39 protein-coding genes and 2 pseudogenes (2 of these 41 cut by a window edge) are annotated in these 57,671 nt (G+C 72.4%); 18 read left to right on the forward strand and 23 right to left on the reverse strand.

The window, feature by feature from the left end; translation table 11 throughout:
• The 3 genes in view from ACWDY5_RS01355 to ACWDY5_RS01365 are tightly spaced (each overlapping or abutting the next) and all read right to left on the reverse strand, a layout consistent with a single transcriptional unit that may run on beyond the window.
• Positions 1 to 182, reverse strand: the 5' end (the start) of a protein-coding gene (locus ACWDY5_RS01355; protein ID WP_449720383.1) for a methyltransferase. Its footprint begins 820 nt before the window's first position; the window shows 182 of its 1,002 coding nt (coding positions 1–182); it begins with the start codon at positions 180 to 182; its stop codon lies beyond the left edge, outside the window.
• Entirely contained in the window at positions 179 to 2,101 is a 1,923-nt protein-coding gene (locus tag ACWDY5_RS01360; RefSeq protein WP_449720384.1) for an ABC transporter ATP-binding protein, read from the reverse strand. Before ACWDY5_RS01360 ends, ACWDY5_RS01355 begins: the two co-directional genes overlap by 4 nt.
• A complete protein-coding gene (locus ACWDY5_RS01365; RefSeq protein WP_449720385.1) occupies positions 2,098 to 3,822 on the reverse strand; it encodes an ABC transporter ATP-binding protein in 1,725 nt (574 codons plus the stop codon). The genes ACWDY5_RS01360 and ACWDY5_RS01365 overlap by 4 nt, the downstream gene beginning before the upstream one ends.
• A 68-nt stretch (positions 3,823 to 3,890) precedes the next feature.
• Here ACWDY5_RS01365 and ACWDY5_RS01370 point away from each other — a divergent pair, with 68 nt between their 5' ends.
• Positions 3,891 to 4,496: a helix-turn-helix domain-containing protein gene (locus tag ACWDY5_RS01370; RefSeq protein WP_449720386.1), complete on the forward strand. Its 606-nt coding sequence runs from the start codon at positions 3,891 to 3,893 to the stop codon at positions 4,494 to 4,496.
• Positions 4,497 to 4,548: 52 nt separating this feature from the next.
• Here ACWDY5_RS01370 and ACWDY5_RS01375 read toward each other — a convergent pair whose 3' ends face one another.
• Positions 4,549 to 6,330, reverse strand: coding sequence for a protein kinase domain-containing protein (locus ACWDY5_RS01375; protein WP_449720387.1), 1,782 nt, complete (start codon positions 6,328 to 6,330; stop codon positions 4,549 to 4,551).
• Between the two features lie 106 nt (positions 6,331 to 6,436).
• Here ACWDY5_RS01375 and ACWDY5_RS01380 point away from each other — a divergent pair, with 106 nt between their 5' ends.
• A complete protein-coding gene (locus tag ACWDY5_RS01380; protein WP_449720388.1) occupies positions 6,437 to 7,345 on the forward strand; it encodes a S1 family peptidase in 909 nt (302 codons plus the stop codon).
• Position 7,346: 1 nt separating this feature from the next.
• Here ACWDY5_RS01380 and ACWDY5_RS01385 read toward each other — a convergent pair whose 3' ends face one another.
• Positions 7,347 to 8,789, reverse strand: coding sequence for an epoxide hydrolase family protein (locus tag ACWDY5_RS01385; protein WP_449720389.1), 1,443 nt, complete (start codon positions 8,787 to 8,789; stop codon positions 7,347 to 7,349).
• 276 nt (positions 8,790 to 9,065) lie between these two features.
• Here ACWDY5_RS01385 and ACWDY5_RS01390 point away from each other — a divergent pair, with 276 nt between their 5' ends.
• Positions 9,066 to 10,265, forward strand: a complete 1,200-nt coding sequence (locus ACWDY5_RS01390) for a cytochrome P450 (protein WP_449720390.1) — start codon at positions 9,066 to 9,068, stop codon at positions 10,263 to 10,265.
• A gap of 1 nt (position 10,266) precedes the next feature.
• On the opposite strand, the gene abc-f is transcribed toward ACWDY5_RS01390, so the two are convergent.
• Together abc-f and ACWDY5_RS01400 are read right to left on the reverse strand one after the other, a co-directional pair.
• Positions 10,267 to 11,889 carry a ribosomal protection-like ABC-F family protein gene (gene abc-f, locus ACWDY5_RS01395; RefSeq protein ID WP_449720391.1) on the reverse strand — a complete coding sequence of 541 codons (1,623 nt, stop codon included), beginning with the start codon at positions 11,887 to 11,889 and terminating at the stop codon, positions 10,267 to 10,269.
• 208 nt (positions 11,890 to 12,097) lie between these two features.
• Entirely contained in the window at positions 12,098 to 12,658 is a 561-nt protein-coding gene (locus ACWDY5_RS01400; protein ID WP_449720392.1) for a hypothetical protein, read from the reverse strand.
• Between the two features lie 222 nt (positions 12,659 to 12,880).
• On the opposite strand from ACWDY5_RS01400, the gene ACWDY5_RS01405 reads away from it, so the two are divergent.
• A complete protein-coding gene (locus ACWDY5_RS01405) occupies positions 12,881 to 13,912 on the forward strand; it encodes a helix-turn-helix transcriptional regulator (protein ID WP_449720393.1) in 1,032 nt (343 codons plus the stop codon).
• Between the two features lie 18 nt (positions 13,913 to 13,930).
• Here ACWDY5_RS01405 and ACWDY5_RS01410 read toward each other — a convergent pair whose 3' ends face one another.
• Positions 13,931 to 14,461 (reverse strand): CGNR zinc finger domain-containing protein, encoded by a 531-nt coding sequence (locus ACWDY5_RS01410; protein ID WP_449720394.1) that lies wholly within the window; start codon positions 14,459 to 14,461, stop codon positions 13,931 to 13,933.
• A 63-nt stretch (positions 14,462 to 14,524) separates the two neighbouring features.
• Here ACWDY5_RS01410 and ACWDY5_RS01415 point away from each other — a divergent pair, with 63 nt between their 5' ends.
• The 7 genes from ACWDY5_RS01415 to ACWDY5_RS01445 all read left to right on the forward strand — a co-directional run bounded on the left by ACWDY5_RS01415 (position 14,525) and on the right by ACWDY5_RS01445 (position 19,673).
• On the forward strand, positions 14,525 to 15,754 hold the full coding sequence (locus ACWDY5_RS01415) for an MFS transporter (protein WP_449720395.1): 1,230 nt from the start codon (positions 14,525 to 14,527) through the stop codon (positions 15,752 to 15,754).
• A 2-nt stretch (positions 15,755 to 15,756) separates the two neighbouring features.
• Positions 15,757 to 17,109: a hypothetical protein gene (locus ACWDY5_RS01420; protein ID WP_449720396.1), complete on the forward strand. Its 1,353-nt coding sequence runs from the start codon at positions 15,757 to 15,759 to the stop codon at positions 17,107 to 17,109.
• Positions 17,012 to 17,416: a hypothetical protein gene (locus tag ACWDY5_RS01425; RefSeq protein ID WP_449720397.1), complete on the forward strand. Its 405-nt coding sequence runs from the start codon at positions 17,012 to 17,014 to the stop codon at positions 17,414 to 17,416. The genes ACWDY5_RS01420 and ACWDY5_RS01425 overlap by 98 nt, the downstream gene beginning before the upstream one ends.
• Before the next feature lie 14 nt (positions 17,417 to 17,430).
• Positions 17,431 to 17,823 carry a hypothetical protein gene (locus ACWDY5_RS01430; protein ID WP_449720398.1) on the forward strand — a complete coding sequence of 131 codons (393 nt, stop codon included), beginning with the start codon at positions 17,431 to 17,433 and terminating at the stop codon, positions 17,821 to 17,823.
• Positions 17,824 to 17,918: 95 nt separating this feature from the next.
• Positions 17,919 to 18,596, forward strand: a complete 678-nt coding sequence (locus tag ACWDY5_RS01435; protein WP_449720399.1) for a DsbA family protein — start codon at positions 17,919 to 17,921, stop codon at positions 18,594 to 18,596.
• Positions 18,593 to 19,195 carry a vitamin K epoxide reductase family protein gene (locus ACWDY5_RS01440; RefSeq protein ID WP_449720400.1) on the forward strand — a complete coding sequence of 201 codons (603 nt, stop codon included), beginning with the start codon at positions 18,593 to 18,595 and terminating at the stop codon, positions 19,193 to 19,195. The genes ACWDY5_RS01435 and ACWDY5_RS01440 overlap by 4 nt, the downstream gene beginning before the upstream one ends.
• A 22-nt stretch (positions 19,196 to 19,217) precedes the next feature.
• On the forward strand, positions 19,218 to 19,673 hold the full coding sequence (locus tag ACWDY5_RS01445) for an alpha/beta hydrolase (RefSeq protein ID WP_449720401.1): 456 nt from the start codon (positions 19,218 to 19,220) through the stop codon (positions 19,671 to 19,673).
• Here ACWDY5_RS01445 and ACWDY5_RS01450 read toward each other — a convergent pair.
• The 8 genes and pseudogenes from ACWDY5_RS01450 to ACWDY5_RS01485 form a co-directional block, all read right to left on the reverse strand.
• Complete coding sequence (locus tag ACWDY5_RS01450; RefSeq protein ID WP_449720402.1) at positions 19,670 to 21,190, reverse strand: carboxylesterase/lipase family protein; 1,521 nt, start codon at positions 21,188 to 21,190, stop codon at positions 19,670 to 19,672. The two genes, ACWDY5_RS01445 and ACWDY5_RS01450, sit on opposite strands and share 4 nt — an antisense overlap.
• A 57-nt stretch (positions 21,191 to 21,247) precedes the next feature.
• Positions 21,248 to 25,255: a type I polyketide synthase gene (locus ACWDY5_RS01455; RefSeq protein WP_449720403.1), complete on the reverse strand. Its 4,008-nt coding sequence runs from the start codon at positions 25,253 to 25,255 to the stop codon at positions 21,248 to 21,250.
• Positions 25,256 to 25,258: 3 nt separating this feature from the next.
• Positions 25,259 to 30,784: pseudogene (locus ACWDY5_RS01460) on the reverse strand (type I polyketide synthase); the annotation flags it as partial.
• Between the two features lie 36 nt (positions 30,785 to 30,820).
• Positions 30,821 to 32,080 (reverse strand): cytochrome P450, encoded by a 1,260-nt coding sequence (locus tag ACWDY5_RS01465; protein ID WP_449720404.1) that lies wholly within the window; start codon positions 32,078 to 32,080, stop codon positions 30,821 to 30,823.
• Between the two features lie 17 nt (positions 32,081 to 32,097).
• Positions 32,098 to 41,268, reverse strand: a pseudogene (locus ACWDY5_RS01470) (SDR family NAD(P)-dependent oxidoreductase); the annotation flags it as partial.
• A gap of 226 nt (positions 41,269 to 41,494) precedes the next feature.
• The gene (locus tag ACWDY5_RS01475) at positions 41,495 to 42,169 is read right to left on the reverse strand and encodes a FadR/GntR family transcriptional regulator (protein WP_449720405.1); all 675 of its coding nucleotides are present in this window, start codon (positions 42,167 to 42,169) and stop codon (positions 41,495 to 41,497) included.
• Positions 42,166 to 43,290, reverse strand: coding sequence for an L-talarate/galactarate dehydratase (locus tag ACWDY5_RS01480; RefSeq protein WP_449720406.1), 1,125 nt, complete (start codon positions 43,288 to 43,290; stop codon positions 42,166 to 42,168). The genes ACWDY5_RS01475 and ACWDY5_RS01480 overlap by 4 nt, the downstream gene beginning before the upstream one ends.
• Positions 43,291 to 43,326: 36 nt before the next feature.
• Positions 43,327 to 44,097, reverse strand: coding sequence for a sulfite exporter TauE/SafE family protein (locus tag ACWDY5_RS01485; protein WP_449720407.1), 771 nt, complete (start codon positions 44,095 to 44,097; stop codon positions 43,327 to 43,329).
• 134 nt (positions 44,098 to 44,231) lie between these two features.
• Here ACWDY5_RS01485 and ACWDY5_RS01490 point away from each other — a divergent pair, with 134 nt between their 5' ends.
• Entirely contained in the window at positions 44,232 to 45,203 is a 972-nt protein-coding gene (locus ACWDY5_RS01490; RefSeq protein WP_449720408.1) for an SDR family oxidoreductase, read from the forward strand.
• A gap of 5 nt (positions 45,204 to 45,208) precedes the next feature.
• Here ACWDY5_RS01490 and ACWDY5_RS01495 read toward each other — a convergent pair whose 3' ends face one another.
• Complete coding sequence (locus tag ACWDY5_RS01495) at positions 45,209 to 45,667, reverse strand: DUF6817 domain-containing protein (protein ID WP_449720495.1); 459 nt, start codon at positions 45,665 to 45,667, stop codon at positions 45,209 to 45,211.
• Positions 45,668 to 45,802: 135 nt separating this feature from the next.
• Here ACWDY5_RS01495 and ACWDY5_RS01500 point away from each other — a divergent pair, with 135 nt between their 5' ends.
• The 3 genes from ACWDY5_RS01500 (at position 45,803) to ACWDY5_RS01510 (ending at position 49,204) form a co-directional block, all read left to right on the forward strand.
• Positions 45,803 to 46,225, forward strand: coding sequence for a hypothetical protein (locus ACWDY5_RS01500; RefSeq protein ID WP_449720409.1), 423 nt, complete (start codon positions 45,803 to 45,805; stop codon positions 46,223 to 46,225).
• 22 nt (positions 46,226 to 46,247) lie between these two features.
• A complete protein-coding gene (locus tag ACWDY5_RS01505) occupies positions 46,248 to 47,204 on the forward strand; it encodes a cyclase family protein (protein ID WP_449720410.1) in 957 nt (318 codons plus the stop codon).
• Positions 47,205 to 47,293: 89 nt separating this feature from the next.
• Positions 47,294 to 49,204 (forward strand): WD40 repeat domain-containing serine/threonine protein kinase, encoded by a 1,911-nt coding sequence (locus tag ACWDY5_RS01510; RefSeq protein WP_449720411.1) that lies wholly within the window; start codon positions 47,294 to 47,296, stop codon positions 49,202 to 49,204.
• 8 nt (positions 49,205 to 49,212) lie between these two features.
• Here the strand turns inward: ACWDY5_RS01510 and ACWDY5_RS01515 are convergent, their stop codons facing one another.
• On the reverse strand, positions 49,213 to 50,541 hold the full coding sequence (locus ACWDY5_RS01515) for an aspartate aminotransferase family protein (protein WP_449720412.1): 1,329 nt from the start codon (positions 50,539 to 50,541) through the stop codon (positions 49,213 to 49,215).
• A gap of 86 nt (positions 50,542 to 50,627) precedes the next feature.
• Between ACWDY5_RS01515 and ACWDY5_RS01520 the strand changes: the two genes are divergently transcribed.
• Positions 50,628 to 51,530, forward strand: coding sequence for a LysR substrate-binding domain-containing protein (locus ACWDY5_RS01520; protein ID WP_449720413.1), 903 nt, complete (start codon positions 50,628 to 50,630; stop codon positions 51,528 to 51,530).
• A gap of 3 nt (positions 51,531 to 51,533) precedes the next feature.
• Here ACWDY5_RS01520 and ACWDY5_RS01525 read toward each other — a convergent pair whose 3' ends face one another.
• Positions 51,534 to 52,457, reverse strand: a complete 924-nt coding sequence (locus ACWDY5_RS01525; protein WP_449720496.1) for an anti-sigma factor RsbA family regulatory protein — start codon at positions 52,455 to 52,457, stop codon at positions 51,534 to 51,536.
• A gap of 5 nt (positions 52,458 to 52,462) precedes the next feature.
• Positions 52,463 to 53,263: an MEDS domain-containing protein gene (locus tag ACWDY5_RS01530; RefSeq protein WP_449720414.1), complete on the reverse strand. Its 801-nt coding sequence runs from the start codon at positions 53,261 to 53,263 to the stop codon at positions 52,463 to 52,465.
• 78 nt (positions 53,264 to 53,341) lie between these two features.
• Between ACWDY5_RS01530 and ACWDY5_RS01535 the strand changes: the two genes are divergently transcribed.
• On the forward strand, positions 53,342 to 53,659 hold the full coding sequence (locus ACWDY5_RS01535; protein ID WP_449720415.1) for a hypothetical protein: 318 nt from the start codon (positions 53,342 to 53,344) through the stop codon (positions 53,657 to 53,659).
• Here the strand turns inward: ACWDY5_RS01535 and ACWDY5_RS01540 are convergent.
• The 3 genes from ACWDY5_RS01540 to ACWDY5_RS01550 all read right to left on the reverse strand — a co-directional run bounded on the left by ACWDY5_RS01540 (position 53,611) and on the right by ACWDY5_RS01550 (position 57,084).
• Entirely contained in the window at positions 53,611 to 55,260 is a 1,650-nt protein-coding gene (locus ACWDY5_RS01540) for a glycoside hydrolase family 99-like domain-containing protein (RefSeq protein ID WP_449720416.1), read from the reverse strand. The genes ACWDY5_RS01535 and ACWDY5_RS01540 overlap by 49 nt on opposite strands.
• 9 nt (positions 55,261 to 55,269) lie before the next feature.
• Positions 55,270 to 56,403, reverse strand: a complete 1,134-nt coding sequence (locus ACWDY5_RS01545; protein ID WP_449720417.1) for an acyltransferase family protein — start codon at positions 56,401 to 56,403, stop codon at positions 55,270 to 55,272.
• A 198-nt stretch (positions 56,404 to 56,601) separates the two neighbouring features.
• Positions 56,602 to 57,084 (reverse strand): DinB family protein, encoded by a 483-nt coding sequence (locus tag ACWDY5_RS01550; RefSeq protein WP_449720418.1) that lies wholly within the window; start codon positions 57,082 to 57,084, stop codon positions 56,602 to 56,604.
• A gap of 342 nt (positions 57,085 to 57,426) precedes the next feature.
• Between ACWDY5_RS01550 and ACWDY5_RS01555 the strand changes: the two genes are divergently transcribed.
• Positions 57,427 to 57,671 carry the start of a DUF4365 domain-containing protein gene (locus ACWDY5_RS01555; protein WP_449720419.1) on the forward strand. It continues 325 nt past the right edge of the window, so only the first 245 of its 570 coding nucleotides appear in the window; it begins with the start codon at positions 57,427 to 57,429; the stop codon falls past the right edge of the window.

A 57,671-nucleotide genomic window follows, 5' to 3' on the forward strand; every position in this document is an offset into this window, starting at 1 on the left:
TCGGCCATCGCCCGCAGCAGCCGGACCGCCTGCTCCGCCGGGAGTCCGCAGGCCGCGCCGATCTCGGCGGCGGGGCGGGGGTGCGGTCCGAGGGCGTCCGGCACGCCGAGGCGGGCGGCCACGCCGACCACCTGGGTGACCGCCGCTCCCTTGAGCAGCTGGACCACTGTGGACACCGTCATCTGGGTGCTCCTTCCTGTTCGCGCGCGCCGATCCGCCAGCCGCGCGCCTGTTCGTACTGCCGGTGGATGCGGGCGAACGCGCCCTGGGTGCGCAGCAGCTCCGCGGGGGTGCCGCTCTCCACCACGCGCCCGGCTTCCAGCGCGACCACCTGGTCGGCCGCGGCCAGGGTGGTGGGGCGGTGCGCGATCGCTAGGCCGTGTCGCCAAAGCCCCGCCCGCGGGAGTCGCGCCGGTTCGGTCGCTGGCGGCACGGCCGGAACGCCCGAATACGCCAGGTATGAGGGTGTCCCGGCCGCACCGCCAGCGACCAAACCGATCACGACTCCCGCAGACGGGGCTTGGGCGACACGGCCTGGCACGGTGCGGCGGGGATCGGCGGCCAGTGCCGCGATGGCCTGGCTGATGGCCTGCTCGTTCTCCGCGTCCAGCGCGGAGGCGGCCTCGTCGATGAGCACGATCGGCGCTTGCTTGAGGAAGGCGCGGGCGATGGCCACCCGCTGCCGCTCCCCGCCGGAGAGCTGCGCCCCGCCCTCGCCGACCCTGGTCCGCCAGCCCTCGGGCAGGCGGTCGACCACCTCGTCCAGCCGCGCGGCCCGCGTCGCCTCGGCCAGTTCGGCCGCGGTGGCGTCCGGCCGGGCCAGGCGCAGGTTCTCCTCGATGGTGGTGTCGAACAGGTAGACCTCCTGGAACACGATCGCGATCTCGCCGAGCAGCTGCTCGTGGTCGTAGTCGCGCACGTCCTGCCCACCCACCAGCACCACGCCCTCGGTGGTGTCCAGGAAGCGGGCGATCAGCCGGATCACCGTGGTCTTGCCCGAGCCGGACGGCCCGACCAGCGCGGTGGTCGAACCCGGCGGGCAGTGCAGGTTCACCCCGGCCAGCGCGGGCCGCCCCGGCAGGTACTCGAGCCGGACGTCCACCAGGTCGATCCCGCTGTGCGCGGGGCGCGGCACCGGATCGGTGGCGGCGGGCAGCGGGGGAGTGCGCAGCACCCGCGCCACCCGGTCCAGGCCGTAGTCCAGTGCGCCGAGGCCGTGCGCGTGCCCGGCCAGCGCGCCCAGCGGCTCCAGGAAGCGGACCGCGAGCACCAGCAGCGCGACCGTGTCCGGCACCGCGAGCGAGCCGGAGAGCAGGAAGTGCACGCCGAGGGCGAGCACCGCGACGAACCCGAGCGCGACCACAGCGGTCACCGACAGCGTGGGCAGCAGCGCGGCGTTGAGCGTGCGGGCGTAGCGCCGGTGGTGCTCGGCCAGCGCCGCACTCATCTGCCGGGTGCCGGTCCCGGCCTGTCCCGCCGCGCGCAGCACCGGCTGGGCCTGGCCGTACTCGATCGCGCGGGCGGCGATCTCGTTCGCGGCCTCTCCCATGTCCGCACAGGCCAGCGCGGTGCCGCGGCGGCAGCGGCGCAGCAGCAGGACGGCAGGCGGCAGGGTGGCCAGCAGCACCAGGCCCAGCCGCCAGTCCACCGCGAAGGTGACCGCGGTGACCGTGAGCGGCACCAGCGTGCAGGTGATCACCGGCCCGCCGACCACCACGCACAGCCGGGAGATCGCGGTGGCCGCGCTGGTCACCGTGCGGGCGAAGGTGCCCTTGGCCTCGGCGGTGAACCAGCTCAGCGGCAAGGTGGTCAGCTGGGCCATCAGCCGCAGTCGCAGCTGCACGCCCAGCTCGCCGCTGGCCGCGAAACCGACCGGGGTGGCCACCACGCTGAGCGCCCAGTGCAGCAGCACCCCGCCCGCGCCGGCCAGCAGCCAGGGCATGGCCGCGGCGAAGTCCGGTTCCGGGCGCAGCACCGCGCGCAGGACCGGGAACAGCAAGCCCAGCAACAGGCCTTGCAGCACCGCGAGCAGCGCCTGCAACACCGCTAAGCGCAGCAGCGGCCCCGGTTCCGGCCACAACCGGCGGAGCTGGCCGGTCATGCGTGTTCTCCGTTCCGCTGGGCCTGCCACAGGCGCGCGTACAAGCCTGATCGGGCGAGGAGTTCGGGATGGGTGCCGCGTTCGACCAGGTGGCCGTTGTCCAGCACCAGGATCTGGTCGGCCGTGGCGATGGTGTGCAGGCGGTGCGCGATCACCAGCACGGTCCGGCCGGTGACCAATGTGGACAGTGCGTCCGGCACCGTGGCCTCGCTGTCCGGGTCCAACGCGGCGGTGGCCTCGTCCAGCACCACGATCGGCGCGTCGGCCAGCAGCGCGCGGGCGATGGTCAGCCGCTGCCGCTCCCCGCCGGAGAGACCGCCGGAACCCGCGTCCAGCACGGTGTCGTAGCCCTTCGGCAGTGCCATGATCACCTGATGGATCTGGGCCGCCTCGGCCGCGGCCCGCACCTGCGCGTCGGTGGCCTCCGGCCGGGCGCTCCGGATGTTCTCGGTCACCGTGTCACTCAGCAGCACCACGTCCTGGAACACCAGCGCCAGCAAGGACAACAGCTCAGCCGGGGCGATCTCGCGGACGTCCACGCCGCCGATCCGGATCGCGCCGTCGCTGACCTCGTAGAAGCGCGGCAACAACGCCGCCACCGTGGACTTCCCGGCGCCGGAGGGGCCGACCAGCGCGGTCACCGTGCCCGGTTCGCACACCGCGCTGAACCCGGTGAGCGCGTTGGTCACGCCGTCGTAGGAGAAGCTGACCCGGTCGAACTCCACCCGGTGCCCGTCCGGCCGTCGCGGCCGTTCGGGTTCGGGCAGGCCCGGGCGAGCGAGCAGGCCCTCGATGTGCCCGGCGGCCACCCGCGCGGTGCGCAGGCCGATGCCGCCGTGCACCAGCGGCAACAGCGCGTTCGGCAGCACCAGGCCGACCACCAGGAACGGCAACAGGTCCGGCGCGGCCAGCCCGCCCGCGGCCACCATCGGCAGGCCGACCGCGAGCACCACCGCGAGCGTGGTGAGCTCCGAGCCCAGCACCCGGTTGAGCGCGGAGCTGTGCCGGACCTCGTCCACCCACACCCGGAAGGCACCTCGCTGCTCGCGCACGGCCGTGGTGAAGCGGTCCAGCACCCGGCCGCCCGCGCCGAAGGTCTTGGCCACCACGATGCCGTCGCCGTACTCCACCGCCGCCGCGCTGACCTCCCGTTCGGCGATCAGCAGCCGGGCCAGGTGCTGCGGCATGGAGCGCATCGCCACCCGGTAGCAGAGCAGCGCCACCGCCGGGACCGCGAGCGTGACCAGCGCCAGCCGCCAGTCCACCAGCACCAGGTAGCCGAAGCCCAGCACGGTCGCGGTGACCGCGCCGACCAGCTCGCCGAGGGAGTGCGCGAACAGGTTGTGCATGTCCTCCAGGTCGCCGGTCATCGCCTTCTTGACCTGGCCGGAGCCCGCCGAGCGGAACCAGCCCAGCGGCAGCACGCCCAAGTGGCGCACGATCCGGCCGCGCGGGTGGTGCAGCATGCGCGCGTCGGCGTGGTGGCCGAGGTGCGAGGACAGGCCGAGCAGCACCAGCCGCAGCAGTGCGCCCAGCGCCCCGGCCACCGCCCACCACCACACCGCGCCAACGGCCCCGGTCAACGCCGAGCGCGCGATTTCCGCGACCGCGAGGTAGGGCACGAGCCCGGCCGCCTCGCCCAGCGCGGACAGCGCCGCGCAGCCGAGTAGATGCGCCCGCACCGGCCGCAGCAGGCGTGGACCGGCGTCTTGGACAACCATTCAAACCCCCAAGGTTAGGCTTGCCTAAGACCTTGTCGGTTCAAGTGCACTTGATGTCAACTGGTGGGGTGACCGATCCCGCCGTGCCCATCGGCGCCGCCGCCGCGCTGTACGACCTGGCTCCCTCGACCCTGCGCTGGTGGGAGGAACGCGGCCTGCTCGGGCCGCCGGAACGCGACGGTGCCCAGCGCCGCTACCGCGAGTCGGACCTGCGCCGGATCGGCGTGGCCTACCTGTGCTGCGTGACCGGGATGATGCCGCTGGCCCAGGCCGCCGCGGTGGCTTCGGGCAAGGCGCGCAACGAGGACTGGCGGCAGACGGTGACCACCCAGATCGAGGAGCTGGGCAGCCGGATCGACCAGCTCACCGCCGCCCGCGAGTACCTGCAGCACCTGCTCAGCTGCACCGATGACGACGTGACCGAGTGCCCGTACCTAGACCACGAGCTCACCGCGCACACGCCACGGGGCAGGCTGCCGCAGCCCGGCCTGGTCTCGGCCGCGCTGGCCGCCCGGCGTGATGAAAAGCCGGTCGAGAGTGACGAAACGCGGTGCCCGAGCTGCGCGGGGCCGCTGCCGAACGGGTCCAGGGGCCGGCCCCGGCGGTACTGCTCGCCAGCTTGCCGCCAGCGGGCTTACCGGGACCGCAAGGAACCCGGCGGGCAGGCCCGGTGACCGACGGCAAGCCGCGGGCAGGCTCGGTGACCGGCGGGCTGGGCGACGCTGGTCAGGGGTTGGGCAGTCGCTTGACCACGGCCTCGGCCAGCGCGGTGGCCCGCGCGCACAGCTCCGCCATCGGCAGCCCGCCGACCGTGGTGTCCGCCACGCTCACCAGCGCGACCTCCATCCACTGATCGCCGGACCCGGACTCCTTGAAGTAGCGCCGGTGCACGAGGTCGATCTCGCAGTTTCCGGCCCGCTCCTCGTCCGCGACCTCCTCCTCCACGAAGGCGTCCCGGCCGCCGATCTTGACCTTCCGGCCGTCCTCGCCGTCCTCCTGTTCGCCGGTCCGGATGAGCCTGATGTCGGCCTCCAGCGGCTCGCGGTCCTGCCAGTAGCAGATCCAGTCGCCGAAGTCGGTCTCCGGCTTGCTGCCAGGCTCGCCGACCGCCTTGCGCACCTCGGCGTCGGTCAGCAGGTCGCAGGCCCTGAGGTTGCCGATGGAGTTGGCGGCGAAGGGCGCGCGGCGTGGCACCGGGCCGCGGAAGAGCTGGGTGAGCACGCCGTTGAGCATGGTCTCGGCGATGGCGCACATGATGTCGGCGCGCTTGCCCTCCCGGTGCCGGGCGGCGATCTTGATCTCGTTGCCGTCGGCGGTGCGCACGAACCGCTGGCAGGTCTCGCCCTTCAGCGGCGGCCGGTCGGGCTGGCCGATCTGACCGGGGGTGTGCGGCCTGACCGGGTGTTCCGGCGGGCCTTTGAGCTCCACGGTGACGTCCACGACGTCGTGCTCGTCATGGGGCATCTTGATCAGCGTGCTGCACATGTGGAAGTCGCCGTACTCGGAGTTCACGGTCGCGGTGCCGTACTGGGCGAAGGACTGCGGGTCGACCAGCCCGCACGGGTCCGCGGTGCGCGGATCGCCCATGGTGCCCTGGTCCGCCGGATCGCTCAGCCACACCGTCAGCCCGGCCACCAGCGCCGCCGCGGCCACCACCGCCGCGCCCAGCAGCACCCGCTTGCGGGTCTTGGGGTTGCGCACCCGCAGCGGTGTGGTCGGCGTGTGGTCGCCGGTGAGCTCCTCCAGCAGTCCCTTGGCCGCCAGCGCGGTGGGCCGGTCTGCGGGAGCCCGCGCCAGCAACTGGCTCAGCACCGGCGCGAGCGGACCGGCCCGCGTGCCCGGCTCCAGGTCACCGCCGGCGGCCCGGCGCAGCTGACCGAAGGGGCCCTGTTCCTCGCTGCCCCAAGGGGAACGGCCCTCGACCGCGGTGAACAGGCTGGCGCCCAAGGAGAACACGTCCGCGGCGGGGCCAGCCTGCTCGCCGTTGGCCACCTCGGGAGCCAGGTAGCCGGGGGTGCCGCCGATCAGGCCGCTGCTGGTCTGGGTGACCTCGGCCCAGCGGGCGATGCCGAAGTCGGTGAGCTTGGCCTCGTCTTCCGCGGTGACCAGCACGTTGGACGGCTTGATGTCGCGGTGCACGATGCCGCGCTGGTGCATCGCGGCCAGCGCGTCGGCCACCTGCGCGCCGATCCGCGCCGCCCGCTTCGGCGGCAGCGGCCCGTCCTCGGCCAGGACCGCCGAGAGCGTGCGCGAGGGCAGGTACTCCATCACCAGCCAGCGGTCCTCGCCGTCCAGGACCACGTCGTGCACCGCGATCACGTGCGGGTGCTGCAACCCGGCCACGATCCGCGCCTCCCGCCGGATCTGGCCGTGGTCGCCCTGCTGCGAGTGCTTGAGCGCCACCACGCGGCCCAGTTCCAGGTCGGTGGCCTGCCACACCACGCCCATGCCGCCCGCGCCGATCCGCCGGTCCAGCCGGTAACGGCCGGCGATCACCCGATCACTCACCAGCAGATCGTACAAACCGGCCGTACATCGATTGGACTGAACTGACCGACCGGGTCGGTCCGTACTTCTCCGCAACACCGACTCGACAGGCGCGGAGGTCAAGGCAATGCGTCCACGGCACAGGAAGATCCCCCGGACGAAGATCGTGGCCATCTCGGCCGCGGTGGTCCTCGCGGGCGCGGCGGCGGTGGCCCTGCCCCAGGCCTACGCGACCGACACGGCCCCGGTTCCCGAGGTCAACCCCACCGAGACCCTGCGCGCCAAGGCGGCCATCCCCGGCACCGCCTGGGCCACCGACCCGGACACCGGACAGGTGCTGGTCACCGCGGACAGCACGGTCCAGGGCGGCAGGTGGGACACGCTGATGTCCGCGGTCCGGTCCATCGGCGGCGACAAGGTCAGGGTGCAGCGCTCCACCGGCGCGTTCCGCCTGTTCGCCGAGGGCGGCGACGCCATCTTCGGCGGCGGCTCCCGCTGCTCGCTGGGCTTCAACGTGACCACCAACAACGGCGCGCCGGCCATCCTCACCGCGGGCCACTGCGTCACCTCGGCCCGCCGCTGGTCGGTGACCCAGGGCGGCGCGCCGGTGGCCACCGCCCGGCAGTCCACCTTCCCGGGCAACGGCGACTTCGCCCTGCTCACCTACGACAACGCGGCCACCAGGTCACCCAGCGCGGTGGACGTGGGCGGCGGCAGGCTGGTGCAGATCCGCCGCGCCGCCGAGGCCAGGGTCAACCAGCAGGTGTTCCGGATGGGCAGCACCACCGGCCTGCGCAACGGCCGGGTCACCGGCCTGCGCGCCACGGTCAACTACCCGGAGGGCACGGTCACCGGACTGATCCAGACCACCGTGTGCGCCGAACCGGGTGACAGCGGCGGCTCGCTGTTCACCCAGGACGGCAGCGCGATCGGCCTGACCTCCGGCGGCAGCGGCAACTGCCAGACCGGCGGGACCACGTTCTTCCAGCCGGTGACCACCGCGCTGACCGCGGTCGGCGCCCGGATCGGCGGGTGAGTCAGTAGTCCACCAGCGCCCCCGGCGGGACGGGCAACTGACCGCCGGGGGCGCTGGTGGACGGGCTGATGGCGGCCCGCCCCGCCGTGACGGTGGCCACCGTGCACGCGGTGGCCAGGCCGACGGCGAGAGCGAGCGCGGCGGTGCGCAGGAACGGGCGACGGCGTGGCATCGGACCTCCTTGGTCGAGCGAACACCGGCCACTCTGCACCCGCGTTGCGGATGAACTGTTGACGCGTTGTTCAGACCAGGGCGGCTGGTTCGTCGCGCAGCACGCGGAAGGCGGCCCTGATCTCCGAGACCAGCGTCCGCGGCTGTTCCAGCCCAGGGAAGTGACCGCCCCGGTCCAGCTCCCGCCAGCGCCGCAGGTCCAGGTAGCGCCGCTCCGCCCAGCGCCGCGCGGTCGGCCACGGATCAGCGGGGAACATCGAGCAGGCGGTGGGGCGAGCACCGGCTGGTCGTTCTCCTGCTCCGCGCTGCGCGGCACCCAGCGCATCGCCTCCCAGTACCAGCGGGCCGAGGAGGCGCCGGTGCGGGTCAGCCAGTACAGCGCGAGGTGGTCGACCTGCTGGGCCAGGCTCACCCCGCCGCCGACCGTCGGCCTGGTGTCGGCGTAGGCCTCGAACTTCTCGCCCAGCCAGGCGGCCAGCCCGGCCGGTGAGTCCAGCAGCGAGTAGCCGATGGTCTGCGGCCGGGTGCCCATCACCTGCGCGAAGCCGTAGCCCTCGGCCAGGTGGTGGTCCCGCTTGTGCAGCGCGTCCAGTTCGGCCGGGCCGGGGGTGATCCGGTCCTGCGGCAGGGGAGAGGCCAGCGGCATGGTCAGGTGCAGACCGGTCACCCGGTCGGGGGCGATGCGGGCCAGCTCCGTGCTCACACAGGCGCCCCAGTCGCCGCCGTGCGCGCCGAAGTGGTGGTAGCCCAGCACGGTCATCAGCTCCGCCCAGGCCCGCGCCGTGCGGCCGGGATGCCAGCCCGGCTCGCTGGGCCGTTCGCTGAAGCCAAAACCGGGCAGCGCGGGCACCACCAGGTGGAAGGCGTCCTGCGCGGAACCGCCGTGCGCCACCGGATCGCTGAGCGGTCCGAGCACGCTCTCGAACTCCAGCACCGAACCCGGCCAGCCGTGGGTCAGCAGCAGCGGACGGGCGTCCGGTTCCGGCGAGCGCACGTGCCAGAACGCGATGCCCAGCCCGTCCAGGAAGACCCGGTAGTGCGGGATCGCGTTGATCCGGGCTTCGGTGGCCCGCCAGTCGTGTTCCCGCCAGGACTCCAGCAACGTGGCCAGCCGCCACAGCCTGATCCCCTGGCTGTCATCCGGCACCGTCTCGGCCTCGGGCAGCCGCATCCGGTCCAGGCGCTCGCGCAGGTCGGCCAGGTCGGCCTCCGGCACGTGCACGGGGAACGGGGCAGGCTTGGGCAATGGGCCTCCGTCCGAGAACTCGTTCATGGTCAACACGCTAGGAGGCATCCGGCCGCCGCCCCATGCGCGCGATTGCGGTGCGGCGGTCAGGAATTGCGGTAGTTCGACGGGCAGGCCTCCGCATTCAGCTTCAAGCCATTGCAAACAGGGTGCCGCGCCGGTTGCATTAAGCGACAAGCCCATTGCAAGAGTTGAACCCGGTGAACTGCTAATACGCGAAATATCAGAGATTGCTGATTGACCGGTCCTGGGCGGCGACCTAACTTTCGGGCCGAACTGAAGATCACCCCACCAGGAGCTGTCATGACCGAGGTCGCCACCCCCGTCCCCGCCCTGCCGACCGACCGGCCGGCCGGCTGCCCGTTCGACCCGCCAGCCGAGCTCGGCCGCCTGCGCGAGCGGCAGCCGCTGACCCGGCTGGTCTTCGGAGACGGGCACCTCGGCTGGCTGGCCACCAGCCACCGCCTGGTCCGCGCGGTGCTCGCCGATTCCCGGTTCAGCTCGCGCTACGAGATCATGCACGCGCCGATCGCCCGCGCGGCCGCCCCCGGCGCGTTCCCGCCTGCCCCGCCCGGTGACTTCATCGGCATGGACGCCCCCGAGCACACCCGCTACCGCAGGCTGCTCACCGGCAAGTTCACCGTCCGCCGGATGCACCTGCTGACCCAGGGGGTGGAGCAGCTGGCCGCCGAGCACCTGGACGCGATGGAGCTGGCCGGTGGCCCGCTGGACCTGGTGGCCGCCTACGCCCAGCCCATCCCGGCGCTGGTGATCTGCGAGCTGCTCGGCGTGCCGGCCGAGGGCAGGCACGTGTTCCGGCAGCACAGCGAGACCCTGAACAACCCCGCGGCCACCGAGGCCGAGCAGGCCACCGCCATGGGCGAGCTGGGCGCCATCCTGCACGGCCTGGTGCTGGCCAAGCGCGCCAGCCCCACCGACGACCTGCTCAGCGACCTGACCGGCACCGACCTCACCGACGAGGAGCTCACCCGGATCGGCGGGCTGCTGCTGGGCGCCGGGCTGGACACCACCGCCAACATGATCGGCCTCGGCGTCTTCGCGTTGTTGCAGCACCCAGAACAGCTCGCCGCGCTGCGCGCCGACCCCGGCTCGGCCGACCGGTCGGTGGAGGAGCTGCTGCGCTACCTCACCATCGTCTCCGGCAACGTGCGCACCGCACTCGAAGACGTCGAGCTGGACGGTCAGCTGGTCAAGGCGGGGGAGTCGGTGGCGCTGGCCGTGGACGCCGCCAACCGCGACCCGCAGGTCTACCCCGACCCCGACCGGCTCGACCTGAGCCGCTCCGCCGGCGCGCACCTGGCCTTCGGGCACGGCATCCACCAGTGCCTCGGCCAGCAGCTGGCCAGGGTGGAGCTGCGGGTGGCCATCCCGGCCCTGCTCACCCGCTTCCCCACCCTGCGCCTGGCCGTGCCCGCCGAAGAGGTGCCGCTGCGCACCGGCCTGGACGTCTACGGCGTGCACCGGCTGCCGGTCACCTGGTGACTCAGCTGGTCTGGGTGAGCCGCCCGTCACCGAGCTGGAGCCTGCGCTCAACGCCGATCGCGGCCAGGAACCGTTCGTCGTGGCTGACCACCACGAACGCGCCCCGGTAGGCGTTGAGCGCGCTTTCCAGCTGGCTCACGCTGACCAGGTCGAGGTTGTTGGTCGGCTCATCCAGCAACAGCAGCTGCGGCGCGGGCTCGGCGTAGAGCACGCAGGCCAGGGTGGCGCGCAGCCGTTCGCCGCCGGAGAGCGCGCCGACCGGCAGCTGCACCCGGGAACCGCGGAACAGGAAGCGGGCCAACAGGTTCATCCGCTGCGCGGGCGGCATCGCGGGGGCGAACTTGGCCAGGTTGTCCGCCACGCCTAGTTCCGGGTCGAGCAGGTCCAGCCGCTGGGACAGGTAGGCGATCCGGCCCTGGTGCCGGGTGATCCGGCCGGCGTCCGGCTCCAGGTCGCCGATGACCAGGCGCAGCAGGGTGGACTTGCCTGCCCCGTTGCCGCCGGTCAGCGCGATCCGCTCCGGTCCGCGGATGGCCAGGTCGATGCCCTCGCCCGCGTACAGGTCCTGCTCGCCGAGCCGCAGCCGCAGGCCCTCGCCGAGGAAGACGGTGCGACCGGCGGGCACCGTGGTCTCCGGCAGTTCCAGCGTGATCGCCTGGTCCTCGCGCAGCGAGCGCTCGGCCTCGTCCAGCCTGGCCTTGGCCGCGCCGACCCTGGCCGAGTGCGTCTCGTTCTGCTTGCCCGCCGCCACCTCGGCGCCGCGCTTCATGTTCCCGGCGAAGATCCGCGGCAGGCCGGCGTTGCTCAGGTTGCGGGCGGCGTTGCTCGCCCGCTTCTGCGCCCGCTCCCGGGCCTGCTGCATTTCCCGCTTCTCCCGCTTGACCTCCTGCTCGGCGTTGCGGATGTTCTTCTCCGCCACCTCGCGCTCGGCCCGCACGGCTTCCTCGTAGTCGGTGAAGTTGCCGCCGTGGAAGCGGATCTCGCCGCGGTCCAGCTCGGCGATCCGGTCCATCCGGTCCAGCAGCGCCCGGTCGTGGCTGACCAGCAGCAGGCAGCCCGGCCAGTCGGCGAGCACCTGGTGGAGGGCCTGCCGCGCGGCCAGGTCCAAGTTGTTGGTCGGCTCGTCCAGCAGCAGCACGTCCGGCCGCTTCAGCAGCTGCGCGGCCAGGCCGAGGGAGACGATCTGCCCACCGCTGAGCGTGTGCAGGCGCCGGTCCAGCTCCAGCGCGCCCAGTCCGAGCCGGTCCAGCTGCGCGCGGGTGCGTTCCTCGACGTCCCAGTCGGATCCGATGGTGGTGAAGTGCTCCTCCGCGGCGTCGCCGGACTCCACCGCGGTGATCGCGGCCAGTACCGGGGCGATGCCCAGCACCTCGGCCACGGTCAGCTCGCCGGTCAGCGGCAGGTTCTGCGGCAGGTAACCGAGCACGCCGTCGACGGACACGCTGCCGCCGGTGGGCCGCAGCTCGCCCGCGATGAGCTTGAGCAGCGTGCTCTTGCCCGCGCCGTTGGGCGCGACCAGGCCGGTGCAACCGCCGGGCAGGCTGACGGAGAGGTCCTGGAAGACCGGGGTGTCATCCGGCCAGGAGAAGGACAGGTTCGAACAGACGACAAAGGCGTCGGACATGGCGAGACCTCAGGAGAAGACGTGCGGATGTGGGGCATGGACAACAGCGCTCTCGGGTCTCACCCGGAGATGTCGTCGTCTCCCAGCACGGCAGAACTCCCTCATGTCGATCTTCCCCGGCAGCATAGCAGCCACGCCGCGGACCCCGGCAAGCACTTTCGCGGCGGCTCCCCGGAAGGTGTCGGGGAGCCGCCGCGGTCAGCCGTGCTCAGTGCTTGATGAACATCTCCCGGTCGTTGCGACCGTCCGCGAAGACGAAGTTGGTGTCCTCGTTGTACAGGTTGTGCCAGTTGTTGTTGGTGTCCAAGGCGTCGAAGTTGAACTTGGTCACCCTGATGTTCTTGTTCCGCCCCGGCGGGGTGTTCGGCGTGGTCACCGTGGCCGTGATGCTGGTGATGTCCTTCCAGTACAGGCGCCGGGTGGGTGCGGGGCCGCCCACCAGTTGCACGTGGCTGTTGTTGTTCTGGAAGTCGCCCCAGGTGTTCAGGTGCTCCACGTTGTTCGAGCAGCCGTTGCCGTTCGTGCGGACCAGACGGGTCCAGGTGTCGCTGCCGGTGTGCGGGTCCCGGTAGCGGATGGTGGCCCAGGCCGGGATGCAGGAGCCCGAGTTGGACAGGTCGCCGATGGAGAACCACAGGCTGAACGCCTTGAACTCCACGTCGTTGGCCGGGCGCGCGGCACTGGCCGGGGACGCGCCGAGCAGGGTGAGGCCGAGCAGTGCTCCGAAGAACACCGTGGCGAACTTCCGGAAGAACCGGTTGATGCCCATAGGTAGCAAACCATTCTCTCGCCACCCCGCATCGCAGGCCGGGGCGGTTGCTGTGACCCGGCAACGGTAGGAACGCCGTCCGCGCGGTCACTACCCCGAGTTCTTGGGGTTGACCGGTCACGCGGAATGCGCCGATGATCACGAGGGCGGACTTTGAGGCAGCGGTTCCGGCTTTTGGGTGAAGGTGTTGCCCGCGTTGGCCGCACCGGCCATCCTCGCCGCGTGATCCGCTCCCTGACCGCCGTCATCCGCCAGCTGTCGACGATTCCCGACTCGGGAGCCGGTGCGGGCGAACTGGGTCAGCTGGTCTCCGCGGTCATCGCGCCGCTGGTGCCGCACGAGGGAATCCAGCTGTTCGGCTCGAGCCCGGCCATGACCACGCGGATGGCGTCCTTCGGGTTCATCCACGGGTACGAACGGGATTTCGCCCGTGCGCTCGGCACCGCGATCCTCTCCGGAGTGGACCCGTATCCGCGCGAGGTGCTGGAGTCGCTGCCGGTGCCCGCGGCGGTGGTCGGCGCGGACCCCAAGGGAGACAAGGAGATCCGGCGGCTGCTGGCCGGACACGGGGTGGAGTGCGAACTGCGGATGTTGTTGCGGGACAACAGGGGAGTGTGGGGTGCGATCAGCCTGCTGCGCGGCACGGGCAGCAGGGCCTTCGATGCCGGCGAGGTGAACCTGGTCGCCGGGCTCACCGCGGTGCTGATCGACATCCTCCGCCGGCACGTCACCGCCGCCCCACTGGCCGCCACCGCGCCGCCCGTCCCGGCCGGGGTGGTGATCGTCGGCCCCGACCATCAGGTCCGGTCGATGACACCGCAGGCGCGCCAGTGGCTGGCCCGGATGAGCGAGCACGCCCCGGACGGCGACTGGTGCGGCGGGCTGCCCGCGCTGATCTCCTTGCAGCTGCGCGGGGTCCGGCCGCAGACCGCGCCGTTCGTCGGTCCCGCCGCGACCTTCGGCCGGTGGACCGCGGCGCGCGGGCAGTTCCTCGACGGCGACGAGGGCGGGCAGATCGCGGTGATCATCGAGTCGGCGGGCAGCGAGCTGGTGCTGCCCTCGTTCTGCCAGTGGTACGACATCAGCGCCAGAGAGCGGCTGGTGCTCCAGCACACCCTGGACGGCTCGCCGACGAAGCTGATCGCCCGGCACCTAGGGCTGTCTGCCTACACCGTCAGCGAGCACCTCCAGTCGCTGTACCGCAAGACCGGCGTCAGCGGCCGGGGCGAGCTGATCTCCGCGCTGGCCGGGTGACCCCGCGCGCCCCGGCCCTCAGCTGTCGCGTTTCCGGCTGCGGTAGGCGCGGACCTTGGCGATGCTGCCGCAGGCCCGGCCGTCGGGCGTCTCGGCGTACATCGCGCACCAGGTCCGGCTGCGGTTGCGGCTGTGGTCGTAGAAGACGTTGCGGCAGTCCGGGCAGGACTTCAGCCGCGCCCAGACCTCGTGCGCCAGCGCCCCGGTGACCAGGACCAGCAGTGCGGACACCGCGCCGCCGTCCTCGGCGACGTAGCGGATCGGTGACTCCTCGCCCACGGTCACCCGGATCGGATGGCGTTCGAACCACGTGTTCAGCCCGGCTGGCGCTGACTGGCCCAGCGACTCCCGCAGCGCGGTGCGCAGCTCGGTCAGCTCCGGCACCTCGCCGGGCGCGGGCGGCGGCACCTCGGGGAACTGCGCCCGCCAGGCCCGCTTGTCCGCGGCCAGCTCAGGCAGGTCGTCCGCCGGGGTCCTGGTCTCGTGCGGCAGTCGCCAGGTGTTGAGGAAGGCCCGCACCTGTTCGAGTCCGCCCGGAGCGACACTCATCGACACCATGTTTACCACCATACCGGTTGACCGGTATCGCGTGCAGTCTTACCGTCTATCCGTATGACTGGTAAACAAGCCGAGATCACGCTGCCGGACGCGACAGTGGTCAGGGCGCGGGCGGCGACCACGTTGTTCTTCGCGCTGGCCGGGTTCGTCTTCGCCAGCTGGGCGGTGCGCATCCCCGCGGTGAAGGAGCAGGTGGGCGCGTCACCGGCGGCGCTGGGACTGGCCCTGCTGGCGTTGTCGGCGGCCGCGGTGGCGACCATGTCGGTCAGCGGGGCGGTGTGCCGCCGGTTCGGCAGCCGCCAGGTCACGGTCGCGACCGGTGGGCTGCTGTCGCTGACGGTCGTGCTGCCCGCGCTCACCCACTCCGCACCCGCGCTGGCCGTCGCGCTGCTCGTCTTCGGCATCGCCTACGGCGGCATCGACGTGGCGGTCAATAGCGTCGCGGTGGAGCTGGCGGAGGCGCTGCGCAGGCCGATCATGCCCAGCCTGCACGCCGCGAACAGCATCGGCAGCCTGGTCGGAGCCGCGCTCGGCGGCCTGCTCGCCGCCCACCTCTCACCCGCCGGGCACCTGCTGCTGGTGCTGCCGATCGGCTTGCTGGCCACCGTGATCGCGGGCCGGATGCTGCTGGCGAGCCCGATCCCGCGTCAGGAGGCGGTCGCGGCGCACGGGCGAGCTCGCAGGCCCACTCCTGGTGTGGTGGTCTTCGGCGTGATCGGGCTGTGCGCCGCCTACAGCCAGGGCGGGCTGGACAACTGGATTCCGTTGCACCTCACCGAGAACCTGGGTGCCGGCGCCGGTCTGGCCGCGATCGGCTACGCGATCGTCCAGGGCACCATGGCCATCGGCAGGCTCGCCGGCACCGCGCTGGTGGAACGGTTCGGGCAGACCAGGGTCGTGGTGGTCGGCGGGTTGCTCGCGTGCGCGGGCACGCTGGCGGTCGCGCTGTCCTCCAGTCTGTGGCTGGCCTTCGCCGGTCTGGTGCTGACCGGCGTGGGACTGGCGAACATCTTCCCGCTGGCCATCGCGGGCGCCGGCGCGCTCGGCGGACCCGGCGGGGTGGCACTGGCCGCGCTGATGGGCTACGCGGGCATCCTGCTCGCGCCGCCGACCATCGGGTTCATCGCGGGCCAGTTCGACCTGCGACTGGCGCTGGTGCTGATCGCGCTGCTGGCCGCACTCGCCGCGCTCGCCCAGCTGACCACTGTCCGCAGTGGACGGTACAAATGTCCTGACTTGCCGGAGTCCCCTGGCACGAAAACGATTCGGCCCTACGCTGACTGACGATGAGCGCGTACACCACGCCCAGAAGGTTCAACGCCGCCAACGGCCTGCTGGAGGCCGTTGGCGCCATCCTGGTGCTGGTGGCCCTGTGGATGTGCTACCAGGCGCAGTACACCACCGTGGACGTGCCGATGTGCGGCGACAAACCGCTGCGGCCAGGCAGCGTCTGCTTCAGCCTCACCAGGGAAGGCCCCGCGGTGGGCTACCAGGAACTGCTGGACGCCCAGCGCGCGGCGGCTCCCGGCCGGGCGTTGCGGGCCAGTGTGATCGTCGGTGGCTGGGGCGGGCTGGCGCTGCTCTTCGGTGCCTCACTCGCGGTGCGGCGCAACAGGTTCTCCCCGCGCGAGGCGGTGCCGATGGTGCTGCTGCGGGCGACCGGGCCGCTGCTGGTGGTCGCGGTGGCGGTGCTGGTCCTGACCCTGCGGGCGGGGCTGGCCGGGTACGCGGTGTTCGGGATTCCCGGGCTGACGACGGCGCCGGTGCTGACCGCGTTGCTGGCGGTGGGCGGCGGCGCGATCGTGGTGTACGCGCGGCACGAGGAGATCTTCGCGGCGAAGGTGCGGGAGGCGGCGCGGCGGCGGGTGGCCGGGCGGGGCAGGCCAACGACTCCGCCACAACCGAACCCGGCCGCCACCACGCGACACTCCGTCTCCAGCCCCGCACCCACCGACCCAGCCACCACGACCCGTGGCCCAGCCCCCGCAACCCCCGCCCCAACTCCCGAAACTCTCGATTCGGCCCCCATAACCCCCGACCCGGCCTCCGCTGCCTCCGACCCGGCCTCCGCTGCCTCCGACCCGGCCCCCGCGCCAGCTGGCCTGGCCGCCGCGCCCTCCGCCCCGGCCTCCTCGGCGTCCGCCCCCACCGCCTCTTCCCCCGCGGCCCCAGAACCGTTGCCGGAACAGGACTTCCTCGACCCCACCAGCGACCTCTGGCCCGACCGCCGAGCCCTCCTCCGCTTCACCCCCGCCCCGCCCTGGCAGCCCGCCGCCCAGCGCACCGCCGCCATCCTGGGCCTCGCGGGACTTCTCACCCTCGTCCTCTCCGCGACCGTCCTCCCGCTCCGCCCACTCGGCGACTGGACCCACCCCGCCCTCGCCGTCGTCTCCCTCACCCTGCTCGCCCTCCGCGCCCAGTCCCGCCCCCCCGACCCGCTGGACCCTCCCGCGCTGGGCCACCGCCGCCGCCCTGACCTTCCTCGCCGCCACCGCCCTCACGATCCCCGCCCGGCCGCTCACCTGGAGCGCCCTGCTCACCGTGGTCCTGCTCATCGCCGCGACCTACCGCCTGGCGAACAACCTCGGCTTCGCCTGCCGCCAGCCCCGGCACGCGCACGCCGCCCTGCACCTCGGTGAGTCCGCGACCCTGGTCCTGGCCGGTTTCCTGGCCACCTGCGCGGCCCAGAGCGGCACCGTGCCGGCGATCATCGGTTATCTGGTCGCTTTCGGGCTGCTGGCGATCATGTTCCCATCGAGCGCCCGCCTGCCGATCCGGCCGCCGGGCTGGCTGCACCTGCGCCTGGCCCTGCTCGGCGTCGCCCTGGCCACCGCCTGCTACCTGTTCGCCTCCGGTGACCTGGCTTGTCGGATCGCCGCGGGCTGCCTGGCGCTGCTGGTCCTGGTGGGTGGGGCGGGCGCGGTGCGCGGGTTGCGGGCGGAGTAGCTACCCTGGGGTTCGTGCGACGGGGCGGGGTGTTCACGCGAGCGGGTCTCGCGCGGGCCTGTGCCGTCCTCGGCGTGCTGGTGGGCCTGGTCCTGATGCAGGAGTCCGCGCACGTCCAAGATCCGCACTCGCCCGGCTGCCACTCGCTGTACTCGGTGGCGATGCTGGTCGCCGACGACTGCGTCCCTGTCCAGCCGACCGCGGCAGCCGAGCACGGCCCGCAGGACCCGGCCGACCTGCTCGGCGCCTGCTTCGCGCTGCTGGTCGCGGTGCTGCTCACCCTGGTCGCACTGGCCGGTCCACGACCGCTGACTACCCTGCTCACCCAGCTCAGCGCGCCCCGGCCGCCCACCCGGCGACACCGCCCGGCGCCCAGTCTCGCCCTGCTCTGCGTGCTGCGCACGTAGGCCGAACCGTTCGCACCGCCACGAGGTCCCGGCGACCTCGTGTGCCCGCGCGCGTTCGCGCCTGCCCGCATCCACCCAGATCCCAGGGGATACCCATGACTGCCAACACCAAGATCACCCTCACCGTGCTCGCCGTGGTCGCCGCGGTGCTCACCGGCCTGTTCCTCTTCGCCCGCCCCAACACCCCGGCCCCCGCCGCCCAGCCCGGCCCGCAGAGCGCGCCGCCCACCGTGCCCGCCGAAGTGCTGGTCCGCCCGGACAGCCACAAGCTCTCCACCGCAGCCGACGGCAAGGTCACCGTGGTCGAGTTCGCCGACCTGGAGTGCGAGGTCTGCGGCGCGGTCTACCCCGGGGTCGAGCGGCTGCGCGCGGAGTACGCGGGCAAGGTCACCTTCGTGCTGCGCTACTTCCCGATTCCCAGCCACCGCAACGCCGAACTGGCCGCGCGCGTGGTGGAAGCGGCGGGCAGGCAGGGCAAGCTGGAGGCGATGTACCAGCTGATGTTCGAGACCCAGCGGGAGTGGGGCGACCAGCAGACCGACCACCGCGCCACCTTCCTCGGCTTCGCCCGCCGCCTCGGCCTCGACCTGCCCACCTTCGAACGGGACCTGGACGACCCGGCCACCCAGACCCGCGTGCTGGCCGACCGCAAGGACGGCGCGAGCATCGGCGTCCAGGGCACCCCGACCTTCTTCGTCAACGGCGCCAAGGTCACCGGGCGCGCCAGCTACGAGGTCCTCAAGGCCGCCATCGACGCGGCACTGGCGAAATGACGGCCACCCCGGCGGAGCGGGCCCCGTTCCCGCTCCGCCTGCTGCCCTGGCTGCTCGCCATTGGCGGCGCGACCGGTCTCACCGCGGCCGTCGTGCTCACCATCGAGAAGATCGCACTGCTCCGGAACTCGGGCTATATCCCCAGTTGCAGCCTGAACCCGGTGCTCAGCTGCGGCTCGGTGATGAAGACCGAGCAGGCATCGGTCTTCGGCTTTCCCAACCCACTGCTGGGCATCGCCGGGTTCGCCGTGGTCACCACCATCGGCATCGCCCTGCTGACCGGGGCCCGGTTCCACCGCTGGTTCTGGCTCGGCCTGCAAGCGGGCGCCACTCTCGGCGTGGTCTTCGTGCACTGGCTGATCTTCCAGAGCCTGTACCGGATCGGCGCGCTGTGCCCGTACTGCATGGCGGTGTGGGCGGTGACCATCCCGATCTTCTACTACGTCACGCTGCACAACCTGCACCACGGCCACCTCCCGGCGCCCCGCGGTTGGCGAGGGCTGCTCACCTTCCACACGGTGGTGCTCACCGGCTGGTTCCTGCTGATCGTGATCGCGGTGCTGCAAGCGTTCTGGACCTACTGGACCACGCTGTTCTGACCGCCGTGCTTGACTGCCAGGCATGGAACTGACCGTCCAGGCCGACGGCACCCGGCTACCGGCCACGCTGGACCTGCCAGCGGGGCCGGTCCGGGGCGCGGTCGTGGTCCTGCACGGCGCGGGGGCCGGTCAGCGGTCGTACTTCCTCTACGCCCACCTGGCCCGGCTGCTGCCCAGGATCGGTATCGCGGTGCTGCGCTACGACCGCAGACCAGGTCCTGACGGCCACGACGTGCCGCTGTCCCAACAGGCCGACGACGCGGCCGCCGCCATCGAACTCCTGCGCAGGCACACCGGCGAGGTCCCGATCGGCGCGTGGGGCTGGAGCCAGGGCACCTGGGCCGCACCGCTGACCATCCACCGACTCGACGGCTGCGACCACCTGCCCACCCGCGACGAAGGCGAGGACCTCGCCGGCATCAGCGAGCAGTACAGCGACACGTTGTGCGCCTGGCTCGACGCCCAGCTCGGCGGCTAGCCCGAGATCCCCGCCCAGAACCCGCACTGGTGCTCCACGGCGGGGCTGGTCGCGGGCCTGCCCAGTTGCCGCACGGCTGGAGACTGCGGCCAGGGCAGTCGCTCGCCGCGGGCGAAAGCGGTCCAGTGCCGCAGCATCTCCGCCGACAGCGCGTGCTGCGCCGGGGTGGTCAGCTCGGGCAGCACCCCGGGGGAGTCGAACAGGTACGGCAGTTCGGCGCCGTGGTACGCGCCGAGTGGCAGGTCCTTGGGCGGTGGCAGCAACGACGGCGCGGTGCGGTCGGCGAACTCGAAGGAGTGGGTGGGCGTCACCGCGCGGAGCAGGCGCGCCGTCTCCAGCGTCGGGCAGGCCCAGACCCGGTCGGTCATCGCGTCGCTCCACGCGGCGATCGGCGAACCGTGCGCGGCGACCGGGTAGCGCGCCAGCACCTGCCCGGCCTTGCTGCCGAAGGCGGTGGCGGCCAGTTCTCGGTAGCGGGCCTCGGTGATCGTCTGCTCGGCACCCGGTCTGGCGAAGAAGGCGCCGAAGAGCCTGCCCTCGTCCCGGGTGTGGCCGATCAGCACCGGCACCGGCAGCACGTGTCCCTTGCGCAACGCCTCGACCGGCCGTTCGGTCAGTACCGGACCGCCGTAGGCCAGGTGTGTGAAACCGGCGGCGAGTGGCTCGGCGAGCAGTTCCGCCGCACTGGGCTCGCGCAGGCAGTCCACCGTCGGGCAGTGGCGCGCCGCGGCCAGTGCCGCGCCCTGGGCCCGCACCCGCTCGGTGCTCAGGAACGGCGATCCCGGCCGGACCCCGGGCGCGGTGCCGTTGGCCGGCCAGTCCATCGCGCAGGAGCCGCTCTGGATGATCGCCCGCTGGAACAGGCCCGCCGCGGCCGGTGTGGTCAGCATCGCGCAGGCGCTCAGCCCGCCGGCGGACTCGCCCGCCACGGTGATCGCGGTGGGGTCGCCACCGAAGGCAGAAGCGTTGCGCCGCACCCAGTGCAGCGCGGCGAGCTGGTCGAGCAGGCCGTAGGAACCGGAGTCCCGGCCGAGCGCCGAGTGCCCGAAGTAGCCGAAGACGCCCAGCCGGTAGTTGACCGTGACCACCACGACCCGGCCACTGGCCACCATCCTGGCCGGGTCGTAGTAGCTGCCGCCGCCGAGGGTGAACGCCCCGCCGTGCAGCCACACCAGCACCGGGTGCGGACCCGGCGTCGTGGGGGTAGTGACGTTGAGGTACAGGCAGTCCTCGTTGACGCTCAACGGTTTCTGCCCGGGGACGCCCTGCGCGCAGATCGAGCCCGGCGCGGTGGCCGCCCGGATCCCCGGCCACGGCGTGACCGGTCGCGGCGGTTGCCAGCGCAGCCGTCCGGTCGGCGGCGCGGCGAACGGGATCCCTTGGAAACTGCGGTGATCCGCGTTGACCGTGCCGCGCACGACCCCGGCGTCGGTGCGCGCCAGCGCCGGGTCGTGCGGCGGGCCCACGGTGACACCGGCCAGTGCGGTGGTGATCGTGAGCAGCAGTTTCGTGATCATCGTGGCCCCCCGGTTCGTCGCCCCGCCCACTTGATGATACGAACGTATCGCAAACCTCTATCGGCCGGTCGGCAGAATTTCCGGCAGCCACGCGTGCAAGCGGGACGCGACCTCCTCAGCATGCCTGGACAGCATGGTGAAGTGGTCGCCGGGGACGGACTCCTGGCGATGCACCAGCGATCGGGGGAAGCGGCGGTCGGTGGGGTTGACCGCGATGCCGCCGACGCCGTCGCGGGCGGTCAGGTGCAGGATCGGCGCGCGGACCGGTTGTGGGGTCCAGTCGCCGAACATGCGGTTGTAGCCGCCCATGGCGCCGATTTGGCCGGTGGTGGTGGCGGTGCGGCCGGGCTGGGCCACCGAGGCGGTCATCAGGTCGCGGCGGCGGATCTGCTCCTGCATGAACTCGCTCTGCACCTCGGTTTGAGCTGCCTCGGCCTCCGGCAGGTAGGTGTCGATGAGCACCAGGGCGGGCACTTCGACGCCGTCCGCCTCTAGTTGTTCGACCAGGCCGTGGGCCAGGTAGCCGCCGGAGGAGTAGCCGACCAGGACGTAGGGCGTGTCGGCGAAGCGGGACAGCACAGCTCTGGCCAGCATGCGGAACAGGGCCGGGCGGTCGGCGGGGAGGGGGATGTCGCCGTCGAAGCCGGGGGCCCACAGGGACCAGACCTCGGAGGCGGGGCGCAGGGCCGAGTGCAGGTAGGTGTAGGGCAGGTCGAGGTTGGGGAAGATCGGCGGGGTGAGGCCGATGAGGAGTGGGCCGTAGCCGCCGTCGCCGACCTTGACCAGGCGGGCCAGGTCCCTGGGGTCCTCGCGGTCGAAGGTTTCCCTGGTTTCCGATACCGCGCGGGCCAATCGCAGGGCGGCGTTGAGCTTTCCGCTCTCGATCGCGCCGATGTAGACCGACGCGAGGCTGTCCGAAGTTTCCTGCGACGCTTGAACGGGTGCTGGTTCGGGGACCGGGGTGGACAGGGTGTCCTGCTCGGCCATCTCGGCCAGCTTCTCCGCCGCGAGTTCGGCCAGGTCGGTGACGGTAGGGTAGTTGAGGATGTCGCCGAGGCTGAACTCGATGCCGGTGGCGGTGCTGACCCGGCCGCGCAACTGCATGGCGCTCAACGACTCCAGGCCCTGGTCCCGGAACGTCGTCTCCAGCGGCACGTCCGCCGAGGTCGGGTGGTCCAGCACCACGGCGACGTGGCTGCGGATCACGTCGATCAGCTCGGCCTCGCGGTCCTCTTCGGGCAGCGCCCACAGCCGGGCGGCGGGGGAGACTGGGCCGCCGGTGGGCAGGGCCTGACCGTCGGCGGTGAGGCGGGGGTTCTGCCATTCCCGGTGCAGCCAGTAGCGGTCCCGCTGGAAGGCGTAGCCGGGCAGCGAGACCCGTTGTGCGCCGGTGCCCGCGAACACCGCCTGCCAGTCGATGGCCACACCGGCGATGTAGGCCTCGCCGAGTGCGCGCACGAACCGAGACAGGCCGGCGTCATCGCGGTGCAGCGTCTGCACCGCCAGAGCGGAAACCCCTGCCGCGCCAATGGACTCACTCACCGGGTGCACCAGCAGCGGGTGCGCGCTCACCTCGATGAACACCCGGTGCCCGTCGGTCAGCAGGGCTTCGGCGGCGCGGTCGAAGCGGACCGGTTCGCGGACCGTGCGGTACCAGTACTCGCCGTCCAGCGGTTCCTCGCCGATCCACTGTCCACTGTGGCCGGAAACCAGCGGCACCGTGGGCTTCTGTGGCAGCAGCGGGGCCAGCGCGGTGACCAGCTCTGCGTGCAGCGGTTCCATCCGGGGGGTGTGCGAGGCGACCTCGATCTGCACCCGGCGGGCGCGGATTCCCCTGGTGCCACAGCGTTCCAGCAGCTCCTCGATCGCATCCACATCGCCCGCGACGGTGACCGCGAACGGGCTGTTCACCGCGGCGATCCAGAGCCGGTCCGTCAAATCCGCGAACAGCGCGCGGGCATCGGACTCCGGCAGTGGCAAGGCCAGCATCCCGGCGGGGCCGTCGTCCAGGGCGGCCATCAGGCGGCCTCGGGTGGCCGCGACCCGCATCGCGTCCGGCAGGGACAGCGCGCCGGCGGCCCAGGCCGCCGCGATCTCGCCGAGGGAGTGCCCGGCCACCGCGCCGGGGTGCACGCCGACCGAGCGCCACAGCGCGGTCAGCGCGATCATCACCGCCACGTTGGCCACCTGCACCACATCCGGGCGGTGCACCGGCGGCGCGCCCGGCTCGCCCCGCAGCACCTCGCCGAGGGACCAGGAGACGAACGGGGTGACCGCCTTCTCGCACTCGGCCAGCTGGGTGCGGAAGACCTCCGACTCGGCGCTGAGCGCGGTGGCCATGCCCTCCCACTGCATGCCGTGGCCGGGGAACAGGAACGCGGTGCTGCCGTCGCCGACCGCGTTGCCCGCGATGACCGCGTGCGAACCGCGGTGGGTGGCCAGTGCGGCCAGCGCCTCGGTGAGGTCGTCCAGGGTGCGGCCGAAGATGACCGCGCGGCAGGGCAGATGGCCACGCTGGGTGGCCAGCGAGCAGGCCAGGTCCAGCGGGTCGGGTGCGGTCCGGCGCACGTGCTCCAGCAGTGCATGTGCTTGCGCGGGCAGGGCTTCCGGGGTTTTCGCCGAGAGCAGCCAGGGCAGCAGTGGAAGGCTCTTGGTGGCGGCTGGGGCGGGTTCGGGGACGGTCTCGGCCTGTTCCAGGATGACGTGCGCGTTGGTGCCGCTGACGCCGAAGGCGGACACCCCGGCCCGGCGCGGGCGGCCGGTTTCCGGCCACGGCACGGACTTGTTGAGCAGTGCCAGCGCGCCGCTGTCCCAGTCCACCCTCGGGTTCGGCTCGCCCACGCCGACCGTGCCGGGTAGCACGCCGTGCCGCATGGCCAGCAACACCTTCAGCACCCCGGCCACCCCGGCCGCGGCCTGGGTGTGGCCGAGGTTGGACTTCACCGCGCCGACCAGCAGGGGGCGGTCGGCGGCGCGGGCGCGGCCGTAGGTGGCCAGCAGGGCCTCGGCCTCGATCGGGTCGCCGAGCGGGGTGCCGGTGCCGTGCGCCTCCACCACGTCGACGTCGGCGGCGGCGAGCCCGGCCGAGGTCAGCGCGGCGCTGATCACGCGTTGCTGGGAGGGGCCGTTCGGCGCGGTCAGGCCGCTGGAGGTGCCGTCGGAGTTGACCGCGGAGCCGCGCAGCAGCGCGAGCACCTGGTGGCCGTTGCGGCGGGCCTCGGAAAGGCGTTCCAGCACAACGACTCCCGCGCCCTCGCCCCAGGCGGTGCCGTCGGCGTTGGCGGCGAAGGGTTTGCAGCGGCCGTCCGGGGCCAGCGCGCGCTGCTGGCTGAACTCCACGAACAGCACCGGGCTGGACAACACGGTGACGCCACCGGCCAGCGCCAGCGAGCACTCGCCGTTGCGCAGGGCCTGCGCGGCCAGGTGCAGGCTGACCAGCGAGGAGGAGCAGGCGGTGTCCACGGTGACGGACGGGCCCTCGAAGTCGAAGAAGTAGGACAGCCGCCCGGAGGTCACGCTGGGCGCGTTGCCGATGGAGAACTGGCCGACGAGCTCCTGCGGCACCTCGGTCACCGCCGCCATGTAGTCCGAATTGGACAGTCCGATGTAGACACCGGTGCGGCTGCCGCGCAGGTCGGCCGGGTCGATCCCGGCGTCGGCGAGGGCCTGCCAGGCGACCTCCATGATGATCCGCTGCTGCGGGTCCATGCCCAGCGCCTCGCGCGGGGAGATGCCGAAGAAGCCGGGGTCGAACTCGGCCGCCCCGGTCAGGAACCCGCCCGCGCGCACGTAGGACTTGCCGGGGGTGCCCGGTTCCGGGTGGTACACCGCCTCCGGCGTCCAGCCCCGGTCCGCCGGGAACTCGGTGATCACGTCGCGGCCGTCGGCGAGCACGTCCCACAGCTCGTCGGGCGAGCTGACGCCGCCGCCGAACCGGCAGCCCATGCCCACCACCGCGATCGGGTCTTCCGCCGGGTTCTCCAGCTCCCGCAGGCGTTCCCTGGTGCGGTGCAGCTCCGCGGTCACCCGCTTGAAGTAGTCGAGGAGTTTGGGGTCATCGGACATGGCTCAGTTTTCCTTTCCCGGACCCAGTTCGCGGTCCACGAAGGCGTACAACTCCTCGACCGAGGCCGCGGTCAGCTCCGCCGCGACGTCCTGGCCCGGCGTCTCACCGAGGGAGGCGAGCAGGCCGTGCAGGCGCTTGCGCAGCGCGCCGCGCTGTTCCTCGCTCAGCACCCGTTGCCGCACCGCGTCTTCCAGCGCGGTCAGCTCGGCGACCTCGGTCCCGCCGCCGGTGTCCTTGGCGTCGGGGGCGATCTCCTGGCCGAGGTGCCCGGCCAGCGCGGCCGGGGTGGGGTGGTCGAACACCAGCGTCGCGGGCAGCCGCAGCCCGGTCGCGCTGTTGATCCGGTTGCGCAGCTCCACCGAGCTGAGCGAGTCGAAGCCGAGGTCACCGAAGGCGCCCTCGGCCGGGACGTCGTCGGCGGAGGTGTAGCCGAGCACGGCGGCGACGTGCCCGCGCACCAGGTTGGTCAGCTGCCGGTCGCGTTCCTCTGGGCTCAGCCCGGTCAGCCGCCGCGCCAGCGCCTGCGGGGTTTCCGCCGGTGCGCCGCCGCGCTGGCCGGCGGCGGTGCGCCGGGCCGAGCGCCGGACGACATCGCGCAGCAGCGGCGGGATCTGATCCGCGCCCAGCTTGGCGATCACGCCCAGGTCGACCCGGAACGGGACCAGGTGGTGTCGGCCCGAGGCCAGCGCGGCCTCCCACAACGCGATGCCCTGGGCCTCGGTCAGCCCGCGGATTCCGGTGCGGTCCAGCCGGGCCTGGTTGGCCGCGGTGATGGTGGCGGCCATGCCGTCCTGCTCGGCCGCGGCCCACAGGCCCCAGGCCAGCGAGACACCGCCGGGCCGGCCGCTCACCAGGGCGTCCAGGAAGCTGTTGGCCGCCGCGTACGCACCCTGCCCCGCGGTGCCGAACACCCCGGCTGCGGAGGAGAAGCAGGCGAACAGCGCCAGGTCGAGGTCCTTGGTCAGCTCGTGCAGGTGCCAGCCGCCGTCGACCTTGGGCCGCAACACGTTCTCCAGCTGCTCCGGCGTCAGCGTCTCCACCGTGCTGTCGTCGAGCACCCCGGCGGCGTGGATTACCGCGGTCAGCGGGTGCTCGGCCGGGATGTCGGCCAGCACCCGCTCGACGTCCGCGCGCACTGCCACATCCCCTTGGGCCAGCACGGTTTCCGCGCCCAGCTCGGTCAGTGCGTCGACCAGCTCGGGCGGGGCGGTACCGCGCCGGGACAGCAGCACGATCCGCCGCGCGCCCTGCGCGGCCAGGTGCCGGGCGAACACCGCGCCCAGCTGCCCGCCACCACCGGTGATCAGCACGGTGCCCTCGGGATCGAGCGGCCGCTGGCCGTCGCCAGGGGTGGCGCGGTGCAGGCGGGGCGCGTAGACCGCGCCGTCGCGCAGGGCCACCTGTGGTTCGCGGGCGGCCTGGGCGGTGGACACGGCGAGCCGGGGCCAGGAGCGCAGGTCGTCGGTGTCGACCAACAGGATGCGGCCGGGGTGTTCCATCTGCGCGGAGCGGGCGAGTCCCCAGGCGGCGGCGGTGACCGGGTCGGGCTGCTCGCCGGGGGTGACCGCGAGGGACTGCTGGGAGCAGAGGACCAGCGCGGAGTCGGCGAAACGCGGGTCGGTCAGCCAGTCCCGCAGCAGTGCGGCGAGGTCGCCGACCGCGGTGCGCACGGCCGAGGTGACCTCGCCCTCGGGGCGCTCGATCCGGGCGAACACGGCCTCTGGCACGGGGTTCTCGGTCCCGACCAGCTCGCGGAGTGCGGCCAGGTCGGGCACGAGGCTCCCGGGTGCGGGCAGTTCGGGCACCCGGCCCGGTGCCCGCCCACCGAGCGCGACCCAGTTCTCCGCCGCCGACTCCGTGCCGAAGGTCAGCGGCAACTGAACCCAGTCCTGCGTGAACAGCGCCGAGTCGTCCTCCTCGGCGGCGTGCAGGTGGGCCGCGTCGGCGGGCAGCGGCCGGAACAGCAGTGAGTCGACCGTGGCCACCGTGGCGCCGGAGCCGTCGGCCAGGGTGATCGCCACATCGCCGTCGTCGCCGGTGATGCGCACCCGCAGCATCGAGGCGCCGGAGGCGAACAGCGACAGCCCGGACCAGGAGAACGGCATCGAGCCGTGGCCCTCGTCGATGGCGTTCAGCTGCGGGCCGAGGCCGACCGCGTGCAGCACCGCGTCCAGCAGCGCCGGGTGCAGGTTGTACCTGGCCGCGTCGCCCGCGGCCTCCACCGGCAGCGCGACCTCGGCGAACATCTCCGGACCGGCCGGGGTGTCCCGCCGCCACAGCGTGCGCAGGCTGCGGAAGGCGCCCTGGTAGGAGAAGTGGCGGCCTGCTACCACCTCGTCGTAGACCTCGGAGACGTCGATCTGTGTGACGTCGGCCGGCGGCCACTGCACCAGCGCGGCCTCGGGCACCGCGGTGCGCACGCCGACGAAGCCGGTGGCGTGCCCGCGCCAGCGCCCGGAGTCCTGGTCCGGCCGGGAGAAGACCCGCACCGAGCGGCGGCCGGACTCCTCCTCGCCGCCGAGCACCACCTGGATCTGCACCCCGCCGGTCTCCGGCAGCGCCAGCGGCGCCTGCACGGTCAGCTCCTCCACCGCGTCGCAGCCGACCTGCTCGCCCGCGGCCAGCGCGAACTCCAGGAACGCGGTGCCGGCCAGGATCGGCACGCCGCGCACCTGGTGCCCGGACAGCCACGGCTGATCCTGCAGGGACAGGCGGCCGGTGAGCACCACGCCGTCGCCCTCGGCGGTGGCCAGCACCGCGCCCAGCAGCGGGTGCCCGGCCGCGGCCAGACCGGCGGACTTCAGGTTGACCGAGTCGCCGTCGGGCACCAGCCAGTAGTGCTCGTGCTGGAAGGCGTAGGTGGGCAGGTCGGCCAGCCGGGCAGGCGCGGGCGGCAGCACCGCGGACCAGTCCAGGTCGATGCCGCGGGTGTGCAGCTCGCCGAGCGCACGCAGCAGGCTCTCTGCCTCGTCGTGGTCCTTGCGCAGGGCCGGGACCGCGGCCTCGGCAGGGCCGGCGTCCTGCCGGGACAGCGCGGTGAGCACCGCATCCGGCCCGAGCTCCAGCAGCGTGCCGACCCCGTTCGCCCGCGCGGTGACCAGCCCGTCGTGGAACCGGACCGCCTGGCGCACGTGCTCGACCCAGTAGCCGGGGTCGCGCAACTGCTGGTTAGTGGCGATTCCACCGGTCAGATTGGAGATCACCGGTATAACTGGTGCGGCACTGGTCAAACCGGTGACGACCGCTTTGAACTCGGCGAGCATGGGTTCCATCAGGGGTGAGTGGAAGGCGTGGCTGACCCGCAGCCGCTTGGTCTTGCGGCCGTCGGCGGCCCACTTCGCCGCCAGCGCCTTGACCTCGGCGGCGGCACCGGAGATGACCACCGAGTCGGCCGAGTTCACCGCCGCGATGGACACCAGGTGCTCGCGCCCGGCCAGCGCGGCGGCCACCTCCACCTCGGTGCCCTGCACGGCCACCATCGCGCCACCGGCGGGCAGCGCGGCCATCAGGCGACCGCGTGCGGCGACCAGCCGGGCGGCGTCGGCCACCGGCCAGACCCCGGCCACGTGCGCCGCGGTGATCTCGCCGATGGAGTGCCCGAGCAGGTAGGCCGGGCGCAGGCCGCTGGACTCGGCCAGCCGGTACAGCGCCACCTCCACCGCGAACAGCGCGGCCTGGGCGAAGTCGGTGCGGTGCAGCAGTTCCTCGTCCTGGGCCAGCACCTCGCGCAGCGGGCGCGGCAGGTGCTCGTCCAGGTGCCCGCACACCTCCTCGAAGGCAGCGGCGAAGGCGGGGAAGACCTCGGCCAGCCGCAGGCCCATGCCGAGCCGCTGCGCCCCCTGACCGGTGAACAGCACCCCGAGCGAGCCACCGGCGACCACGCCGTCCGTGGTCTCGGCGCGGCGGCGCAGCTCCGCGACCAGCTCGGCCTTGTCCCGGCCGAAGACGGTGAGGCGGTGCCGGAAGTGGGTCCGCCCGGTGGCCAGCGCGTGCGCGATGCCCGCCGCGGTGGCCTGGTCCCGCTCGGCGAACTCCGCCAGCCGGGCGGCCTGGGCACGCAGCGCGCCGGGCGTCTTGCCGGAGACCGTCCACGGCAGCAGCGGCAGCGCCGACTCGGTGTCCACAGTGGACATATCTTCGGCCGGTGGTTCCTCGAGGATGATGTGCGCGTTGGTGCCGCTGATCCCGAAGGAGGACACCCCGGCCCGTCGCGGCCGCCCGTGCGCGGGCCAGTCGACCGCCTCGGCCAGCACGGTGACCGCGTCCACGCCCCAGTCCACCTTGGGCGTCGGCGCGTCCACGTGCAGCGACTTCGGCGCGCGCCCGTGCCGCATCGCCATGATCATCTTGATCGCGCCGGCCACTCCGGCCGCGGCCTGGGTGTGCCCGATGTTGGACTTCAGCGAACCCAGCCACAGCGGCCGGCCGTCCGGCCGGTGCTCGCCGTAGGTGGCCACCAGCGCGGTGCCCTCGATCGGGTCGCCCAGCGGGGTGCCGGTGCCGTGCGCCTCCACCGCGTCGACCTCGGCGGGGGAAAGGTTGGCATCGGCCAGTGCGGCCCTGATCACCTCCTGCTGCGCGGTCCCGTTCGGCGCGGACAGGCCGTTGCTGGTGCCGTCCTGGTTGATCGCCGAACCGCGCAGCAGTGCCAGCACCTGGTGGCCGTTGCGCCGGGCGTCGCTGAGGCGTTCCAGCAGCAGCAGTCCGGCGCCCTCGGCCCAGATCGCGCCGTTGGCCGCGGCGGCGAAGGCCTTGCTGCGCGCGTCGCGTGAGGTCACGCCCTGGCCGCAGAACTCGACGAAGGTGCCGGGGGTGGACAGCACGGTCACCCCACCGGCCAGCGCCAGCCCGCACTCACCCGCGCGCAGCGCCCGCGCGGCCAGGTGCGTTGCCACCAAAGAAGAAGAGCAGGCGGTGTCGATGGTGACCGCGGGCCCGCTGAAGTCGAAGGCGAAGGCCACCCGCCCGGAGATCACGCTCATCGTGCTGCCGGTGATCGCGTACTGGGAGTACTGCGTGGTGCCCTGCCACAGCATCTGGTAGTCGTTGCTGGACGCCCCGGCGAAGACCCCGGTTCGGCTGCCCGCCACGGACTCCGGCCGGATCCCGGCGGACTCGAAGGCCTCCCAGGTGAGCTCCAGCATCAGCCGCTGCTGCGGGTCCATCACCAGCGCCTCCTTCGGCGAGATGCCGAAGAAGCCCGCGTCGAACTGCCCCGCCCCGTCCAGGAACCCGCCCTCGCGCACGTAGGTGCGGCGGGCCTGCTGGGAGTTCGGGTCGGGGTCGTAGAGCTCCTCGATCGGCCAGTGCCGGTCGCGCGGGAACTCCGAGATCGCGTCCACCCCGCCGTCGACCAGGTCCCACAGGGCGGCGGGGGAGTCGACGCCGCCGGGCAGGCGGCAGGACATGCCGATCACCGCGATCGGCTCGTCGTCGCGCTGTTCGGCCTCGCGCAGACGCTCCCTGGTGGCGAGCAGGTCCGCGGTCACCTTCTTCAGGTACTGGCGGATCTTGCCGTCGTCGACTGTGGACACTGGTTCACCTCGTGGACATGGCTGGCGGGATCAGGCGGTGAAGGTGATGCGCTGGGTGTCGAGGCCGCGCACCACCACGTGCCTGCGGTAGCTCAGCGAGTCCTCGTGCACGTGGAACTCGCGCAGGCGCTCGGCGACCGTGCGGAAGACGATCTCGGCCTCCAGCTTGGCCAGGCTGTTGCCCAGGCAGTAGTGTGCGCCGACGCCGAAGGCCAGGCCCATGCTCTTGCTACGCCGCTGGATGCGGAACTCATCGGCCTGCGGGAACTCCCGCTCGTCCCGGTTGCCCGAGCCGATCACCAGCGTGACGATGGTGTCCTTGTCGATGTCGATCCCGTTGACCCGCTTGCCTTCCAGCGCGACCCGGCCGATCAGCAGGATCGGGCAGTCGTAGCGCAGCGACTCGTCGACGCAGTCCATGGCCAGCGACGGGTCCTGGCGCAGCAGCTCCAGCTGGCCGGGGTGGCGGGAGAGCGCGAGCAGGCCGTTGGTGATCAGGTTGGTGGTCGACTCGTGCGCGGCGATGAACACCGTGGCCACCGTGTTGGTGATCTCGCGCCGGGAGAGCTTGCGGCCCTCGTGCTCGGTGCGGATCAGGCTGGAGATCAGGTCCTCACCCAGGTTCTTGCGGCGCTTGAAGATGAGGTCGGCGAAGTAGGTGTGCACCGTGGTGGTGGTCTGGGTGAGCCGGATCAGCTCGTCCCTGGTGAACACCTCCGCGGAGTGGAAGCTGGCCACCAGGGTGGGCAGCTCGGTGGACAGCGCCATGTCGCTGGACCACTCGCGCAGCTGCGGGATGTCCTCGGCCGGGATGTCCAGCAGCTTGGCGATCACGCCGAGGGACAGGCCGGTGGCCAGGTCCTCCACCCCGTCGAACTCCCCGTCAGCGATGAACTTCGCGAACAGCTCCTCCACGATCCCGGTGATCCAGGGCTCGTAGCGGGCGGTGATCCGCGGGGTGAACGCCTTGGTCACCAGCCTGCGCTGCCTGCCGTGCGCGGGATCGTCGAGGAAGAAGATGGAGTTGAGCACCGGTTCCTCGGTGGCCTCCGGGAACACCTTGCGCATCGCGGGAGAGGCCAGGGTGTCGTTGCCCATGGCGGCGTGGTCCCGCAGGATCGCCATGCAGGTGGCGTAGTCGCTGATGATCAGCGACCCGTCCTCGGTCTCGATCGGGCCCGACTCCCGCCACTTGGCCAGCAGCGGGTACGGGTCGGCGAGGGTTTCCGGCTCCAGCAACCTGTAGAGCGGGTTGTCGCGGCTGGCGACCCTTTCCTGGACAAGGCTCATCGTTCCCGCTTCCTCCGTCATCGTTCCTCGGCGAGCACGCCGTCGATCAGGTCGAAGATCTCCTCGTCGGTGGCGCTGTCCAGATCCGGCGCCACCGGCGCGGCCTGTTCCCGCGCCTGCCAGGACCGCAGGATCCGTTCCAGCGTCCCGGTGATCGCCTCACCCCGGCCGACCGCCGAGGGCCGCAGCCCGGCCAGCGCCTGCTCCAGCTCGTACAGCCGGGCCATGGTGGCGCGCACCGCGTCCCGCACCCCGCCGCCGAGCGCCTCGATGAGGTGCCGGGCGAGTGCCACTGGCGTCGGGTGCTCGTAGACCACGGTCGCGGTCAACTCCGCCCCGGTCGCGGCGCTGAGCCGGTTGCGCAGCTTGACCCCGGCCAGCGAGTCCAGCCCCAGTTCGCGGAAGGACCGGCCGGGCGGGATGTCCGCGGCGCGGTGCCCGGAGACGGCGGCGATGTGCGAGATCACCACCTGGGTTAGGTAGGGCTCGCGCTCCTCGGCCGGTATCTCGTCCAGCTGGATCCGTTGTGGTGCAACGGGTTCTTCGGCGGGATGGACACCGGGCAGGTTGTCGCACAGGCGGCTCGGTCGCATGCCGGTGGCGAAACGGGGCCAGTCCACCTCGGCGATCGCGTACTCCGGTCCGCCCGCGGCCAGCGCGCGGTCGAAGGCGGCTAGGGCGGACCCGGCCGCCATCGGCGTGATGCCCCGGGCCTGCCAGCCGGATGCCAGTTCCGCCGAGGCCATTCCGGTGCCGTCCCAGGGACCCCAGGCCAGGCAGGTGGCGGGCAGGCCTTGCGTGCGCCGCCGGTGGGCGAGGGCGTCCAGGACGGCGTTGGCCGCGCTGTAGTTGCCCTGGCCGGGGGAGCCGACGGTGGCGGCCAGGGAGGAGCAGAGCACGAAGAACTCGAGCGGGTGCTCGCGGGTGAGCTCGTCCAGGTGCCTGGCTCCGCCGACCTTCGCGTCGAAGACGTTGGCGAAACGGCTGGGGGACAAGGAGTCCAGCACCCCGTCGTCGAGGAATCCGGCCGCGTGCACCACGCCGGAGAGGGTGTGTTGCCGCAGCAGCGTGGCCAGGGCGTCCCGGTCGGTGACATCGCAGGCGGCGATGGTGGTTTCGGTGCTGGCCAGCTCGGCGCGCAGTTCCGCCGCGCCGGGGGTGTCCGGTCCCTGGCGGCTGATCAGCAGCAGGTGTTTCGCGCCGTGCGCGGCCAGGTGCCGGGCCAGGTGACGACCCAGTCCGCCGAGGCCGCCGGTGATCAGCACGGTGCCTGCCGGAGCCACCGTGGTGGCCGGTCGCGCAGGCACGGTTGCCAAGCGGCGCACGAAGATCCGGCCGTCGCGGATGGCGGACTGATCCTCCCCGCCGAGTGCCGTGCGCAGCGCGCGGAAGTCCACTTCGGACGGTTGAGTGGGCAGGTCGACGAGTCCACCCCAGCGGCCGGGGGTTTCCAGCGAGGCGACCCGGCCCAGTCCCCACACCGCGGCCTGATCCTGTTGCGGCACATCCTGTTCGCGTGCCCGGACCGCGCCCTGGGTGATGGCCCAGACGGGAGTTCCCTCCGGCACGGCTTGCAGCAGGGCGAGGGTGACCGTCACCGAGTGGGGCACCGTGGTTTCGGCCGCCGGATCGAGTGCCAGCAGCGAGACGATTCCGTTGGCGGGTGGGAGTTCCTGGCCGGTGTAGGGCAGCACCTCGGCATCCAGTGCCGCGGCCACCGCGCCGGTGATCTCCGCGCACCGCTCGTCCGGCGGTGCGAGCACCAGCCAGGGACCGGCCGGGGTCGCGGCGGGCTCGGCCGGAACCCAGTCCACCACGTGCAGCAGCGGGTCCTTGGCATCGCGCACCGGCAGCCAGAACCGCTCGCGGCTGAACCGGTAGCCCGGCAGCGGCACCCGCCGCCCGCCGGCGCACCAGGCGGCCCAGTCCACCGGGACGCCCCTGGTGTGCGCGGCGGCGAGCGCGCGCAGCACCGACTCCACCGCGGGCCGGTCCTTGGGCAGCACCGGCAGGAACACCGCCTCCGGCTGGGTTTCCTGGCCGAGCGCACTGAGCGTGCCGCCCGGTCCGACCTCCAGGTAGGTGGCGGCGGCCAGCGCGGTCAGGCAGTCGTGGAAGCGGACCGGGTGGCGGGCCTGCCGCACCCAGTACTCCGGGCTGCGCAGGTCCGCCCCGGTGGCCGTGCGCCCGGTGACCGAGCTGACCACCGGGATGGCGGGCTCGTGGAACTCCAGGGTTTCCAGCACCTCCCGCAGCGGCGCGAGCACCGGGTCCATGTGCGGGGAGTGGAAGGCCTGGGCCACCGCGAGCCTGCGGGCGTGCGGGGCGCGTGCGGCCAGCGCCAGCACCAGGTCCTCGGTGCCGGAGAGCACCACCGAGTCCGGTCCGTTGACCGCGGCAATCGCCACCTCGGACTCGTGGCCACGCACCAGTTCCCTGGCCCGCTCCTCGGTGGCCCGGATCGAGACCATCGCCCCTGACCGGCCCAGCTCGCGCATCAGCCTGCCCCTGGCGGCGATCAGCGTGCAGGCATCCGCCAGCGACAGCACACCGGCGGCGTGCGCGGCGGCCACCTCGCCGACCGAGTGCCCCGCCAGCGCGTCCGGCCGCAGGCCGAGGGCGGTGATCAGCCGGAACAGCGCCACCTCCACCGCGAACACCGCGGCCTGAGTGTGGTCGGTCCGCGTCGGCTCACCGTCGAAGACCAGCTCCCGCAACGGGCGGTCCAGGTGCCGGTCCAGTTCCGCGGCCACCGCGTCGAAGGCCTCGGCGAACCGCGGTTCGCTCCGGTACAGCTCCGCGGCCATCCCGGCGTGCTGGGTGCCCTGGCCGGGGAACAGGAAAGCGGTCGCGCCCCGCCGTACCTGGCCGGTGATCGCGGTGCCCTCGGTGATCGCACGGTGCAGCTCCGCCCGATCCGCGCCGAGGTAGACCGCGCGGAAGGGCAGTTGGGCGCGGGTGGTGGCCAGCGAGTAGGCCAGGTCGAGCGCCTCGCCGGGCTGGTCCAGCAGGGCCTTGGCCTGGCGGTCCAGGGCCTGCGGGCTCGCTGCGGACACCACCCAGGGCAGCAGCGGGGGCGCGGCCGCGGGCTCGGGTTCCGGTTCGGCAGGGGGCTGTTCCAGGATCAGGTGCGCGTTGGTGCCGCTGATGCCGAAGGAGGAGATGCCTGCCCGGCGCGGCCGTCCGGTTTCCGGCCAGGGCACTGATTCTGTGGCGAGCTGCACCGACCCACCGGACCAGTCCACGTGCGGACTCGGCTCGTCCAGGTGCAGCGTGCCGGGCAGGATCCCGTGCCGCATGGCCAGGATCATCTTCAGCACACCCGCGACTCCGGCCGCGGCCTGAGTGTGGCCCAGGTTGGACTTGGCCGAGCCGACCAGCACCGGCCGATCCCGATCCTGCCCATAGGTGGCCAGCAGGGCCTGCGCCTCGATCGGGTCGCCCAAGGTGGTGCCGGTGCCGTGTGCCTCCACCGCGTCAACGTCCGAAGTGGACAGTCCGGCGGCGGCCAGCGCGTCCTGGATCACCCGCCGCTGCGCTGCCCCGTTCGGCGCGGTGAGGCCGTTGGAGGCGCCATCGGAGTTGATCGCGCTGCCGCGCAGCACGGCCAGCACCCGGTGGCCGTTGCGGCGGGCGTCGGAAAGCCGTTCCAGCACAACGAGTCCGGCACCCTCGCTCCATGCGGTGCCGTCCGCGGTGCTGGCGAAGGGTTTGCACCGACCGTCCGGGGCCAGCGCGTACACCTGGGCGAACTCGGCGAACAGGGTGGGCGTGGTCATCACGGTCACCCCGCCGGCCAGCGCCAGCGAGCACTCGCCGGTGCGCAGTGCCTGCGCCGCCAGGTGCATGGCCACCAGTGCCGAGGAACAGGCGGTGTCCAGCGTGATCGCGGGCCCCTCGAACCCGAAGAAGTAGGCCAGCCGCCCGGAGGCCACACTGCTCGCGTTGTCGATGGAGACCTGTCCGCTCAGGTCCTCCGGCACCTCGTGCACCCGATGCCCGTAGTCGCTGCCCATGGTGCCGGTGAACACCGCGGTCCGGCTGCCGCGCAGTCCGGCCGGATCGATGCCGGCCGACTCCAGCGCGTGCCAGGCGACCTCCAGCAGAATCCGCTGCTGCGGGTCCATCACGAGCGCTTCCCGTGGCGGAATGCCGAAGAAGCCGGGATCGAACTCCGCCGCATCGGCCAGGAAACCGCCGTGCCGCACCGAGCTGGCCCCGGCGTCCCAGCCCCGGTCCGCGGGGAAGTCGCTGATCACATCGCGCCCCTCGGCCAGCACCGTCCACAGCTCGTCCACTGTGGACACACCGCCGGGGAAGCGGCAGCCAGCGCCAACCACGACGATCGGATCGTCTTGCGGGGCAACGACAGGCCCGACGATCTCGGTTGTCGGCGAGCCAGCCCCGGCCAGGTGCGCGGCCAGCAGGGCGGGCGTCGGGTGGTCGAACACCGTGGTCGCGGGCAGCCGCAGCCCGGTGGCCGCGCTGAGCCGGTTGCGCAGTTCGAGTCCGGTCAGCGAGTCGAAGCCGATGTCCCGGAAGGCCCGCTCGGGATTGACCTCCCCGGTGCTGCCCAGCACCGTGGCCACCGTGCGCAGCACCAGCTCCAGCACAGCACGCTCGTCGCCCGGCACGAAGGCCACCGGTTGCGCCTGCTTCGCCGCAGTCGGCCGCTTCGGCCCCAACAGCCCTTCGAAGATCGCCGGCCGATCGCCGTGCTCGCCGAGGTCGAACCGCGCGGGCACGGACAGCGGCGGCCCGCCCAGCGCCGCGTCGAACAGCGCCAGCCCATGCGCGGGTGCGATCGGTCGCAACCGGGCCCGGCTCAGCCGCGCCCGGTCGGTCGCGCCGAGGTGCCCGGTCATCCCGGACTTGGGTGCCCACAGTCCCCAGGCCATCGAGGTCGCGGGCAATCCGCGCGCCCGCCGGTGGTGGGCCAGCGCGTCCAGGTAGCTGTTGGCCGCCGCGTAGTTGGCTTGCCCCTGCGTGCCGATCACTCCCGCCACCGAAGAGAACAGCACAAACGCGGCCAGGCCCAGGTGCTGGGTCAGCTCGTGCAGGTGCCGGGCCCCCTCGACCTTGGGGCGCAGCACCGAATCCAGCTGCTCGGGAGTGAGCGCGGCCACCGGGCTGTCGGCCAGCACACCGGCGGCGTGCACCACCGCGGTGAGCGGGCGCTCGGCCGGAATGCCGTCCAGCACCGCGGCCAGCGCCTGCCGGTCGGTGACATCGCAGGCCACCACCCGGACCTCGGCCCCCGGCAGCTCGGGCGCTTCCGCCGCCCGCCGCCCGGTCAGCACCAGGTGCCGGACCCCGTGCGCGGCCACCAGATGCTCGGCCAGCGCCCGTCCCAGGGTCCCGGTGCCGCCGGTGATCAGCACCGTGCCCGCCGGATCCAGCCGAGGCGGCGCACCAGCGGTGACCCTGGCCAGCCGGGGGACCAGCGCCTGTCCGTCGCGGAGGGCTACCTGTGGTTCGGGACAGCCGAGCGCGGTGTTCAGCTGGGCAGGGTCGTCCAGGTCCACCAGCCGGAACCGGCCGGGGTGCTCGGTCTGCGCGGTGCGCACCAGGCCCCACACCGGCGCCGCCGCCAGCTCGACGTCCTCATCCGGCCCGGTCGCGATCGCGTTCCTGGTGACGATGGCCAGCTGCCCGTCCCGGTCCGCGGCCAGCCACTCGCGGATCGCGCCGAGCACCTGGTGCGCCCCGGTGGCGTGCAGCACCTCGGTCGCGCCGGGGGCGGCCCGCCGCGATGACGGCGTCCAGCCGACCTGGAACAGCGACCGGTCGCTGCCGGAAAGCAGCTCGGTTCGCAACGGCCGCAAGGGCATTGTCTCGATGGTGCACACCGCGCCGGAGAGCGCGTCGGTGATCTCGACGCGGAAGGCGTCCTGGCCGGTCGGCGTCAGTGCGACCCTGATTGTCGTCGCGCCGACGGCGGCCAGCTCGACACCGGCGAAGGAGAACGGCAGCCGGAGCTCGCCGTCCGCGCCGAGCAGCAGCGGGTGCAGAGCGGCGTCCAGCAGCGCGGGGTGGATGCCGAAGCGGCCGGGCTCGGCAGGCAGTTCGACCTCGGCGTAGCGGCGCTCGCCGTCGCGCCAGGCCCGGCGCAGGCCCTGGAAACTTGGTCCGTACTCGTAGCCCAGCTCGGCCAGCCGCGCGTACGCGCCGTCCAGGTCGATCTCCTCGGCGGCCGGGGGCCAAGGAATCGCGGTCGCGGTCGTGGACTCGGCGGGGCCGAGGGTGCCGGTGGCGTGCCGGGCCCAGGCCGCGTCGCGGTCCGGCCGCGCGTGCAGCGCGAGGGTTCCCGCCCCGTCCACCGTCACCTGGAGCTCGACCTCGCCCGAGGCGGCCACCGCCAGCGGCCGTTCCACCGCCAGCTCCACCAGCCGCGGCAGGCCGAGCAGTTCACCCGCGTGCAGGGCCAGCTCGGCGAAGGCCGTGCCCGGCACCAGCACCGTGCCGTGCACCGCGTGATCGGCCAGCCACGGCAACGCCCGTAGCGACACCGAGCCGGTGCCCACCAGCCCGTCACCACCGGCCAGCACGACCGCCGAGGTGAGCAGCGGGTGGCCCGAGGTGGCGGGCGCGCTCGCGGTTGGCAGCAGCCAGAACCGCTCGGTCTGGAACGGATAGGTGGGCAGGCTGGTCGGCCGCGCGCCGGGGAAGACCCGGTCCAGGCGCAGGTCGACGCCGTGCACCTGGGCCTCGGCGGCGGCCAGCAGGAAGCGTTCCAGGCCGCCTTCCTCGCGGCGCAGGGTGCCCAGCGCGACGCCGTCCTGGTCGAGTTCGTCCAGCAGCTGGCGCAGGCCGACGGTGAGCACCGGGTGCGCGGAGCACTCCAGGAAGGTGGTGTGGCCCAACGCGATCAGGCCGCGGATGGCCGAGTCGAACTCCACGGTCTGGCGCAGGTTCCGGAACCAGTAGTCCGCGTCCAGGACCTCGGACTCGCCGGAGACGGTGGAGTGGAAGGGAATCTCGCCGGGGCGCGGGGTGATCGGGGCGAGCGCGGCGCGCAGTTCCTCGCGGAGCAGGTCGACCTGGGGCGAGTGCGAGGCGTAGTCCACCGGCAGGCGGCGGAAGCGGATCTCCTCGGCCGCCAGCTCTTCGCCCAGTTCGGCCAGTGCGCGCGGATCGCCGGAGAGCACCGTGGCCTCCGGTCCGTTGACCGCGGCCACGTGCAGGCCCGGCCAGCGCTGGATCCGGCGCTGCGCCGCTGTCCTGGACAGGGCGACCGAGGCCATCCCGCCGAGACCGGACAGCGCCCGGATCGCCCTGGCGCGTAAGGAAACCACCAGCGCGCCATCTTCCAGTGACAGCGCTCCGGCCACCGTGGCGGCGGCGATCTCGCCCTGCGAGTGCCCGACCACCGCGACCGGCCGCACGCCGTGCGCCTGCCAGAGCGCGGCCAGTGAGACCATCACCGCCCAGGTGGCGGGCTGCACGATGTCCACTTCGGACAGTGCGGCTTCGTCCGCGAGCACCTCGGTCAGCTGCCAGTCCACGAAGGGGGACAACGCCTGCTGGCACTGCGCCATCCGCTCGGCGAACACCGGGCTCTCCGTGAGCAGCCGCACCGCCATGCCGGTCCACTGGGTGCCCTGGCCGGGGAACACCAGCACCGGACGGGCCTCCCGCCGGGCCGTGCCGGTGAGCACCCCTGGCGCGGGTTCGCCCTCGGCCAGCGCGGCCAGTCCGGCGCGCAGGGCCGCCGGATCCGCGCCCAGCACGGCCGCTCGGTGCTCGAACCGGGACCGGCCGGTGGCCAGGGTGAACCCGGTGTCGGCGAGGGAGGCCTCCGTGGCCAGGTGCTCGCGCAGCCGGGAAGCCTGTTCCCGCAACGCGGTCAGCGTGGTGGCCGATAACAGCAGCGGCACCACCGGCGGTGGCCCGGCCTGCGGCGCGGGCTCGGGGGCCTGTTCCAGCACGACGTGGGCGTTGGTGCCGCTGATGCCGAAGGAGGACACCCCGGCCCGGCGCGGGCGGGCGGTCTCCGGCCACGGGGTGTGCTCGGCCAGCGGGAACACCGCGCCGCTGGTCCAGTCCACGTGCGGGCTCGGCTCGGTGAAGTGCAGGATCTTGGGCAGCACGCCGTGCCGCATCGCCTGCGCCATCTTGATCACCCCGGCCACCCCGGCCGCGGCCTGGGTGTGCCCGGTGTTGGCCTTCACCGAGCCCAGCAGCAGCGGGCGCTCCCGGTCCTGCCCGTAGGTGGCCAGCAGCGCGCCGGCCTCGATCGGGTCGCCGAGCCGGGTTCCGGTGCCGTGCGCCTCCACCGCGTCAACGTCCACAGTGGACAGACCGGCGGCGGCGAGAGCCTCCCGGATGACCAGTTCCTGCGCGGGACCGCTGGGCGCGGACAGTCCGTTGGAGGCGCCATCGGAGTTGATCGCGGTGCCCCGGACGATCGCGTGCACCCGGCGCCCGTTGCGCACGGCGTCGGAAAGCCGTTCCAGCACCAGCATCCCGGTGCCCTCGGCCCAGGCGGTGCCGTCCGCGGTCGCGGAGAACGGCTTGCACCGGCCGTCCGGGGCCAGTCCGCGCAGCCGGGAGAACTCCACGAACATCTCCGGCGTGGCCATCACGGTCACCCCGCCGGAGAGGGCCAGGCTGCTCTCGCCCGCGCGCAGCGACTGGACCGCCAGGTGCAGGGTGACCAGCGAGGAGGAGCAGCCGGTGTCCACGGTGATCGCGGGGCCGCGCAGCCCGAGCACGTAGGCCAGCCTGCCGGAGACCACGCTGGCGGTGTTGCCGGTGATCAGGTGCCCTTCCAGCCCGTCGGGCACGGTGTGCACCCTCGGCGCGTAGTCGTGCATCATCGCCCCGGCGAACACCGCGGTCCGGCTGCCGCGGATCGAGGCGGGGTCGATCCCGGCGTCCTCCAGCGCCTGCCAGGCCGAGGTGAGCAACAATCGCTGCTGCGGATCGGTGGTCAGCGCCTCCCGCGGTGACAGGCCGAAGAACGCGGCGTCGAAGTCGCCGGCTTGCTGGAGGAATCCGCCGTGCCGGGTGTAGGACTTACCGGGCCGATCCGGATCGGGATCATAAAGGGAATCAAGGTCCCAGCCCCGGTCCGACGGCATTTCCCCGATCAGGTCCGCGCCCGAGATCGCCGCCTGCCACAACCCGGCGGGAGTGGTCACGCCGCCGGGATATGTGCAGGCCATACCCACGATCGCGATCGGCTCTCCCACGCACTGCTCCCCAGGTGCTCGGTTCCGGCGGCCAGTCAATCAAGCTTGTTCCAAAACTTCCCCGGAAATACCGAGGAGTCCTGAAGCTGCCAATTTCTGCCTGTTGTTCTTCCGGAATCGGTTACGTCGCGGGAGTCTATGTCTGGAACTGGTCATCGCCTAGCTGACCGGCGAAAGATAGGGGTATCTTCACCGGCAGCCCCTATCGAATTCGCTGATATCAAAACCCCTGCAGGTCGAGCAGTCGGCTGCGGCTGTTCGACAGGTGCACCCGCATCGCCGCCCGCGCGCCCTCGGAGTCGCCGAGGGCGATGGCGGCGTGGATGTTCTCGTGCTCGCTGACGATCCGGCCGAACCGCTGCTCGTCGGGGAACAGCCGGTAGTGCGGGATGACGATCATGCCGGGCCCTGACGCGGTGGCCAGGTCGGCGAAGTAGCGGTTGCCGCTGGCCAGGGCGATGCGCAGGTGGAACTGGAAGTCGGCGTTGACCGCGGCGCTGGGGTTGGCCGCGGCCGCGGTGAACTCGGTCAGGGCCGCGCCCAGGTCGCGCAGCTGCGCCTCGGTGCGGCGCTGGGCGGCCAGTGCCGCGGACTCGCTCTCCCAGCCGATGCGGAACTCGATCAGCTCGACCACGCCCTCGACGGTCAGCTCCCCGTCCCTCGGCGGCTCGAACCGGGCGGTGCTCGGCTGGGCCAGCACAAAGCTGCCGCGGCCGTGCTTGGTCTCCACCAGCCCGGCGGCCTGCAACTGGGACAGCGCCTCGCGGACCACGGTGCGGCTGACCCCATAGGTCTGCACCAGGCTGCCCTCGGTGGGCAGCTTCTCGCCCGGCCGGATCACGCCCTCCCTGATCCGCGCGGTGAGCTGCTCTACCAGTTCCTGCGTGCGCCTCATGCGGTGATCATGCAGCTGTCCACGGTCCAGGCCGCGGCCTGGTCGCTGAGGGTCAGGCCGAGGCCGGGCCGGTCGGGCACCAGCATCCGGCCGTCGGCGAGCTCCAGGTGCTCGTTGAACAGCGGTTCCAGCCAGTCGAAGTGCTCCAGCCAGGGCTCCAGCGGGTAGGCCGCGGCCAGGTGCAGGTGGATCTCCATGGCGAAGTGCGGGGCCAGTTGCAGCCGGTGGTGCTCGGCGAGCGCGGCCAGTTTCAGGAACTGGGTGATGCCGCCGATCCGTGGCGCGTCCGGCTGGATGATGTCGGCCCCGCCGGCCCTGATCAGCTCGGCGTGCTCGGCCACGCTGGCCAGCATCTCGCCGGTGGCGATCGGGGTGTCCAGCGCGGCCGAGAGCGCGGCGTGCCCGGCGTGGTCGTAGGCGTCCAGTGGCTCCTCGATCCAGGTCAGGTCGAAGGCCTCCAGCGCCCGCCCGAGCCGCCACGCGGTGGGCCGGTCCCACTGCTGGTTGGCATCGACCATCAGCGGGAAGCCGTCGCCGAGCCGCTCGCGCACCGCGCTCACCCGCCGCAGGTCCACTGTGGAGTCCGGGTGGCCGACCTTGATCTTGATGCCGCCGATGCCGCGTTCCCGTGCCGCGGTGGCGTTGTCCAGCACCTGTTCCAGCGGGGTGTGCAGGAAGCCGCCGGAGGTGTTGTAGCAGCGCACCGAGTCCCGGCGCGCGCCGAGCAGCTTGGCCAGCGGCAGCCCGGCGCGGGTGGCCTTGAGGTCCCACAGCGCGATGTCCAGGGCCGCGATCGCCTGGATAGACAGGCCGCTGCGACCCACCGAGGCCCCGGCCCACACCAGCTTGTCCCACAGCCGCCCGATGTCGTTGGGGTCCTCGCCGATCAGCTCCGGCGCGACCTCGCGGGCATGCGCGTACTGGCCGGGGCCGCCCGCGCGCTTGGAATAGCTGAAGCCCAGGCCGTGGTGACCGCTCTCGGCGCTGATCTCGGCGAACAGGAAGGCCACCTCGGTCATCGGCTTCTGGCGGCCGGTGAACACCTTGGCGTCGCTGATCGGCGTGCTCAGCGGGAGCCGGACGGAGGACAGGCGGACCTGAGTGATGCGATCGACGGCCATGCTTGAGATCGTACAACCGGCATAGTGGTCATACAACTAGCCGATGGTACGCCACCACAGGTGCGCGGCCAGGCCCAGACCGGCCAGCGCGATCGCGATCCGCAACGGTTTCTCCGGCAGCCGCCGCACCAGCGCAGGCCCGATCCAGCTGCCGGCCAGCGCGCCGAGCCCGAGCAGTGCCGCGGCCAGCCAGTGCACCGGGGCCAGCACGGCGAAGGCGAGCCCCGCGGTGAGGTTGGCCGCGCCGGTGAGCACGTTCTTGACCGCGTTGGTCACCGGCAGCGGCTCAGTGGCGAAGGCCGACAGCACGGCCAGCGACAGCACCCCCGCCCCGGCGCCGAAGTACCCGCCGTAGACCGCGACCAGCGCGATCGCCCCGGCCAGCGGCACCGCCGAACCAGGACCGCCGTCGCGCCGCTTGGCCCGCTCATCCGCGATCTCCCGCAGCCGGTCCCGGGTCAGCAGCAGCACCGAGCCGAGCGCGATCAGCCAGGGCACGATCCGCTCGAAGGTCGTCGCCGGGGTGGTCAGCAGCAACGCGGCCCCGGCCGATCCGCCCAGCACGGCGAGCCCGGTGAGCCTGAGCAGGCGGCGGCCCTGCCCACGCAGCTCCAGCCGCGAGCCTGCCGCGCTGCCGATCGTGGTGGAGAACATGGCCACCGTGTTGGTCACGTTGGCCGCGATCGGGGGCAGCCCGAAGGCCAGCAGGGCCGGGTAGCTGAACAGCGAGGCGAGCCCGGCCATCGAACCGGCGAGTCCGGCCGCGACGCCGGCCAGCGCCAGCAGGAGGTGGTCGAGGAAGGGCAACGGTCAGGTCCGGGTAGCCGCTCGCACGGTCGCACTGTAGCGATCTTTGGGGCTGTCCAGGCGCGACCGTCGGTTGGCGCTGCCCAACCCGGGTACCCCTGCGCCGGAGCAACGCGAGAGGGAGGAAGACGACCATGCGGGTACGAGATGCCGTTGTCGTTGTCACCGGCGCCTCCAGTGGCATCGGCCGGGCGGCGGCGCTGGAGTTCGCGGGCAAGGGCGCCTCGGTGGTGGTGGCCGCGCGGCGGGAGGGGGCCTTGCGCGAGCTGGTGCGGGAGTGCGAGGCGGCGGGTGGGCGCGCGCTGGCGGTGCCGACCGACGTGGCCGACGCGCACCAGGTGAACAACCTGGCCCGGCTGGCCGCGGAGCGTTTCGGCCGGATCGATGTGTGGGTCAACGCCGCCGCGGTGTCGGTGTTCGCGCCGTTCGAGGAGATTCCGCTGGATGACTTCCGGCGGGTGCTGGATGTCAACGTGATGGGCTGCGTGCACGGGGCCCGCGCGGCGCTGCGGTACCTGCGGGACCAGGGCCGCGGTGTGCTGGTGAACGTCTCCTCGGTGGTGGGCGTCGTGCCGCAGCCCTACACCGCGCCCTACGGGATGTCGAAGTTCGCGGTCCGCGCGCTGGGCGCGAGCCTGCGCCAGGAACTGCGACTGGCCAAGGCGCACGGCGTGCGGGTGTGCACCGTGCTGCCCGCCACGATCGACACCCCGTTCTTCGCGCACGCGGCCAACTACACCGGGCGCCGGGCGCTGGCCATGCCGCCGGTGTACTCCCCGGAGCGGGTCGCCAAGGCGATCGTCAACCTGGTGCGGGTGCCCCGACGGGAGGTCGTGGTCGGCCCGGTGGGGCGCGCCTTGCTGCTGCAGTCGAAGTTCTGGCCCGGCTTGACCGAGAAGGCGATGGCCGGCCACGTGAACCGCACGCACCTGTCCCGTGAGCAGGGCGCGGACCCGACGCACGGCAACCTGCACGAGCCCGCGCCGGGGACCGGTGAGGTGCACGGTGGCTGGCATGGCGGGCGGCGCACGGCGGTGCGGCGGGTCGCCACGGGCGCGCTCCTGTTGACCGGCGCCGCGCTGGCCATCGCCAGGGGCAGGCGGTAAGGCCGTCAGCGGTCGAGCAGCTCGCGCGAGGCGGCCCGCAGCGGAGCGGAGGCGACTGGCGCCCAGGCGGTGAACAGCTCCCGGAAGTAGTCCCCGTGCTTGGCCAGCAGGCCCGGGTCCTGCTCGATCACGTCGAGCTCGTTGACGATGCTGAGGTCGACGAACTCCGTCAGCCGCGCACCGGCGAGGGTGCTCACCCCGCCGGTGAAGCGGTCGGTCACCTCGCCGGTGGCGGCCAGATGAGGCCAGCTGCGGTCCCGGTCGCAGGAGCCGTACCGGTAGACCAGTTCCTCGGCGGGGTCGCCGATGAGCGCGCGCAGCGCGGCGCGGTCCTGCCAGTCGAGCAGGGCGAGGCCGAAGCCGTCGGTGCCGTAGGCGGCGTGGGTCAGTCCGGCGAGCTGGACGGGGGAGCCGTGACCCAGGCCGGCGAGGCGGTCCCGCACTCGGCACAGGTGGGCGTACAGGGTTCCCCCGGATGCGGGATCGCCTCAGTTCCCTTGTGCCGCAACCATGCCTCGACCTCGGCTTCACCGCTCACGATCGGATTGTAGGCCGAGCGTCGCGGGGATGAGCCGCGGATCCCTGGGTACCTGATGGGCATGACCGACCTGTCCGAGCTCGCCGCCGGGGACGAGGCCACCGCCGAGGCCGTTGGCAAGATCAGCGAGGCGTTCGAGGCGATCGAACGCGCTCGCGGCGCCCTGTACACCTTCCACCAGCTCACCGGCACCGCCGACTTCGCCCTGGAAGAGGGCATCGAGAAGCTGCGCCGGCTGGGCCAGGAGGAGCTCGCCGCGGACCTGGAGCGGGAACTGCTCGGGCGCAACGTGCTGCCGGGGCGGTGGACCTTCCAGGTCGTCGAGGACTACGACGACACGTACTACGAGGTGTTCCGGAAGTACGTGGCGCGGGTGCGGGAGCTGACCGGCGGCCGCCGCCACAGCTGGGAGGCCAAGCTCAAGCAGCGCCGCCGGACATCGCGGGAGCCGGGGCACGAGGCCGATCCGGGGCAGGTGGACTGACCCGGTCTGGAAAACTGCTGGCATGACCGCAGAGCGACCGATGCCCACACAGGACGAGGTGCTGGGGTACTTCAGCACGCTGTCGAACTGGGGACGGTGGGGCGAGGACGACGAGCTGGGCACGCTGAACCACATCACCGACGAGGTCCGGCTGGCGGCGGCGCGGGCGGTGCGCCACGGCAGGAGCGTGTCGTGTGCGTGGGAGGTCGCCGTGCCGGAGGAGATGGAGCGGTCGACGACCTCGTGCCCGTGCGCCGCCGACATGCCGGGCGCCGAGCACATGCCCCTGCCCGGGTTCCGCAACGACCGGCGCTGGGGCTTCTCGAACGAGCGGCTCGGCATCATGTTCCACGGCAACACCATCACCCACGTCGACTCGCCGTGCCACATCTTCTGGGACGGCCAGATGTACAACGGGCGCTCGCACTCCTTGGTCGACGCCGCGACGGGATCGGCCTGGGCGGCCGTCACGGCGGCGGCGGACGGGATCATCACGCGCGGGGTCCTGCTGGACATCGCGAAGGTCCGCGATGTGCCGTGGCTGGAACCGGGACAGGGTGTGTTTCCCGAGGATCTTGAGGAGGCCGAGCGTCGCCAGGGCGTGCGGGTGCGCTCCGGCGACGCGGTGCTCCTGCGGACCGGCTACGGCCGCCTCCGGCACGAGGCCGGTGCGGCCGGCGGTGTCACCCAGGCCGGCTGGCACGCCTCCTGCCTGCCGTGGCTGCGTGAACGGGAGGTCGCGTTGATTGGCGCGGACACCCCGCAGGACGTGCAGCCGTCGGGGTATGCGGACGTGTTGATGCCGGTGCACGCGGTGGGGCTGGTCGCGATGGGACTGTGGCTGCTGGACAACTGCGATCTGGAGGGGTGTGCGAGGACGGCTGCCGAGCGGGGGCAGTGGGACTTCCAGCTGGCGGTCGCGCCGGTCCGCTTCGCGGGCACGTCCGGCAGCCCGGTCAACCCGATCGCCACCTTCTGACCGCGGGACTCGCGCCCGACGGTGCCGCCGCCCCGGCCGACCCAGCTAGCCTCACTTGGGGCGATCCTGGTGGGGGATGAGACAGCGTGGTGAGCAAGGTCGGGCGCTACCGGGTGCTCACGGAGCTGGGCCAGGGCGGTATGGGCCGGGTCCTGCTGGGCAGCGGTCCGGACGGTCGGCTGGTCGCGCTGAAACTGGTGCACGAGCAGTTCACCGCCGATGAGGGGTTCCGGGCCCGCTTCCGCCGCGAGGTGGCCGCCTCGCGTGCCGTGTCGGGCGCCTACACCGCGCCTGTGATCGACGCCGATCCCGAGGCGCCCACCCCGTGGCTGGCCTCGGCGTACGTGCCAGGGCCCTCGCTGCAGCAGACGATGGACACCGTCGGCGCACTGCCCGAGGAGGCGCTGCTGCGGCTGGCGGCGGGGCTGGCCACCGCGTTGATCGAGATCCACCGGGCCGAGCTGGTGCACCGGGACTTGAAGCCCGCCAACGTGCTGCTCACCGACGATGGCCTCAGGGTGATCGACTTCGGTATCGCCCGAGCCCTGCGGACAAGCCGGGGCGGCACGCTGACCCGGGCCGGCGGGTGGATCGGCACACCCGCCTACATGTCCCCCGAACAGGCCGTCGGCGCACCGGTCACCCCGGCCAGCGACATGTTCTCCCTCGGCGTGGTCGTGGCCGCCGCCTACCTGGGCGCCAGCCCCTTCGCCGACACCGCGACCGCGCTGACCCTGAACAAGATCACCCACCCCGACCCCGACCTGACGGCGGTGCCCGAGGCGATCCGGCGCATCATCAGGCCCTGTCTGGCCGAGGCACCCACCGACCGGCCCACTCCGGCGGAGTTGCTGGACATGATCGGGCAGATCGCCCCGGCCGCGCAGCCGTGGCCCGCTGAGGTGCAGCGGTTGATCGAGCAGCGCCGCTCCACCATCGCCCAACTCCTTGACCCAGCAGTGGAAGCACCGCCCGCTACCCACCGTCCGTCCCGGCGACGCTGGCTGCGCCTGGGCGCGGTCCTGGCCACGGTGCTGCTGGTCGGCGTCCTGGTGTGGACGATGTGGCTGTCCGTACCGCTGCCGGTGGCCGGCGTTCTCACCGGCGCCTCCCCGGTGCGAACCGTGGCGTTCAGCCCGGATGGCCGCACCTTGGCCGCCGTGCACGAGGACAGCAACGTGCAGCTGTGGGATGTGGCCAGTCAGCAGAAGATCAGCCAGGTGCTGGACCCGTTCGAGAACCGCGGCCTGAGCCACGCCCTGTTCAGCCCGGACGGCCGCAGCCTGCTGACCGCCGGCATCCTCGACCACAACGCCGTGGTGGAGCGGTGGGATTTGACCACTGGCCAACGAATCGACCAGCCAGTCATCGTCAAACAGGTCGACATCGCGGGTGGGGATCGCCTTCTGTACAACGGGTTGCGGTTCAGCGGGGACGGCCGAATCCTGGCCATAAGCACCGACCAGGACCTGGCGCTGTGGGACCTGGCCGGGCGCAAGCAGATCGCCAGGCTCGAGGCCGACTTCACGGAGTTCTGTGCCGACGGTCGCACCGTGGTCCTCGCCACGGAGAAAAGCAGCGCCAATCGGCACAACGTCGAACTCTGGGATGCGAACAGCTTGCAGTTCGCCGGCGGGCTGGACACCTTCACCCAACTCCGTACCGTGGCGCTCACCTCCGACAACAAGACGCTGCTGATCGGAAACGGCAATATCCAGGACTCCGGGTCGGTGACCGTGTGGGAGCCGGCCACCCGCAAGAAGATCGCCAGCCTCTCCGTCCGCGGCACCATGTACACGGTGGCGGGCACCCCGGGTGGCCGCCGCATCGCCATCCGCTACAACGACGACGCCCTACGGCTGTGGGATGTGACCAGCGGCGAGCAGATCGGCTCCGCGATCGAGGACGTGGAGAACATGAAGTTCAGTCCCGACGGACGCGTGCTGGCCACGGTGGGCAAAGACAGCACCGTGCGGCTGTGGACTGTTCCGGACAGCTAGCGCCCGCTTCAGGCCCGGCCCGACGCCACGTCGCCGATGGCCTGGTCGAGCAGGTCCACGCCCAGTGCGAGCTCCTCCTCGGTCGCGGTCAGCGGCGGCGCGATCCGGAACACGCCGCCCATGCCCGGCAGCTGCACGATGTTCATGTGCAGCCCCAGTTCCAGGCAGCGCCGGGTGACCGCCGCGCCGAGCTCGTCCGAGGCCTGCTTGGTTTCCCGGTTCACCACCAGTTCCAGCCCGGCCAGCAGGCCGCGGCCGCGGACGTCGCCGACCACCTCGTGCCGTTCGGCGAGCCGGGTCAGGCCCTGGCGCAGCCGCTCGCCCAGCCGCTGGGCGCGTTCGGCCAGGTTGTCCCGCTCCAGGACGTCGAGCACGGTGTTGCCGACCGCGGCGACCAGGGGGTCCGAGACGTGGGTGGTGAAGAAGAGGTAGTCGCGGCGGTGGGCGGCTTCCTCGATCTCGGCGCTGGTGATCACGGCGGCCAGGGGGAGTCCGGCGCCCAGGGTCTTGGACAGGGTGAGGATGTCCGGGACGATGCCGTCGCGTTCGAAGGCGTACCAGGTGCCGGTGCGGCACAGGCCGGTCTGGGCCTCGTCCAGGATCAGCAGCATGCCGCGCTCGCGGCACTTCTGTGCCAGTGCGGCGAAGTAGCCGGGCGGGGGTTCGAGCACGCCGCCGGAGGACAGGATCGGTTCGACCAGGCAGGCGGCCAGGCTGCCGGTGGACTGGGCGTCGACCAGCTCGAAGCCGAAGTCCAGCTGCCGCCGCCAGTCCAGCTCGCCCTCGGGGGTGCAGAAGTCCGGGCGGTAGGTGTTCGGCGCGGGGATGGCCAGGTTGCCGGGCGCGGCCGGTCCGTAGCCCTTGCGGCCCGCGCTGTAGGTCGCGCCTGCCGCGGCCTGGGTCATGCCGTGCCAGGACCGGGCGAAGGAGACGACCTCGTGTTTGCCGGTGACCAGCTTGGCCATCCGCAGCGCGGCCTCGTTGACCTCCGCGCCGGTGGTCAGCAGCTGCACCTTCTCCAGCGGCTCCGGCAGCGTGCCTGCCAGCCGACGGGCCAGGTCGACCACCGGGCGGCTGAGCATGCCGCTGAACAGGTGGTCCAGCGTGCCGACCTGGCGGCGCACGGTGGCCACGATGTCGGGGTGGGAGTGGCCGAGGATCGCGCTCATCTGCCCGGAGGTGAAGTCCAGGATGCGGCGGCCGTCCTCGGTGCGCAGGAAGCTGCCCTCGGCGCTGGCGATGATCTCTCGGGTGAACGTGCCGCCGTAGCGGACCAGGTGGCGGTCCACATCGGCCCAGAACTCGGTGACCGGCGAATCGGTGGTCGGAGCAGCCATGACTTGAAGCTAAGGCCGCTCCGAGCGTCAGGTCCAGCTCACGATTCCGACTGTCCTGTTCGGCAGAACCGAACAACAATGGGACCGTGCTGAACCCGTGGCGGCTGCGGCTGCTGAGCCAGCTGGACACCCTGGGCACCGTGCGCGCGGTCGCCGAGGCGGCCAGCCAGAGCGCCTCCAGCGTCTCCCAGCAGCTGTCCGTGCTGGAGGCGGAGACCCGCACCCAGCTGCTGGAACGCACCGGCCGCCGGGTCCGGCTCACCCCGGCGGGGCAGCTGCTCGCCCGGCGGGCGCGGGCCATCCTGGACCACATGGACACCGTGGAGGCGGAGCTGCGCAGCCTCGGCGAGGAACCGGCCGGGCTGGTCCGGCTGGGCGCGTTCCAGAGCGCGATCCACAGCCTGGCCGTGCCCGCGGTGACCCAGCTGGCCCGCACCCACCCGCAGCTGGAGATCGAGCTGCTGGAGCTGGAACCGCACGAGAGCATCCCGGCGCTGCGCGTGGGCGATGTGGACCTGATCATCACCACCCCGGACTTCGTCGAGGTCGCCCTCGGTCCGGACGTGGATGTGGTGCCGCTGGCGGTGGACCCGGTGGTGCTGGTGGTGCCGCAGGAGCAGGCCGGTCAGGGCCCGGCCGACCTGGCCGCCTTTGCCGAGCAGCCGTGGGCCTTCGACGTGCCCGGCTCCTACATGGCCGGCCTGGCCACCCGGCTGTGCCGCCAGGCCGGGTTCGAGCCAAGGGTGGTGTGCCGCTTCAGCAACTACCTGATGACCCTCCAGCACGTGGAGGCCGGGCACTCGGTGACCCTGCTGCCCGCGCTGGCCGTGGACCGCCGCTACCGGGTGGCCACCCGCGAGCTGACCCCGGCGGTGACCCGCACCATCACCGCGGCGCTGCGGCGCGGCGCCCGGCCCAGGGCGGCGGTGAGCCTGGTGCTGGAGACGGTGCGCCGCCTGCCGGTGCCGCCAGGGCTGCTGCGCTCCTGAAGCTCACCCCAGGCGCAGCAGGGCGTACTGGCTGGTGCCCTCGGGGGTGGTGTGCGTGCGGACCAGGTCGGCTAGCTGGTGCACCAGCAGCAGGCCGCGGCCGCCGCGCTGGCCGGGCGGGCGCGGGCGGCGGCCGGCCAGCGGATCGCTGAGCTGCCCGCCGTCGCGGACCTCGCAGTGCAGGTGTCCCTCGGCCCGCCACAGCCGGACCAGGCAGTCGGTCGCGGCGTGCCGCAGGCTGTTGGTGACCAGCTCGGTGACGATCAGCTCCAGCTGCGGCACCCGCTCGCCGTCCAGGCCGAACTCCAGCGCCTGGGCCGCGGTCCAGCGGCGGAGCGGGCGCAGCTCGGCGGGGGAGCTGACCGCGATCTCGGCCGCGGCGGCACCGGCACGCAGCGGCTGGTTGTAGCGGGCCACCACCTCGTCCGGGTCGTAGCGGTCGCTGTGCGCGCGCCGGTCGCCGTCCCAGATCTCCGGGTGGGTGGCGTGCGCGTCGGCGACCACGGCCGGGTCCAGCCGGGCGGTGTCGTACGGGCAGACGATGGTGACCTCGCGCCCGGCGAAGGCGTGGTTGATCAGCGCCTCGTGCTGCACGCAGGCCGGGTACTCGGTGGCGGTGCGGCCCGGCCAGATCGGCTCGCCGATGATGTGCGCGTGCCGGTCGGCGTGGGTGTCGGCGAACTGGCGCAGCACGGTCGGGATGATCCGGCCCGGGTTGCGCCCGGCCACGGACATGTCGACCCAGTGCACCCGCTCGGCTGCGGCGCCGAGCGCGGCGTGCAGCACCGCGTGCCGGGACGGCGGGACCGCCACGGCGACCGGCTCGCCGCGGTCGAGCCCGCCGGTGACGAAGGGCAGCAGTCCGGCCAGGTACTCGGCGTCGTCCCGGTAGAACAGGGCTGGGTGCGTGAACGCACCGGCTGACAGGGTGTTCACTCGGCCTCTTCCACGCGTACGTCCGGCAGGCCCAGCAGCCGCACCAGGTAGGCGGCCCCCGGCCATCGGGTGTGCAACACCAGCCGCGCCCCGTGCGCGGCGGCGTGCTCAGCCATCAGCAGCAGGCTGTGGTGGTCCAGGAAGTCCAGGTCGGTCGCGTCCACCACCAGCCGGCCGGCACTGGGCCGGGGACCGGCGTGCCGCCAGGCCCGCTCGAAGGTCTCCCGGCTGGACAGATCCAGCTCGCCGGACAGGGTGACCACGTGCTCGGTCGAGCTGTACAGCCGGAAGCCACGGCCGCCGGTGTTGCTGAGCGGGTGCAGCGCGGCGATCTCCTCGGCGACCTGCTCGTCCAGCTCCGCGCGGTGGTAGGCGCACATCGCGGAGAACGGCCTGGCCACCATGTGCTGGTCGACCAGGCGCTCGTAGCTGGTGAACGCCCGGCTCGCGGCCAGCGGGGTGCAGTTGGCGGCCACCCGCAGTCCGGTGTAGCCCTCGGCCACCGCCCGGTCGGTGGCCTGGTCGTAGGCGCGCGGCTGGCAGACCGCCGCCAGCGGCACCACCCGCGCCGCGCCCCGCCGTAACGCGTCACCCAGCTCGGCGTGCCCGCCCAGGTACTCGGCGGGGTCGCCGGGATCGTCCTCGGCGATGTACCAGACCTGCTGACCGAGGGAGAGCCCGTCGAGCAGGAACTCGCCCGCCCGCCGCCGGAACTCCGCCCGGTCGTCATAGACCCAGCAGAGATGGTCCTGCGGCCCCAGGCCGCGGGCATGCTCGGTCACACCCGACTGTCGCACCCGGCCAGCCTAACCTGCGGCGGAAGGTGGTTTGCCCAGGCCATCCCGGGGAACAACCCGGGTGGAGGTGGTGGACCCATGAGTTCGCCGACGAGCGCCCGCGACCACACCGGGGTGCTGAACCAGGCAGTGGCCGAGGCGTTGACCGCGATCGGCACCGGTGCGCAGGGCGATCCGGCGGCGCGGGCCCAGCTCGCCCGGCGGCCGCTGACCGCGGCGCTGGCGCTGCTGGCCGGGGCCCGGGAGGAGCTGTCGCCGCGCGCGCTGGCCTACACCGAGGCCGCGTGCAGGCACCTGGAGTACGGCGAGCTGATGGAGGCGCGGATGCTGCTCACCGCGGCCCGGGCTCAGACCGGGTTGGCCACGCAGCCCGCGCCGGTGGTCAGCCCGAGCTGACGGCGGACCGCGTTCAGGTAGGCGCAGCCGTCCCGCTTGTTCGGCTCGACGTAGCCGCCCTCATGCCACTCGTTCCAGGCGTACAACGAGACGAAGTTGTCCACTGTGGACGGTCGAGTGGACTCGGCGATGTCCGCGCGCACCGCGGCCAGCAGGCGCTCGAAGCCGGGCAGGTCGGCGTCGGGGTACCAGCGGAACCGCTGCCGCAGCTGCTCCGGGTCCGGCCCTGGGTCGGGGATGGAGATGGCGATCCGCGGGCGTTCGTCGAAGTCGGAGGTGGCGCAGCGCAGCAGGGTGCCGGTGAAGTTGCGGAAGAAGGCGCGCTGGTTGTCGGCGTAGCGCTGGTAGGAACGTGAGCTGTCGAACTGGCCGAGGCAGTCACTGCCCTCGAAGCCGGTGCCTGCCGGGACGCCGCCGTTGACGGTGATCAGCACCTCCTCGCCGAGCTGCTCCCTGGCCCGCGCGCGGACCGCGTCGGTGAACCGGCGGGTGTCCTCGACGTGCATGCCCTCCACGGTGCCCCGGCCGATGCCGCGGGCGTCGCAGACGCTCAGGATCGGCCTGCCGTCGTTGGCGCGCAGGTAGTTCGGTTGGGTCATGTACGTGTCGACGATGAGGTTGGCGGCCTTGGTGATCTGCTCGGCCGGCAGCGCGAGGGAGACCGGGCCGTCCTGCCACGGGTGCAGGCAGGGCAGCACGTTGAAGTCGATGTCGGTGCGGTTACTGGCTTTCAGGAAGGCGCGCAGGCCCTCGATGTAGTTTTCCGCGCCGCCGTCGGCCGGGTTCCAGTACCAGTAGAAGCTGAAGTAGCGCAGCCCCGCGCCCGCGGCCTGGCTGATCTGCTTGCGCAGGGTCTCCGGCTGGGCGTCATCGTAGAAGCCGATGGCCGGTTCGCGGTCGGTGAAGTCCTCCTGCGGCCAGTGCCAGGTGTTGCGCGGCACCCCCGCGCCGGCGAAGTCGCGCAACCCGCCCCACCAGTCGCCGGCCCGGCCGTAGACCCGTTGCGTACCGGCCATCATGGCCTGGTTGCCCTTGGCGTCGAAGGTGCCGAAGTAGACCGCGCCGGTGCGGTGGAAGGCTGGCCAGACATGGCCCAGCGGTCCGTCGGTGCGGTAGCCGCGCCCGGCGAACTCGGCCTGCTTCGCCGCGGGCACCACCCGCCACTCGGCGCCGTTGGACATCCGGTACAGCACCTCGGTGCCTGCCTGCTTGCTCGCCGCGAGGTGGCCGAGCACCCTGCCCTCGGTGAACCGGCCGGAGTCGAGCAGGCTCTGCCGTTCGCTCGCCGAGGCGGTCAGCAGGTAGGCCGAGCGGTCGGCCACCCGCAGCCGGTACAGCGGCTGGCTGCCGGGAAAGGCCTGCCGGCGCAGGAATCCGAGCCGGGTGTGCTGCCGCGCCATGCCGTACTGGCCCTCGGCGGCGTTGCCCTCGGCCTGGGACAGCGTCCAGAACCAGCCGGCCTGGCCCGCGGTGCGGAACTCCAGCAGCGGCACCGGATCCACGACCTTGCCTTCGGCATTGGCCACCGCCGCCCGCGCGTCCGGCGACCCGGCCAGGGCAGCGAGCAGGCACACCACGAGCAGCAGACAGCGTCCGATCACGGGAGCAGCCTAGCCGGGCCGCACCTGGGTCCTGGAGCGGCTGAACCGGCGCATGATCGGCCGCTCCCAGCACACGTAGAGCAGCGCGGCCAGCCCGAGCGCCAGCACCAGGCACACCACCAGCACAATGACGCCGAGGCCGACGCTGCCGGGCCCGACGAACTGCTGCAGGCCGTAGGTCACCGTGCCCAGCACCATGCCGTGGGTGAGGTAGAAGGCGTAGGTGGTGTCGCCGAGGAAGACCAGCGGACGGCTGCGCAGCGGGGTGAACGTGTCCTCCACATCCGCCCTGGCCAGCGCGGTGGTCAGCAGCGCCAGCGGCACGATCCACATCGCCACCTGGGTGAACACCGGCGGCAGCCACAGGCTCACCACGTAGCAGGCCACCAGGATCCCGGTGGACATGGCCAGGCCGATGCGCGGGGCCAGGCCGAGCAGCAGCCGCCGGGCGCACAGCATGCCGATCAGGAACTCCAGCGCCCTGGTGGGCGGGAAGTGGGTGGAGAACCACAGCTCGTACAGGCCGATGTCGGTGCCCTCGATGGGCTGCGGCCCGGTCGGGATCACGAAGCGGGACAGGAAGGGGATGGCCAGCCCGACCGCGGCGGTGCCCCAGAACCAGCGGCCCAGGTTCTCCGGCCGGATGCGGTTGATCCAGGTGAGCAGGAACGGGAAGCTGAAGTAGAAGAACAGCTCGCAGCTCAGCGTCCAGCTGACCGCGTTCACACTGGTCATCAGCTGGTAGTTGGGCCACCAGCCGTGCAGCAGCAACAGGTTGGGCAGCCACAGCCACAGCGCGGGCAGCCCGGCCAGCAGCGCGACCACCCCGAACATCAGCACGTGGTTGGGGTAGATCTTGAAGAACCGCCTGCGCCAGAACCGCTTGAGCGTGTCACCCGGCGGCGCGACGAAGGTGAGGATGAACCCGCTGAGGATGAAGAAGAAGGACACCCCGACCGAGCCCATGTTGATGGCCACCGCCCGGTAGCCGTCCTTGACCGCCTGGTCGCCGAGCACGTTGACGAAGATCCCGTGCGTGGCGAAGACCAGCAACGCGGCCACGAACCGCATCCCGGTCAGCGAGGGCAACCTGGCCTGGTGCGGGGAGACCCGCGCGGCCGGAGGCGCGGCAAGACCATCCAATGGACACCTCCGGTACGAGTGCGCGGCTGGCCGCCAACCTAGCCAGCGGTGCTGTCAGCGGGCTTGCAGATCGGTGCGCCCAGACTTCCAGTCCGGTGCCGGGGCCGGGATGTCTAGCCAGGTCAAGGGCGTGCGGGCGGGGCGTGGCCTGGTGCAGGACTGGTGCAGCGGGGCGGGGGATGCCCGCCCCGCTGCCGGTCAGGCGTGGGTGAGCTGTTCCCGGAGGATGTCGCCGTGCCCCGCGTGCCGGGCGAACTCCTCGATCATGGCCAGCAGGGTGAACCGCATGCTGATCGTCCCTTCGCGTGGGATGTCCTTGGTGTCGTCGAGGCTGAAGCGGGCGGCGATCTCCCGTGACCGCTGGCTTGCCCGCTCGAACTCAGCGATCACGTCGGCCAAGGTCTCCTCGTCGGTGACGGCGAAGGTGCCCAGGTCCCGCGCGGCGTATCCGTCGCACTCGGACTCCTCGAGCTCGGCCCAGAACCGCTGGAACCAGATCCGTTCAGCCGCCGCGGCATGCTTGAGCAGGGAGATCGGTGTGGTCAGCGAGGCGACGAGCTTGCGGCGGGCGTCGGTTTCGGAGAGGCCGCGGGCGGTCTCGATCAGGGCTTCGCGGTTGCGGTCGAGCATGTTCTCGATGAGCGCTCGTTCGGTGCCGTTGGTGATTCTGGTGGTGCTCATGGGTTTTCTCCGTTTTTTGGGTGTGGTTGTGACGCGGACAGGGGGGACCCAGCCGGGAGGTGGAGCGGGGTGGGGACGTCGGGGGTCCGGAGTGCTCACCGCGGTTGAGGCGCTGGGAGCGGGTTGACGCGGGCGGGAGTGAACACCGCAGTCGCGATCAGTTGTCGGGCAGATCCGATGAAGGCGCCGACGTCGTCATGGTAGCGCGTCTTGAGGGTGGCCTCGGGGGTGGGGTCGATGCGGCGAAGTAGGCCGACGCTGGGTGCGCGCCTGCCCCGGTTATCGGCGGGTCAACTGAGGCCAGATACCGTGCAGACTCTGGTGACCAAGCGGAGTGGAGTCATGGCGGAGCGTGACATCGGAGGCGGCCTCGATGTGGGATCAGTGGCCGGGCTGCAAGATGGCGGTCTCGTTCGAGTCGCCCAGCAGGAGCAGTTCAGCCTGGGCGCCATGCGCATGATCGCGGCCGCCGCAGGCTGCTCGATCAAGACCCACGAGACCGACTATGACGGGGTCGACCTCACCATCGCCGCTTCCGCCGAGTACGAGACCTTCTACGGCCCGCAAGTCGAGGTCCAGCTCAAATG

The sequence above is a fragment of the Crossiella sp. NPDC003009 genome (genome assembly GCF_053591555.1).

Excerpts from the sequence above, each read along its gene's own strand:
- ACWDY5_RS01380 (WP_449720388.1), top strand. The coding sequence starts at position 6,437 with ATGCGTCCACGGCACAGGAAGATCCCCCGGACGAAGATCGTGGCCATC.
- ACWDY5_RS01475 (WP_449720405.1), bottom strand. The coding sequence starts at position 42,169 with ATGAGGCGCACGCAGGAACTGGTAGAGCAGCTCACCGCGCGGATCAGG.
- ACWDY5_RS01455 (WP_449720403.1), bottom strand. The coding sequence starts at position 25,255 with ATGTCCGATGACCCCAAACTCCTCGACTACTTCAAGCGGGTGACCGCG.
- ACWDY5_RS01480 (WP_449720406.1), bottom strand. The coding sequence starts at position 43,290 with ATGGCCGTCGATCGCATCACTCAGGTCCGCCTGTCCTCCGTCCGGCTC.
- ACWDY5_RS01550 (WP_449720418.1), bottom strand. The coding sequence starts at position 57,084 with ATGAGCACCACCAGAATCACCAACGGCACCGAACGAGCGCTCATCGAG.
- ACWDY5_RS01450 (WP_449720402.1), bottom strand. The coding sequence starts at position 21,190 with ATGATCACGAAACTGCTGCTCACGATCACCACCGCACTGGCCGGTGTC.
- ACWDY5_RS01500 (WP_449720409.1), top strand. The coding sequence starts at position 45,803 with ATGACCGACCTGTCCGAGCTCGCCGCCGGGGACGAGGCCACCGCCGAG.
- ACWDY5_RS01465 (WP_449720404.1), bottom strand. The coding sequence starts at position 32,080 with ATGAGCCTTGTCCAGGAAAGGGTCGCCAGCCGCGACAACCCGCTCTAC.
- ACWDY5_RS01360 (WP_449720384.1), bottom strand. The coding sequence starts at position 2,101 with ATGACCGGCCAGCTCCGCCGGTTGTGGCCGGAACCGGGGCCGCTGCTG.
- ACWDY5_RS01385 (WP_449720389.1), bottom strand. The coding sequence starts at position 8,789 with ATGAACGAGTTCTCGGACGGAGGCCCATTGCCCAAGCCTGCCCCGTTC.
- ACWDY5_RS01535 (WP_449720415.1), top strand. The coding sequence starts at position 53,342 with ATGAGTTCGCCGACGAGCGCCCGCGACCACACCGGGGTGCTGAACCAG.
- ACWDY5_RS01400 (WP_449720392.1), bottom strand. The coding sequence starts at position 12,658 with ATGGGCATCAACCGGTTCTTCCGGAAGTTCGCCACGGTGTTCTTCGGA.
- ACWDY5_RS01440 (WP_449720400.1), top strand. The coding sequence starts at position 18,593 with ATGACGGCCACCCCGGCGGAGCGGGCCCCGTTCCCGCTCCGCCTGCTG.
- ACWDY5_RS01415 (WP_449720395.1), top strand. The coding sequence starts at position 14,525 with ATGACTGGTAAACAAGCCGAGATCACGCTGCCGGACGCGACAGTGGTC.
- ACWDY5_RS01410 (WP_449720394.1), bottom strand. The coding sequence starts at position 14,461 with ATGAGTGTCGCTCCGGGCGGACTCGAACAGGTGCGGGCCTTCCTCAAC.
- ACWDY5_RS01420 (WP_449720396.1), top strand. The coding sequence starts at position 15,757 with ATGAGCGCGTACACCACGCCCAGAAGGTTCAACGCCGCCAACGGCCTG.
- ACWDY5_RS01515 (WP_449720412.1), bottom strand. The coding sequence starts at position 50,541 with ATGGCTGCTCCGACCACCGATTCGCCGGTCACCGAGTTCTGGGCCGAT.
- ACWDY5_RS01365 (WP_449720385.1), bottom strand. The coding sequence starts at position 3,822 with ATGGTTGTCCAAGACGCCGGTCCACGCCTGCTGCGGCCGGTGCGGGCG.
- abc-f (WP_449720391.1), bottom strand. The coding sequence starts at position 11,889 with ATGTCCGACGCCTTTGTCGTCTGTTCGAACCTGTCCTTCTCCTGGCCG.
- ACWDY5_RS01435 (WP_449720399.1), top strand. The coding sequence starts at position 17,919 with ATGACTGCCAACACCAAGATCACCCTCACCGTGCTCGCCGTGGTCGCC.
- ACWDY5_RS01505 (WP_449720410.1), top strand. The coding sequence starts at position 46,248 with ATGACCGCAGAGCGACCGATGCCCACACAGGACGAGGTGCTGGGGTAC.
- ACWDY5_RS01390 (WP_449720390.1), top strand. The coding sequence starts at position 9,066 with ATGACCGAGGTCGCCACCCCCGTCCCCGCCCTGCCGACCGACCGGCCG.
- ACWDY5_RS01490 (WP_449720408.1), top strand. The coding sequence starts at position 44,232 with ATGCGGGTACGAGATGCCGTTGTCGTTGTCACCGGCGCCTCCAGTGGC.
- ACWDY5_RS01445 (WP_449720401.1), top strand. The coding sequence starts at position 19,218 with ATGGAACTGACCGTCCAGGCCGACGGCACCCGGCTACCGGCCACGCTG.